55 protein-coding genes and 2 tRNA genes (1 of these 57 only partly in view) are annotated in these 57,504 nt (G+C 46.8%); 26 read left to right on the forward strand and 31 right to left on the reverse strand.

What is annotated here, in order from left to right; all coding sequences use genetic code 11:
• The first annotated feature begins 149 nt into the window (after positions 1–149).
• Positions 150–224, forward strand: a tRNA-Cys gene (locus ICN21_RS09840).
• An 8-nt stretch (positions 225–232) separates the two neighbouring features.
• Here the strand turns inward: ICN21_RS09840 and ICN21_RS09845 are convergent.
• A complete protein-coding gene (locus tag ICN21_RS09845) occupies positions 233–409 on the reverse strand; it encodes a hypothetical protein (protein ID WP_215320584.1) in 177 nt (58 codons plus the stop codon).
• 253 nt (positions 410–662) lie between these two features.
• On the opposite strand from ICN21_RS09845, the gene ICN21_RS09850 reads away from it, so the two are divergent.
• Together ICN21_RS09850 and ICN21_RS09855 are read left to right on the forward strand one after the other, a co-directional pair.
• Positions 663–860 carry a hypothetical protein gene (locus ICN21_RS09850; RefSeq protein WP_216178290.1) on the forward strand — a complete coding sequence of 66 codons (198 nt, stop codon included), beginning with the start codon at positions 663–665 and terminating at the stop codon, positions 858–860.
• A 4-nt stretch (positions 861–864) separates the two neighbouring features.
• A complete protein-coding gene (locus ICN21_RS09855; protein ID WP_216178291.1) occupies positions 865–1,404 on the forward strand; it encodes a GNAT family N-acetyltransferase in 540 nt (179 codons plus the stop codon).
• A gap of 151 nt (positions 1,405–1,555) precedes the next feature.
• Here ICN21_RS09855 and ICN21_RS09860 read toward each other — a convergent pair whose 3' ends face one another.
• On the reverse strand, positions 1,556–1,792 hold the full coding sequence (locus ICN21_RS09860; RefSeq protein WP_096674812.1) for a hypothetical protein: 237 nt from the start codon (positions 1,790–1,792) through the stop codon (positions 1,556–1,558).
• Between the two features lie 304 nt (positions 1,793–2,096).
• Between ICN21_RS09860 and ICN21_RS09865 the strand changes: the two genes are divergently transcribed.
• Positions 2,097–2,276, forward strand: a complete 180-nt coding sequence (locus tag ICN21_RS09865; RefSeq protein WP_215320586.1) for a hypothetical protein — start codon at positions 2,097–2,099, stop codon at positions 2,274–2,276.
• A gap of 60 nt (positions 2,277–2,336) precedes the next feature.
• Positions 2,337–2,531 (forward strand): hypothetical protein, encoded by a 195-nt coding sequence (locus ICN21_RS09870; protein WP_216178292.1) that lies wholly within the window; start codon positions 2,337–2,339, stop codon positions 2,529–2,531.
• 43 nt (positions 2,532–2,574) lie between these two features.
• Here the strand turns inward: ICN21_RS09870 and ICN21_RS09875 are convergent, their stop codons facing one another.
• From ICN21_RS09875 to rpsU, 7 genes are all read right to left on the reverse strand, one after another.
• Positions 2,575–2,961, reverse strand: coding sequence for a hypothetical protein (locus ICN21_RS09875; protein ID WP_216178293.1), 387 nt, complete (start codon positions 2,959–2,961; stop codon positions 2,575–2,577).
• Positions 2,958–4,235, reverse strand: coding sequence for a polyhydroxyalkanoate depolymerase (gene phaZ / locus ICN21_RS09880; protein WP_216178294.1), 1,278 nt, complete (start codon positions 4,233–4,235; stop codon positions 2,958–2,960). Before phaZ ends, ICN21_RS09875 begins: the two co-directional genes overlap by 4 nt.
• Before the next feature lie 220 nt (positions 4,236–4,455).
• Positions 4,456–4,532 (reverse strand) — tRNA-Ile (locus ICN21_RS09885).
• Between the two features lie 13 nt (positions 4,533–4,545).
• Positions 4,546–7,023, reverse strand: coding sequence for an RNA polymerase sigma factor RpoD (rpoD, locus tag ICN21_RS09890; protein WP_216178295.1), 2,478 nt, complete (start codon positions 7,021–7,023; stop codon positions 4,546–4,548).
• Positions 7,024–7,254: 231 nt separating this feature from the next.
• Complete coding sequence (dnaG, locus tag ICN21_RS09895; protein ID WP_216178296.1) at positions 7,255–9,222, reverse strand: DNA primase; 1,968 nt, start codon at positions 9,220–9,222, stop codon at positions 7,255–7,257.
• A gap of 27 nt (positions 9,223–9,249) precedes the next feature.
• Entirely contained in the window at positions 9,250–9,696 is a 447-nt protein-coding gene (locus ICN21_RS09900; protein ID WP_216178297.1) for a GatB/YqeY domain-containing protein, read from the reverse strand.
• A gap of 120 nt (positions 9,697–9,816) precedes the next feature.
• Entirely contained in the window at positions 9,817–10,029 is a 213-nt protein-coding gene (gene rpsU, locus ICN21_RS09905; RefSeq protein WP_011903537.1) for a 30S ribosomal protein S21, read from the reverse strand.
• Between the two features lie 76 nt (positions 10,030–10,105).
• Here rpsU and tsaD point away from each other — a divergent pair, with 76 nt between their 5' ends.
• Positions 10,106–11,179 carry a tRNA (adenosine(37)-N6)-threonylcarbamoyltransferase complex transferase subunit TsaD gene (gene tsaD, locus ICN21_RS09910; RefSeq protein ID WP_216178298.1) on the forward strand — a complete coding sequence of 358 codons (1,074 nt, stop codon included), beginning with the start codon at positions 10,106–10,108 and terminating at the stop codon, positions 11,177–11,179.
• A 6-nt stretch (positions 11,180–11,185) separates the two neighbouring features.
• Here tsaD and folE2 read toward each other — a convergent pair whose 3' ends face one another.
• Genes folE2 through xseB form a run of 4 tightly spaced genes read right to left on the reverse strand, consistent with a single transcriptional unit; the run spans position 11,186 to position 15,101 of the window.
• Positions 11,186–12,022 (reverse strand): GTP cyclohydrolase FolE2, encoded by an 837-nt coding sequence (gene folE2, locus ICN21_RS09915; protein ID WP_216178299.1) that lies wholly within the window; start codon positions 12,020–12,022, stop codon positions 11,186–11,188.
• A 25-nt stretch (positions 12,023–12,047) separates the two neighbouring features.
• A complete protein-coding gene (gene dxs, locus ICN21_RS09920; protein WP_216178300.1) occupies positions 12,048–13,949 on the reverse strand; it encodes a 1-deoxy-D-xylulose-5-phosphate synthase in 1,902 nt (633 codons plus the stop codon).
• A gap of 15 nt (positions 13,950–13,964) precedes the next feature.
• Entirely contained in the window at positions 13,965–14,867 is a 903-nt protein-coding gene (locus ICN21_RS09925; RefSeq protein WP_216178301.1) for a polyprenyl synthetase family protein, read from the reverse strand.
• Positions 14,868–15,101 (reverse strand): exodeoxyribonuclease VII small subunit, encoded by a 234-nt coding sequence (gene xseB / locus ICN21_RS09930; protein ID WP_216178302.1) that lies wholly within the window; start codon positions 15,099–15,101, stop codon positions 14,868–14,870. It lies immediately after the preceding gene.
• 161 nt (positions 15,102–15,262) lie between these two features.
• Between xseB and ICN21_RS09935 the strand changes: the two genes are divergently transcribed.
• On the forward strand, positions 15,263–16,369 hold the full coding sequence (locus ICN21_RS09935) for an SRPBCC family protein (protein WP_215295701.1): 1,107 nt from the start codon (positions 15,263–15,265) through the stop codon (positions 16,367–16,369).
• A 52-nt stretch (positions 16,370–16,421) separates the two neighbouring features.
• Positions 16,422–17,252, forward strand: a complete 831-nt coding sequence (locus ICN21_RS09940) for a sulfurtransferase (protein ID WP_216178303.1) — start codon at positions 16,422–16,424, stop codon at positions 17,250–17,252.
• 15 nt (positions 17,253–17,267) lie between these two features.
• Here the strand turns inward: ICN21_RS09940 and ICN21_RS09945 are convergent, their stop codons facing one another.
• The 3 genes from ICN21_RS09945 to polA all read right to left on the reverse strand — a co-directional run bounded on the left by ICN21_RS09945 (position 17,268) and on the right by polA (position 21,802).
• A complete protein-coding gene (locus ICN21_RS09945) occupies positions 17,268–18,041 on the reverse strand; it encodes a ZIP family metal transporter (protein ID WP_216178304.1) in 774 nt (257 codons plus the stop codon).
• Positions 18,042–18,047: 6 nt separating this feature from the next.
• A complete protein-coding gene (locus tag ICN21_RS09950) occupies positions 18,048–18,908 on the reverse strand; it encodes a dienelactone hydrolase family protein (protein ID WP_255534292.1) in 861 nt (286 codons plus the stop codon).
• 68 nt (positions 18,909–18,976) lie between these two features.
• On the reverse strand, positions 18,977–21,802 hold the full coding sequence (gene polA, locus ICN21_RS09955; RefSeq protein WP_216178306.1) for a DNA polymerase I: 2,826 nt from the start codon (positions 21,800–21,802) through the stop codon (positions 18,977–18,979).
• A gap of 84 nt (positions 21,803–21,886) precedes the next feature.
• On the opposite strand from polA, the gene ICN21_RS09960 reads away from it, so the two are divergent.
• The 3 genes from ICN21_RS09960 to ICN21_RS09970 are packed head-to-tail and all read left to right on the forward strand — an operon-like array spanning position 21,887 to position 24,071.
• Complete coding sequence (locus ICN21_RS09960) at positions 21,887–22,297, forward strand: hypothetical protein (protein ID WP_255534293.1); 411 nt, start codon at positions 21,887–21,889, stop codon at positions 22,295–22,297.
• 26 nt (positions 22,298–22,323) lie between these two features.
• The gene (locus tag ICN21_RS09965) at positions 22,324–23,301 is read left to right on the forward strand and encodes a homoserine kinase (RefSeq protein WP_216178307.1); all 978 of its coding nucleotides are present in this window, start codon (positions 22,324–22,326) and stop codon (positions 23,299–23,301) included.
• A complete protein-coding gene (locus tag ICN21_RS09970; protein WP_216178308.1) occupies positions 23,298–24,071 on the forward strand; it encodes a BPSS1780 family membrane protein in 774 nt (257 codons plus the stop codon). The genes ICN21_RS09965 and ICN21_RS09970 overlap by 4 nt, the downstream gene beginning before the upstream one ends.
• A gap of 34 nt (positions 24,072–24,105) precedes the next feature.
• On the opposite strand, the gene ICN21_RS09975 is transcribed toward ICN21_RS09970, so the two are convergent.
• Positions 24,106–26,469, reverse strand: coding sequence for a UvrD-helicase domain-containing protein (locus tag ICN21_RS09975; RefSeq protein ID WP_216178309.1), 2,364 nt, complete (start codon positions 26,467–26,469; stop codon positions 24,106–24,108).
• A gap of 24 nt (positions 26,470–26,493) precedes the next feature.
• On the opposite strand from ICN21_RS09975, the gene ICN21_RS09980 reads away from it, so the two are divergent.
• Positions 26,494–29,385: a valine--tRNA ligase gene (locus tag ICN21_RS09980; RefSeq protein ID WP_216178310.1), complete on the forward strand. Its 2,892-nt coding sequence runs from the start codon at positions 26,494–26,496 to the stop codon at positions 29,383–29,385.
• A 14-nt stretch (positions 29,386–29,399) separates the two neighbouring features.
• Positions 29,400–30,284 (forward strand): UTP--glucose-1-phosphate uridylyltransferase GalU, encoded by an 885-nt coding sequence (gene galU / locus ICN21_RS09985; protein WP_216178311.1) that lies wholly within the window; start codon positions 29,400–29,402, stop codon positions 30,282–30,284.
• A gap of 15 nt (positions 30,285–30,299) precedes the next feature.
• Here galU and ICN21_RS09990 read toward each other — a convergent pair whose 3' ends face one another.
• A complete protein-coding gene (locus tag ICN21_RS09990; RefSeq protein ID WP_215320936.1) occupies positions 30,300–30,527 on the reverse strand; it encodes a sulfurtransferase TusA family protein in 228 nt (75 codons plus the stop codon).
• A 14-nt stretch (positions 30,528–30,541) separates the two neighbouring features.
• The gene (alaS, locus tag ICN21_RS09995; RefSeq protein ID WP_216178312.1) at positions 30,542–33,166 is read right to left on the reverse strand and encodes an alanine--tRNA ligase; all 2,625 of its coding nucleotides are present in this window, start codon (positions 33,164–33,166) and stop codon (positions 30,542–30,544) included.
• Between the two features lie 131 nt (positions 33,167–33,297).
• Between alaS and ICN21_RS10000 the strand changes: the two genes are divergently transcribed.
• From ICN21_RS10000 to ICN21_RS10010, 3 genes are all read left to right on the forward strand, one after another.
• Complete coding sequence (locus ICN21_RS10000; protein WP_216178313.1) at positions 33,298–33,759, forward strand: tripartite tricarboxylate transporter TctB family protein; 462 nt, start codon at positions 33,298–33,300, stop codon at positions 33,757–33,759.
• Between the two features lie 19 nt (positions 33,760–33,778).
• On the forward strand, positions 33,779–35,281 hold the full coding sequence (locus tag ICN21_RS10005; RefSeq protein ID WP_216178314.1) for a tripartite tricarboxylate transporter permease: 1,503 nt from the start codon (positions 33,779–33,781) through the stop codon (positions 35,279–35,281).
• A gap of 84 nt (positions 35,282–35,365) precedes the next feature.
• The gene (locus tag ICN21_RS10010; RefSeq protein ID WP_216178315.1) at positions 35,366–37,138 is read left to right on the forward strand and encodes a glutamine--tRNA ligase/YqeY domain fusion protein; all 1,773 of its coding nucleotides are present in this window, start codon (positions 35,366–35,368) and stop codon (positions 37,136–37,138) included.
• Here ICN21_RS10010 and ICN21_RS10015 read toward each other — a convergent pair.
• Positions 37,119–38,015, reverse strand: coding sequence for an SDR family oxidoreductase (locus ICN21_RS10015; RefSeq protein ID WP_255534294.1), 897 nt, complete (start codon positions 38,013–38,015; stop codon positions 37,119–37,121). The genes ICN21_RS10010 and ICN21_RS10015 overlap by 20 nt on opposite strands.
• A gap of 27 nt (positions 38,016–38,042) precedes the next feature.
• Between ICN21_RS10015 and ICN21_RS10020 the strand changes: the two genes are divergently transcribed.
• Positions 38,043–39,083 (forward strand): 2Fe-2S iron-sulfur cluster-binding protein, encoded by a 1,041-nt coding sequence (locus tag ICN21_RS10020; protein ID WP_216178316.1) that lies wholly within the window; start codon positions 38,043–38,045, stop codon positions 39,081–39,083.
• 59 nt (positions 39,084–39,142) lie between these two features.
• The gene (locus ICN21_RS10025; protein ID WP_216124627.1) at positions 39,143–40,333 is read left to right on the forward strand and encodes an acetylornithine transaminase; all 1,191 of its coding nucleotides are present in this window, start codon (positions 39,143–39,145) and stop codon (positions 40,331–40,333) included.
• A gap of 56 nt (positions 40,334–40,389) precedes the next feature.
• Here ICN21_RS10025 and ICN21_RS10030 read toward each other — a convergent pair whose 3' ends face one another.
• The 7 genes from ICN21_RS10030 to ICN21_RS10060 all read right to left on the reverse strand — a co-directional run bounded on the left by ICN21_RS10030 (position 40,390) and on the right by ICN21_RS10060 (position 46,572).
• Entirely contained in the window at positions 40,390–41,103 is a 714-nt protein-coding gene (locus ICN21_RS10030; RefSeq protein ID WP_216178317.1) for an ABC transporter ATP-binding protein, read from the reverse strand.
• On the reverse strand, positions 41,100–41,876 hold the full coding sequence (locus ICN21_RS10035) for an ABC transporter ATP-binding protein (protein WP_216178318.1): 777 nt from the start codon (positions 41,874–41,876) through the stop codon (positions 41,100–41,102). The genes ICN21_RS10030 and ICN21_RS10035 overlap by 4 nt, the downstream gene beginning before the upstream one ends.
• Positions 41,876–42,937, reverse strand: coding sequence for an ABC transporter ATP-binding protein (locus ICN21_RS10040; RefSeq protein ID WP_255534295.1), 1,062 nt, complete (start codon positions 42,935–42,937; stop codon positions 41,876–41,878). The genes ICN21_RS10035 and ICN21_RS10040 overlap by 1 nt, the downstream gene beginning before the upstream one ends.
• 19 nt (positions 42,938–42,956) lie before the next feature.
• A complete protein-coding gene (locus ICN21_RS10045) occupies positions 42,957–43,892 on the reverse strand; it encodes a branched-chain amino acid ABC transporter permease (protein WP_215318808.1) in 936 nt (311 codons plus the stop codon).
• Between the two features lie 71 nt (positions 43,893–43,963).
• The gene (locus ICN21_RS10050) at positions 43,964–45,127 is read right to left on the reverse strand and encodes a branched-chain amino acid ABC transporter substrate-binding protein (protein ID WP_216124756.1); all 1,164 of its coding nucleotides are present in this window, start codon (positions 45,125–45,127) and stop codon (positions 43,964–43,966) included.
• 53 nt (positions 45,128–45,180) lie between these two features.
• The gene (gene ispH, locus ICN21_RS10055) at positions 45,181–46,122 is read right to left on the reverse strand and encodes a 4-hydroxy-3-methylbut-2-enyl diphosphate reductase (RefSeq protein ID WP_216178319.1); all 942 of its coding nucleotides are present in this window, start codon (positions 46,120–46,122) and stop codon (positions 45,181–45,183) included.
• A gap of 3 nt (positions 46,123–46,125) precedes the next feature.
• Entirely contained in the window at positions 46,126–46,572 is a 447-nt protein-coding gene (locus ICN21_RS10060) for a peptidylprolyl isomerase (protein ID WP_215295723.1), read from the reverse strand.
• Between the two features lie 30 nt (positions 46,573–46,602).
• Between ICN21_RS10060 and radC the strand changes: the two genes are divergently transcribed.
• From radC to rpmG, 3 genes are all read left to right on the forward strand, one after another.
• Positions 46,603–47,298: a DNA repair protein RadC gene (gene radC / locus ICN21_RS10065; protein ID WP_216124638.1), complete on the forward strand. Its 696-nt coding sequence runs from the start codon at positions 46,603–46,605 to the stop codon at positions 47,296–47,298.
• Positions 47,299–47,453: 155 nt separating this feature from the next.
• Complete coding sequence (gene rpmB / locus ICN21_RS10070; protein WP_088526345.1) at positions 47,454–47,687, forward strand: 50S ribosomal protein L28; 234 nt, start codon at positions 47,454–47,456, stop codon at positions 47,685–47,687.
• Positions 47,688–47,698: 11 nt separating this feature from the next.
• A complete protein-coding gene (gene rpmG, locus ICN21_RS10075) occupies positions 47,699–47,866 on the forward strand; it encodes a 50S ribosomal protein L33 (protein ID WP_015421876.1) in 168 nt (55 codons plus the stop codon).
• Between the two features lie 92 nt (positions 47,867–47,958).
• Here rpmG and ICN21_RS10080 read toward each other — a convergent pair whose 3' ends face one another.
• Genes ICN21_RS10080 through purN form a run of 3 tightly spaced genes read right to left on the reverse strand, consistent with a single transcriptional unit; the run spans position 47,959 to position 51,371 of the window.
• Complete coding sequence (locus ICN21_RS10080; RefSeq protein WP_216178320.1) at positions 47,959–49,158, reverse strand: acyl-CoA desaturase; 1,200 nt, start codon at positions 49,156–49,158, stop codon at positions 47,959–47,961.
• A 42-nt stretch (positions 49,159–49,200) separates the two neighbouring features.
• Positions 49,201–50,745: an RsmB/NOP family class I SAM-dependent RNA methyltransferase gene (locus ICN21_RS10085; protein WP_216178321.1), complete on the reverse strand. Its 1,545-nt coding sequence runs from the start codon at positions 50,743–50,745 to the stop codon at positions 49,201–49,203.
• Positions 50,742–51,371 (reverse strand): phosphoribosylglycinamide formyltransferase, encoded by a 630-nt coding sequence (purN, locus tag ICN21_RS10090; protein WP_216178322.1) that lies wholly within the window; start codon positions 51,369–51,371, stop codon positions 50,742–50,744. Before purN ends, ICN21_RS10085 begins: the two co-directional genes overlap by 4 nt.
• Before the next feature lie 39 nt (positions 51,372–51,410).
• Here purN and ICN21_RS10095 point away from each other — a divergent pair, with 39 nt between their 5' ends.
• From ICN21_RS10095 to dut, 5 genes are read left to right on the forward strand one after another with little or no spacing between them, the layout of a single operon-like run.
• Positions 51,411–52,361, forward strand: coding sequence for a bifunctional riboflavin kinase/FAD synthetase (locus ICN21_RS10095; RefSeq protein ID WP_216178323.1), 951 nt, complete (start codon positions 51,411–51,413; stop codon positions 52,359–52,361).
• On the forward strand, positions 52,336–55,215 hold the full coding sequence (ileS, locus tag ICN21_RS10100; RefSeq protein ID WP_370624089.1) for an isoleucine--tRNA ligase: 2,880 nt from the start codon (positions 52,336–52,338) through the stop codon (positions 55,213–55,215). The genes ICN21_RS10095 and ileS overlap by 26 nt, the downstream gene beginning before the upstream one ends.
• Before the next feature lie 13 nt (positions 55,216–55,228).
• The gene (gene lspA / locus ICN21_RS10105; protein WP_216178325.1) at positions 55,229–55,717 is read left to right on the forward strand and encodes a signal peptidase II; all 489 of its coding nucleotides are present in this window, start codon (positions 55,229–55,231) and stop codon (positions 55,715–55,717) included.
• A 9-nt stretch (positions 55,718–55,726) separates the two neighbouring features.
• Positions 55,727–56,938 carry a bifunctional phosphopantothenoylcysteine decarboxylase/phosphopantothenate--cysteine ligase CoaBC gene (gene coaBC / locus ICN21_RS10110; protein ID WP_216178326.1) on the forward strand — a complete coding sequence of 404 codons (1,212 nt, stop codon included), beginning with the start codon at positions 55,727–55,729 and terminating at the stop codon, positions 56,936–56,938.
• A gap of 41 nt (positions 56,939–56,979) precedes the next feature.
• Positions 56,980–57,429: a dUTP diphosphatase gene (gene dut, locus ICN21_RS10115; protein ID WP_216178327.1), complete on the forward strand. Its 450-nt coding sequence runs from the start codon at positions 56,980–56,982 to the stop codon at positions 57,427–57,429.
• A gap of 70 nt (positions 57,430–57,499) precedes the next feature.
• On the opposite strand, the gene ICN21_RS10120 is transcribed toward dut, so the two are convergent.
• The gene (locus tag ICN21_RS10120) for an IS3 family transposase (protein WP_370624087.1) occupies positions 57,500–57,504 on the reverse strand; it runs 1,353 nt beyond the window's last position. Within the gene, positions 57,500–57,504 belong to an annotated coding region that runs on past the window's edge; the region does not span the whole gene.

Consider the following 57,504-nt stretch of genomic DNA (forward strand, 5'->3'; position numbering starts at 1 on the left):
ACCCGCTTAAGACCACCTGACTTTAGAAACTCTTTAACTACCTTTAGCTTGAACTGCTTGCTGTACTTGCTCATAAAACAAAACCCCCTTGGTTGGACATAGCGTCCAACTTTTGGGGGTCAGTTCAGAGAGATGGCTTTTTTGCTTATGGCGGAATGGCAGAGTGGCAATGCTTGAGATTGCAAATCTCAATACCCTAGTTCGATTCTAGGTTTCCGCCTCCACGTACTCTTTAATGCTCTTTATGTTTCTTGCCTAATTTCTCAGGCTTGCCGTTTCCATATAGACACCAGTATTGGATTTCTTCTGATAGAGCTTCTAGCTCTTTTAATTTAAGAGTCTTTAAGTCAGACAAACTAACCGCTCCAGTTTTCTGCAATTTCTCGATAGTCTCTTTTAGTGCACTCATTTGATGCCTCTTTTTGTTTTAACGGAAAAATTCATCTCAATGTGAAGCGTTTCATTATCTCCGATTGGTGCAGCTTTGATCCTTTTTGGGGCATTTTTAGGTTTTATGATCACTTGACTACAAATGATGAAGATAGGTAGACATTTAAAACCTTTTAATTACTAAAAAGTACTTTGCTGTCATGCAACATACTTGCAAAGGTGTTAATCTGACTAAGTATTAACCCTAATACATTTTAGATAAGGAGCTTTAAATGACACAATTATTGAGCCTCTTTAATCAAGTTTTTGGTAACCAATCCATCAGCAGCGATTTAGAGAAATATATCCCTTCCAAGGGTTTGCAAGCGTTAAAAGTAGTTCAGCAAGCATTTTTGAATCTTTATGATGCTTGGATTGAGGCTAGATTAGAGCAAGCCAAGTATTACAGCAAGCATAGTCACATTGAGTAACAACATGCTGACGACTGAATTTCTTAGCGGGAATCAGTTTGAAGAATACGGATCTTGGTTAAAAGCCCAAGATCCAGAGACTATTAGCGAATATTTTGGCTGCGCCTTAGGTCCAGAAGCAATTGATAACTTGGTGGAAAAATTTTCTCAAAATGATCAACAGAATCATTTTTTGATAGCCAAAATAAAACATCAATGGGTTGGCACGATCCATATAGCAACCCATACCAAAGCTGTTGAATTTGGCGTGATCGTTGCAATGCTTCATCGTAGGCAAGGAATCGCAAATGCGATGATGGATCAAGCCATCACATGGGCTCGCAATCGTTTTTATACCGACCTATATATGCATTGTATTGAACGCAATAGCGCCATAAAACGCCTTTGCCAAAAGCATGATCTCAAAGTTAGAAATATGATGGGCGATTCACAAGCTGATCTTATCTTGCTTCCACCTACCCCATTCACTTACCTTAAAGAGCAAATGACGGCTCAGCATAACTTGTTAGCCAAGCTCTTTCCCTACCAATATAGCTACCAATAATTAGTCGGGTAAATCGACAAACGGGTGTCAATACCGCCCAACTCCAAGCCTCGCCATCTGAAGCCACGAAACCCGCTCCCTATATCGCACCTGAATCTAGGTAGGTTTAGGTTAATGTTTTAAATACTGTTTAACACAATTCTGACGTCGTTTATTCCTCTAGCTCTAACTCAAGATGCAAAGAAGTTTCGGCATCCGCTAACTCTGCATACTCCATCGCAGCCATCTGATCCTCAAATGACAACTGTGCAAAACGCTCTGATGCTTCAAAGTTCTTCTCTCTGTAGTTATCTAAGGCTAGCAATTGATTCCATGCCGCCTTTTGATAATACTCAGCTGACATTCTTCTTAAGTCGATAACTTTGTCGCCTAGGTTTTTATCTAGCATTTTCTATCTCCTTCAATTTGTAATTGAACTTGACTGTGATGCTCTACCTTTCATATGACATCTTTATGAACTTTCTAACTGTCTTTGTCACATTTGAATCCTATAAATCAAGCCCAAATATGACAATTTCACCTCTTAAAATTTATCCGTAAATATTTTTTCTAGCGATAGATTTGTCATATTCACAAATCCAAAATGAGATCTACTTATGGGAGATGAAGAGCAATTCTGCTCCTTTCCGGTCTCCTCAGCTTGCTCTAACAGCCCATAGGTAACCATATCTGATTAATTTAGGGAGAGCTTAATGACTACCTTTACTACCGAAGATCGCAAACTTGTTGAAAAAGAGCCTATTCCCTTTTATGGCTACTGCGATTTAACTGACCCATCTACTAAGGATGCAAATGCACTTTTGCATCCGGTGCTAAAAAAAATTAAAGTGGAATATAGAGTTGATGACAGCAGCGAGGATTTGGAAGATTAGGCTTTAATGTTCTTTGTGTTTCTTGCCTAATTTCTCAGGCTTAATTTAGGACTACATCAAATGAAATTAACTGTCTTTCGCTACAAAGTCTGGGACCATCAAGATGATGATCATGTTCATGTTGCACCCTACTATGCCATTCGAGAATATATCGAGCATTTAGAGGGCGCAACAGTGATTCAAGATGATTGGCTAGAAGTTGATGAGTCTGATCTTGATACTCACGGACGGATCGCTGTTAGAGACGAAGTTTAGGTTATCTTGCACTCTCTAAAAACTACAACCACTCTGACAACTTTTATATCTGGCTGGCATCTTTATAAATCTGCTGATGCCCTTTATCAATCATTTGCAAAAAGCTCTCCACGAACTGATGATGTTGCTCAGCCATTGCGTTATAAATGGTTAGGTTCGTTTGTCCAAACGCTTGACAGGCAATAGTCATGGCGGCCATCAATTCATTGGGCTTACTATGATCAACCGCTTCAACTACTCTGTCAGTAACCCGCTCGTTGGCCTCTTGCATTAACTCAATTAATTCTTCGTGTAATTTTTTTTGATTTTCAAAAGAATTGCTCGTTACAGCCCAAATAGGCATCATCAAACTATAAAAACCCTCCATAGTTTTCATGGGGTTCATTTGCCCTGATGTCTGTCCTGATCCACCAAAATGGTTTAAGGTCATGATTGGTCTCCTGTTGTAGTTACTTGGGAAGGTGAAACTGTTACTTCATGGTGCTGGTCAGCATCTTGAATAAATTGGGTAATCATTGGTGCAATAGAGCGCCGGAAGACTCCGCCATTAAAAGTACCGTAATGCCCTACTCCTTGAATCAACTCGTAGCGTTTATGTCTTTCAGGTAAATTTGGCGTGATATCAAACGCCGCCTTCGTTTGACCAACCCCACAAATATCGTCCTCTTCACCTTCTATGACCATCAAATAGCTTTTACGAATATGTTTGGTATCCACCTGGTGCCAACGGCTCATCATCTTTCCTTGAGGCAAAGAGTGGTCTTGAAAGACTTCTTTAATAGTTTGCAAGTAAAACTCCTCAGTTAAATCCATCACCGAGAGATATTCATCATAAAAAGCCTTACGACGGTGAGCCTCTTCTTCATTACCTCGAACCAATGCCTCATGCATCGCATCAATAGACATGGCATGACGATCAGAATTCATGGCCATAAAACTATTGAGCTGTAAAAAGCCTGGATAAACTCTTCTGCCCATACCTAAAAATGGTGGTGGTACAGGTTGAATCAAGTTTTTCTCAAACCACTCTAGATCGTGAGATTTTGCAAACTCGTTAACCTTGGTTGGATTAACTCGAGTATCAATCGGTCCAGCAATGAGCGTTAATGAGCATGGCTGACAGCGATCACCCCAATCCGACATGATGGCTGTTGTTGCTAGAGCGGCTACGGTAGGCTGACACACAGCTAAAACATGGGTCTTAGGGCCTAAAAAATGTAAGAAGTCAATTAAGTAGTCGATGAAATCATTGAGATTAAAACGATCTTGATTGGTGGGAATGTTCTTGCAATCTAACCAATCAGTAATGTAAACATCATGCTCCGGTAGCATTGCCTCAACGGTACCTCGCAAAAGGGTGGCAAAATGCCCCGAATAGGGAGCAACAATGAGTAGTTTTGGTTGATGTAATTTTGTGGCTACTTTTTTGAAATGCACTAATTGGCAATAAGTTCGCTTGAGAACTATTTCATCTTGAATCTCAACTGCCCCTCCATTAACCTCAGTCTCATGAATACCCCACTCCGGCTTGAGATGAGCGCCTGACAATTGCTCTATGACATCTAGCCAAGCAAGATTAGATTTATGGAGTTCCGTATTAATAAATGGGTTGGCCGCACTATTTAAAGTAGCCCGCACAATCCTGAGAGATTGACGCATTGGTCGAATACTGGAAGCAATTGTGTTTTGCAAAAGGTATAGCATGCCCATCCCTTAGCTAAGAGTTTGAACCCTGATAGTTATCCTTAGATATGACAACTTGATTACAAGCTGTTTAATCTCGTTTTAAACGACATTACAAGCATTAATCCTTGATGAGCCTTGATTAAATTGATGTATTAGCTAACAGGCTTAGATACTTTCTAACCGTTACTTAAAGTAACACTCAAAAAAAATACCAACCCGAAGGTTGGTATTTTATTTCTGGTGGGCCCACCAGGACTTGAACCTGGGACCAAAGGATTATGAGTCCTCTGCTCTAACCAACTGAGCTATAGGCCCGTTAATCCTTCGATCAATCTTCCTCGAGGAAAGTCTTGAGTTTATCGCTGCGGCTTGGATGACGCATTTTTCTCAGAGCCTTGGCTTCAATCTGACGAATACGCTCACGGGTTACGTCAAACTGTTTGCCTACTTCTTCGAGCGTGTGATCTGTGCTCATCTCAACACCAAAGCGCATACGCAATACTTTTGCTTCGCGTGGTGTCAGTGAATCAAGAACATCCTTCACTACATCGCGCATCGAGTCATGCAATGCTGCTTCAGCTGGAGCCAAGGTGTTGCCGTCTTCAATGAAGTCACCCAAATGAGAATCTTCGTCGTCACCGATCGGTGTTTCCATAGAGATTGGCTCTTTTGCAATCTTCATGATCTTACGTATCTTGTCTTCTGGGATTTCCATCTTCAGTGCCAAGGTTGCAGCATCTGGCTCATGACCAGTTTCTTGCAAGATTTGACGGCTGATACGGTTCATCTTATTGATGGTCTCAATCATGTGAACTGGAATACGAATCGTACGCGCTTGATCAGCAATAGAGCGAGTAATCGCCTGACGAATCCACCAAGTTGCATAAGTGGAGAACTTATAACCACGACGGTATTCAAACTTATCTACCGCTTTCATCAAACCAATGTTGCCCTCTTGAATCAAATCAAGAAACTGCAAACCACGGTTGGTGTATTTCTTAGCAATCGAGATCACCAAGCGTAAGTTGGCTACGGTCATCTCACGTTTTGCTTCACGCGCACGCTTCTCGCCCGCAATCATTTGCTTGTTCACTTCTTTCAATTCAGGAAGTGGGATAACCACATTCTTCTGAATATCAATCAACTTCTGTTGAAGTTCCTGAATCGCTGGTACGTTCCGTTGTAAGAGAGCGCTATAGGGCTTGTTCTCTTTGAGTAACTTGTCAGTCCAAGTGAGATTCATCGACATCTTAGGGAAATCTTTTAATACTTCACCACGATTAACGCCAACTTTATCTACCAACAAGTTAACGATGCCACGCTCTAGTTTCCACACTTGATCTACTTGTGAGCGCATCGTGTCACATAACTTCTCAACACTCTTCGCCGTTAAACGGAAACCCAGTAACTCTGCACGAATTGCATCTTGTGCCTTGATATAGGCCGGGCAGTTATAGCCATCTTTATCAAAAGCACGACGCATCTTGTCAGCTTGCGTGCGAACAATTGCAAACTTCTCTAAGGAAATTTGCTTTAACTCTTCAAGCTGTTTAGCGTTCGCAGTTGCAGCGCCACCGCCACCACCTTCGTCTTCACCTTCCTCTTCACCTTCTTCAGCATCAGGATCAATCTCTGGCTCTTCTGGTCCAAGCTTGATGTCTTCCGCATTAGGATCTACCAAACCATCAACGAACTGATCGATTTCCATTTCGCCGGACGCAATCTTGTCCACATTGCTCAGAATCTCTGCAATCGTGACAGGGCAAGCAGCTAAAGCCATCACCATGTCTTTGAGGCCAGCCTCAATCTTCTTGGCAATGACGATCTCGCCTTCGCGAGTCAACAAATCTACCGTACCCATCTCACGCATGTACATACGGACTGGGTCAGTGGTACGACCAAACTCTGAATCTACTGTAGAGAGCGCTGCTTCAGCCTCTTCTTCAGCCTCTTCTTCAGACGCTGCAGCAGCAGTGTTATCAGACAGAATTAAGGTTTCAGCATCAGGCGCTTGTTCGTAAACAGTAATACCAATGTCGTTCAACAAACTGATCAAGGTTTCTAATGCATCAGCATCAGACAACTCGTCAGACATCACGTCATTCATCTCACCATGGGTTAAGTAACCCTTGGACATACCCATCTTGATCAAAGTCTTCAAGCGCGCACGACGTAATTCTTGTTGCTCTTCAGTACCTAACTGTTGTGCTGCGAATTCTTTTAAGAGGGCTTTTTCTTTCGCTTTACGCTCACGGGCTTTTTGACGATCCGTTAATACTGGCTCAGCGCCATCTGCAGGAGTCTCAGCTTTGGCTTTACGGCCGCGCTTTTTTTCTTCCTCAACGACTGGAGAAGCAAGCTCGGCTCCTTTTGCTTTTTTACCTTTTAACTCTTCTACTTTTGGTGCTGGTGCAGCCTTGCCTTTTTTAGCCGGCTCTACCTTTGCAACCTTAGCTGGTGCTTTAGCAGCAACCTTGACCGATTTGGCTGGAACTTTTACCGGTGCTTTCTTGGCGGCTGGCTTTGCAGCAGCTTTCACTGGTGTTTTAGCTTTCACAGGAGTCTTCGCTTTTACAGCTGGCTTAGCAGGTGCTTTCTTAGCCGCTGGCTTTGCAGCAGCCTTTACTGACTTAGCGGGGGCCTTCTTAGCCGCTGGCTTTGCAGCAGCCTTTACTGGTTTAGCAGGAACCTTCTTAGCAACCGGTTTTGTGGTCGCCTTTTTGGCTGCTGGTTTTGCAAGCGCTTTTACTGGCTTAGCCGGAGCTTTTGCTGTTTTAACTGGTTTTTTGGTCTTGGTATTAGGCATTTATTAGCACTTACTCACATTACTGTTATTGATCTCGACTGATAAAACACAGCCCCGTAACTCACTTACTCACTTACCCCAAATTTCTTCAAAATAAAGCGCAAGTGGCTGAATTAATTCGTTTTTTTCTTGGGAACAGAGGATTATAGTCGATTGCGACTTTTTTAGCCCCTGATTACCTAAAAATATGGGGTGTTTTTCAGGTATTTCTAGGGGTGTTTCAGTAAATTCTTAGGAGAATTTCAGCTTTTCACCCAATTCACGATATCGGGCTTTATCTTGGTCGCTGGCGGTCTCACCAGCGATTTTTTGGGCAATGTCGGTCATTTCTTGTTTGAGGTGAATCAGCTCTAGTTTCTTAAAGGCCCCGTCTAAATCGGCAGCTGCCCCCTCAAGCTCTAAGTCAGAATTCATGACACGCTTTCTGAGCACTTCATACATTGAGGCAAGCTCACTGCGAGAGAGCTGATCTTGGAACATTGCAAATGCCCCGGCGCCTACTGTGTCAGGTTTTCCGTTTTCCCCTGGAATCAATTCCACTTGATCACATTGAGATAAAAGATCTTTCATTAATGCGAGTGCATTGGCTGATCGTTGCTCAGCAGCTTTGAGTGCGAGCGCACGCTGATTGCTATCGAGCGCTTTACCTAAATGCGGAAACTGAATTAACACACGTAACATCTGCTCGGCTAAATCGGTTGGCGCTTTTGGTGGCTCAATATTCTGTGTCGCCACTCGCTTTGCAGAGCCTTTAGAGGCTTGCCATGGAGCGCCTTGTCGATTGCCGGTATTAGAGTAATTGCTTTGATTGTTTTGATAATGGGTTTGCTTTGCCTGAGCAGGCTGATAGCTTGTCTGTCGAACAGGCACTACCGTTAATCCGCAAAAAGCTTCTAACTCAGCAGGAGTGGTGTTAGTTCGAATGGCGAGCTCACGCAAAATTTGAGTACGCAACGCAATCGGTGGCATGGATAGTAGCAAAGGCTTGGCCGCATGATGCGTATGGGCTCTACCTTCCGGAGTTGTTAGATCGTGATCTTCGCTCGCAATCTTAAAGAAGAAGCTGGAGATCGACATTGCCTCTTTGATGACTTTTTCAAAAGCAGGTGCGCCATAAGCACGCACATAACTATCAGGGTCGTGCTCAGTTGGTAAGAATAGGAAACGAATTTCTTTATCGTCAGACATCAGAGGTAGACAGGCTTCAAGAGCACGCTGGGCTGCACGTTGACCAGCAGAGTCGCCATCAAATGAAAAAACAACTTTGTCAGTTTGACGCAATAACATGCGTACATGGTTTGCAGTACACGCCGTACCCAGCGTGGCCACTGCATTAGGGAAACCCAATTGCGCCAGTGCTACAACATCCATATAACCTTCACACACCAAGACATATTCTTGCGCACGAATCGCTTGTCTTGCCTCAAATAAACCGTAAAGCGTATTGCCTTTAGAAAAGAGTGGTGTCTCTGGAGAATTTAAATATTTAGGCTCACCTTGATCTAAGATGCGACCGCCAAAGCCAATCGTTTGACCTTTGGGATTCCGAATCGGAAACATCACACGATCCCGAAAGCGATCGTAGCGCTTGACTGCTGGCTTAGTCACAGGGGAGCCTTCAGCCTGGTCCCCCTGAATCAGTAAGCCGCCTTCCACTAAAGTCTTGACTACTTCATCGTTGGCGTAGGAGCCAAAGACAGCTTCAAGACCTTGCCAACCATCAGGGGCATAGCCAAGTGAATATCGTTTAGCAATCTCACCAGTCAGGCCGCGCCCTTTTAAATACTCTACTGCGCGAGTACTACCCTTAAGCTGTTGGCGATACCAATCAGCCGCAGAACTCATCACCTCGCTAAGTGCCATCGCCTGCTGTTGTCTTGCAACATCATTCGCTGTGCGATCTTCACGCGGTACATCTAAACCTGCAGAACGCGCGAGCTCTTCAATAGCATCGACATATCCAAGACCAGAATATTCCATCAGAAAACTGATGGCAGATCCATGGGCACCACAACCAAAGCAGTGATAGAACTGTTTGGTTGGTGATACAGAAAATGAGGGGGACTTCTCTGAATGAAAGGGGCACAAGCCTTGGTAGTTTGCGCCTGCTTTTTTTAACTTTACGTGCTGCCCAACCACATCAACGATGTCGACCCGATTTAAAAGATCGGCAATGAAGGATTGTGGAATGAGCGCCATAAGGCTAAGAGTATGGAGCGAGTTCTCTTATTTTGCGAGTGCGGCTTTTACTAAGCCAGATACCTTACCCATATCCGCTTTACCAGCCAATTGACCTTTGAGTACGCCAATGACTTTACCCATATCCTGTGGACCGGCAGCGCCTGTAGAGGCAACCGCGGCTGCTACTGCAGCAGCAACTTCAGCATCGGACAATTGGGCAGGCAAGTAAGCCTGCAGAATGACCATCTCAGCAGATTCCACCGCAACCAAATCATCACGCTGTGCTTTTTCAAATTGAGAGATCGAGTCTTTGCGCTGCTTGATCATTTTTTCAATTGTTGCAATGATGGCTGCGTCATCGAGCACAATGCGATCATCTACTTCGCGTTGTTTGATAGCGGCTAACAAAAGTCGAATGGTGCCAAGACGTGCAGTCTCTTTAGCGCGCATCGCGTTTTTCATATCTTCGGTAATTTGATCTTTCAAACTCATTTGATTCTTTCTGATGTTGAATGTATCCAGTTTTATTTGGCTATTTAAAAAGCAAAAACCCGCTGCGTTTCACCGTCAGCGGGTTTCAAAGCTTCTCGGTGAAGAGAGCTTTAAATTCTATTAGTAAAGCTTCTTCGGCAACATTTGGCTGCGAATACGCTTGTAATGGCGTTTAGCAGCGGCAGCCTTTTTACGCTTACGCTCAGCCGTTGGCTTCTCGTAAAACTCGCGGGCACGCAAGTCTGTCAAAAGACCATTTTTTTCAATGGTGCGCTTGAAACGGCGCAATGCCACTTCAAATGGTTCGTTTTCGCGGAGGCGGACTGTAGTCATACTTATTTAACTCGTATATGCTCGATAAATATCGAAAAATTAACTGAATTGCGATTCTAGCACGACCAAACCAAAAATGATTGTTTTAGGAATAGAAACTTCTTGTGACGAAACCGGGGTGGCTTTATACAACACCACCCCCTGGGAAGAGGGCAAACCTGCATTCCAAGGCATTCTGGGGCAGGGTTTGCATTCTCAGATCGCCATGCACCGAGATTACGGGGGCGTTGTCCCAGAGTTAGCCTCTCGAGACCATATTCGCCGGGTTTTACCCCTTTTAGACCAATCTTTGACCCAATCTGGCCTGAAATTAGCCGACATTGATGCGGTTGCTTTCACTCAAGGTCCGGGCCTAGCGGGCGCCCTACTGGTTGGCAGTGCTTTCGCCAAATCCCTCGCCCAAGGCCTCCATTTGCCCTCGATCGGGATTCATCACCTCGAAGGACACCTACTTTCGCCACTTTTGGGTCATACTGCACCCCAATTTCCCTTTATCGCCCTCCTGGTTTCTGGTGGACATACCCAACTCATGAAAGTCTCTGGCATTGGCCAATACGAACTTTTGGGTGAAACCTTAGACGATGCCGCGGGTGAAGCTTTTGATAAAACTGCCAAATTATTAGGTCTTGATTACCCCGGTGGTGCAGCTATTTCTAAACTCGCAGAACAGGGTCGCGTCGGAATATTTGATTTACCAAAACCGATGCTGCACTCTGGTGACTTGGATTTCTCATTCTCGGGATTGAAAACTGCAGTGCTGAATCAAGTCAAAAAGTTTGAAGAGAAAAAAGTATCTGATCCTACTGAGGTTGCACAATTTCATGCGGATCTTGCGAGAAGCTTTGTCGATGCCATCGTTGCGGTCTTAGTCAGTAAATCTGAAAAAGCACTGAAACAAACTGGCTGTCAGCATTTAGTACTTGCTGGCGGTGTTGGTGCCAACTTGCAATTGCGTGGCGCTTTAAATGAGAAGGCTACACGTCAAGGTTTTGAGGTGCACTACCCACCACTAGAGTTGTGTACCGATAACGGCGTGATGATTGCTTTTGCTGGTGCACTACGCATGCTTGCCAAAAATAATGGCTCCACAACTTCTGGAGCCTTTGATATCAAACCCCGCTGGGATTTGCAAAGTAATAATTTGGTTTAGCTTGCTTTACTTCTTATGGCTGATACGAGCAAATGCACTGTGATTGTGGATAGACTCAAAGTTCTCAGCCTCAACTACAAAAGACTGGATACGCTGATCTGCCTTAAGATTTCCAGCTACATCACGCACTAAGTCTTCAACGAATTTAGGATTACTGTAGGAATGCTCAGTCACCCACTTCTCGTCAGGGCGCTTAAGTAAACCCCAGAGTTCACTAGATGCCTCGCTCTCGGCAGCGGCAACTAAATCTTCTACAGTCATCTGTGTTTTGGAATCCAATGTCACCGTCATCGTGACATGTGAGCGCTGATTGTGCGCACCAAACTCCGAGATCTCTTTTGAGCAAGGGCATAAACTCATCACAGGTACTTGTGCGCGTAGAACCAATTCAATATCGGTACCACCAGCCGTATGTTGCGTATTTTGTTTAGCAGTGGCCATCCAAGTGACTTCGTAATCCATCAAGCTTTCGACACCAGAAACGGGCGCCGCTTTTTTAACGAAGTGGGTGTAAGTAAATTGCACATGGCATTCTTTAGCATCTAACAAAGGCAACATCTCTTTTACGAGTGCGACAACCGTAGTGCTATCGACTGCCGCATCTTGCTTTTGCAAGAGCGCCATGAAACGAGACATGTGCGTGCCCTTGACATGAGCAGGCAATGCCACATCCATCTCAAAAGTACCAACCGATGGAAAGTTGCCAGTCTTGCTGCGAATCATCAGTGGATGACGTACACCCCGAATACCGACTTGCTCAATTGGCAACGCGCGCACATCCAAAGTGGATTGCACGTCAGGCATTGCACTAGCTTTCAGAAAGGCGGGGTTCATGTCATTCATGACTCTATTTTCAAGCAAAACGGGCTTATTTGCCTGAAATTGCTGAATTTGCCATTAATACCGCAGGAAAACGCTTTTTAATAGAGTTTGTAATACCCTCAACATCCAAGCCACACTTAGTCATGAGCAGCTGATAGTCGCCATGTTCAATAAATTCATCAGGAAGACCTAACTGCAATAGGGGCTTGTTAATCCCGAGTGAGGAGAGCACCTCCAAGCAAGCGCCGCCAGCGCCGCCAGCAATGGCGCCATCTTCAATGGTGACTAGATAATCATGATCGGCCGCTAATGATTTGATGAGATCAATATCGAGTGGCTTTACAAAACGCATATTGGCAACAGTCGCATCGAAACCTTCAGCCGCTTCTAATGCGGCATACAACAAAGTGCCAAATGCCAAGATCGCCACACGCTGTCCAGCGGGTGCGTTCGATTTACGACGAATCTCACCCTTACCCAAAGGCAAAGTACGCAGCTCTGTTGAAGGAATAGTGCCAACACCTGAACCACGCGGGTAACGCACGGCACTAGGGTGAGCTTGATGATATGCAGTCGTCAATAAATCGCGGCACTCTGCTTCGTCTGCTGGCGTCATCACCAACATATTTGGAATACAACGCAAGAATGGAATGTCATACGCACCGGCATGTGTTGCGCCATCAGCACCCACTAAACCTGCGCGATCGAGTGCAAACAAAACTGGCAAATCTTGCAGAGCAACGTCATGAATCAATTGATCGTAGGCGCGTTGCAAGAAAGTGGAATAGATCGCCACCACTGGCTTCATGCCTTCGCAGGCCATACCTGCTGCAAAAGTCACTGCATGTTGTTCAGCAATACCAACGTCGTAATAGCGCTTAGGAAAAGTCTTTTCAAATTCAACCAGACCAGAGCCTTCCCGCATGGCTGGTGTAATTCCAATTAACAAAGGATCGGCATGGGCCATATCGCAAAGCCATTCACCAAACACTTGAGTGAATGTTTTCTTGCTAGCAGCAGCTTTCTTGACGCCCTCTTTAGGATTAAATTTGCTTGGCCCGTGATATAGCACTGGATCAGCCTCAGCCAACTCATAGCCCTGACCTTTTTTAGTCACCACGTGCAAGAACTGTGGGCCATTTCCCTCGAGCGCTAGGCGGCGTACGTTCTGCAACATGGGAATCAAAGCGTCTAAGTCATGACCATCAATCGGGCCAAAGTAGTTAAAGCCAAATTCTTGGAAGATGGTTGATGGTGAGACCATGCCCTTGGCATGATCTTCCAGGCGTTTAGCAAACTCGCGCAGTGGGGGTGCGATCGATAGCACGCTATCAATTCCTTTTTTGGTTGCAGAGTAAATATTTCCACTAAGCAATCTGGCAAGGTGACGATTAAGCGCACCCACTGCTGGTGAGATCGACATATCGTTGTCATTCAAAATCACCACAAGGGGCAAATCGTCATACACACCCGCATTATTCATCGCTTCAAAAGCCATGCCGCCCGTCATCGCACTATCACCCATCACAGCAACTGCAACTTGGCGTTCACCCTTGGTTTGAAAAGCACGTGCCATACCCATTGCTGCAGAAATACTAGTCGATGAGTGGCCAGTACCAAAAGCATCAAACTCGCTTTCAGCACGCTGAGGAAATCCTGATAATCCTTTGAATTGACGCAGAGTGCTCATGCGCTCACGACGACCAGTCAAAATTTTGTGCGGATAGCTTTGATGACCTACATCCCACACGATGCGATCGCGCGGCGTATCAAATACGTAATGCAAGGCAATCGATAACTCTACTGTGCCCAAGTTGGAAGACAAATGTCCACCAGTTTTGGAAACGGATTCCAAAACAAATTGGCGTAACTCATCGGCAAGAGCAGGCAGCTCTTCGCGAGAAAGTGTTTTTAAATCGTCAGGAGAATTAACGGAATGCAAAGTCATCGAATCTAGTTTGTCTCATTTGCCTCTATTGACGACCAATAGGGCTAAATCTTTTAAGGCCTGCGCTTGATCACCAAAACCATCCAAACTACTGATGGCGGTTTCTTGCAATTCTTTCGCCTGTTTCTGTGCATAGTCTAAACCCATCAAGGTCACATAGGTTGGCTTGTCATTGGCTGCATCTTTACCAGCAGTTTTTCCAAGAGTTTGGCTATCAGCCGTAGCATCCAGCACATCATCCACAATTTGGAAAGCCAAACCCAAGGCTTTTGAGTATTTTTGGAGTTGGGCCAATTGATTTGCATTGAGATCGGCAGCAATGCCACCGAGTTCTACCGCACAAGAAAGCAAAGCACCGGTTTTCATGGCATGCATTTGTTGTAAACCTGCCAGATCTAATTTCTTACCAACGCTCTCTAAGTCAATAGCTTGACCACCCGCCATACCGCGCGAACCAGAGGCTGCAGCTAAGACACTGATCATGTGTAAACGATTATTCATATCGCACTGGGCGGTAGCCAGAATTTCAAATGCGCGGGTTTGCAAAGCATCGCCCACTAACAATGCAGTTGCTTCATCAAAGGCTTTGTGTACTGTTGGTCTACCGCGGCGCAAGTCATCATCATCCATGCAAGGCAGGTCATCGTGCACTAATGAATATGCATGAATACATTCGATCGCTACTGCTGCAGCATCTAATGCCGCATTCTTTTCCTGGGAAGATTGATCACCCAATTCACCAGCCGCATAAACCAATAGAGGACGAATCCGTTTGCCACCACCCTGTGCTGCATAACGCATGGCTTCATGTAAACGCTGAGGCGTTACCTGCGCAGAATCAAGCAAACGATCTAAGGCAGATTCAGTGTGTTCAGAGTGAGCGGTAATCCACTCCTGAAATTGAAAAGGAGTACCCAATTAAGCCTCGAACACTCTCACTTGCTGTTCGACTTGCGCAAGAACCCCTTGGCAATGTTTCAGCAAAGCTGCGCCCCGTTGATAGGCCAATAAAGTCTCTTCTAGAGAAAATTTGCCAGACTCCATATCAGAAATGAGCTTTTCAAGCTCTTTTACAGCTTGCTCATAGCGCAGATCTGGGTCGATTTGGATCTCAAGACCTGGTTTTTGATTCTCTGATTTCTTGGCTGGCATAAGCGGGTTCCTTCATATTTCCGATACGGATTGCCCTCCATATTAAAGCGAGATGCCCCTCAGATGGGTATAATCGACCCCTTCCTTTCCAATATCGATCCGTCGATGGTTGGATTGGTTATTCCGCTTAGCTTCGGCTGACGTTTTCGGGGGTGGGGAGAATGACTAATCTGGCTACCGCGCAGAAGCTTGCGCCGTCCAATCTACAACTGCCGGTTTCGGCATATTTCGATGCTGATTTGTATCAGCAAGAAATTGAACTGCTTTTTAAGCAGGGTCCTGGCTATGTTGGCCATGAACTCATGGTGCCTGAAGTGGGCTCCTATCAAACTTTAAGCGCAGAAAATGAAGGTCGCATCCTCGTTCGCAATAACGAGAGTGTTGAACTGCTTTCCAATGTTTGCCGGCATCGCCAAGCACTGATGCTCAATGGCAAAGGTAAAACTGAAAATATTGTTTGCCCCCTGCATCGTTGGACGTACGACTTAGGTGGCAATTTACTGGGTGCACCGCACTTTGAAGATAAGCCTTGTTTAAATCTTGGCAAGTCCCCTTTGCAAAATTGGCAAGGCCTATTGTTTGAAGGTCCCCGCGATGTGCGCGCTGATCTTGCCAAACTCGGTGTGGCAGACGATCTCCAATTTGATGGCTATCTGCTCGACCATGTTGAAGTACACGATTGCAATTACAACTGGAAAACTTTCATCGAGGTATATCTCGAGGATTACCACGTGGTGCCGTTTCATCCAGGCTTAGGCAAGTTTGTTTCATGCGAAGACTTGCATTGGGAATTTGGTGATTGGCATAGCGTACAAACTGTGGGCATTCATAAAGATCTCCAAATCCCGGGATCGCCAACCTACCGTCATTGGCACGAAGCCGTGTTGCGCCAATTTGACGGCAAAGCACCACGCCATGGGGCGATCTGGCTGACCTACTACCCTAATGTGATGGTGGAGTGGTACCCAGGTGTTCTGTGCGTTTCTACATTGCATCCGATGGGTGTCAACAAGACTCGGAACATCGTTGAGTTTTACTACCCAGAAGAAATTGCCTTATTCGAGCGTGAATTTGTGGAAGCCGAACGTGCTGCTTACATGGAGACCTGCATCGAGGATGATGAAATCGCAGAGCGCATGGATCAAGGAAGAGCAGCACTACTTGCTCGTGGCATTAATGAGGTTGGTCCTTATCAAAGCCCGATGGAAGATGGCATGCAGCATTTTCATGAATGGTACCGTCGCGCTATGAATTTTCAAGGTGCATAATCTAAATTAGTAGCTTTACTCCTTTCCTCGCTACCTCAATAAAGGAAACATCATGACTCCTCTAATTACCGCAAACCAGTTAGAAGAAATCATCAATAGTGGTGAAGATGTTTTGCTCTGCGACTGCCGCTTTGATTTAACCGATCCAGAGTCAGGCAAGAAAGCGTATGAAGAGAGCCATATTCCTGGTGCGATTTACGTCGATCTTGATCGCGATATGTCAGGCAATAAAACGGGCAGTAATGGCAGACACCCCTTGCCAAGTCCTGAGGCATGGGCGCAAACTAAAACCCGTTTAGGCATGACTCCCAATACCCTCGTAGTTGCGTATGACAAACAGGGCTCGGTCTATGCCAGCCGCTTGTGGTGGATGCTCAAAGCTACTGGCCATGCGAAGGTTCAAGTCTTGGATGGCGGCCTTGATGCCTGGAATGGCCCTATGGGCACAGTGCCACGCAAACCTAACCCTGCACCCCAAGCCATTGAGCCAAGAACCTATGTTGGGCTTGCCTCAGTAGATGAAGTGGTGGCCAACTTACAAACCAAGAAACTTACGGTCATTGATGCGCGAGCTAACGATCGCTTCCATGGTCAAAACGAAACTTTAGACCCCATTGCTGGACATATCCCTGGCGCAATCAATCATTTCTTCAAAGGCAATTTATCTGCGACTGCATTTAAACCCGCAGAGCAACTCTTTAAAGATTTTGTTGAATTACTAGGCCCTGTAAAACCTGCTGAAGTTATTCACCAATGTGGCTCAGGCGTTACTGCATGTCACAACCTTCTGGCGATGGAAGTCGCTGGTCTCAAAGGCTCCCGCTTATATGCGGGCAGCTGGAGTGAATGGTGCGCTGACCCTAGCAGACCAGTCGAAACTTAAAAACAAACTTTTGAATTAGTGCAGGAGCGAGAGTAGGATCACAAATCCTACGCCACAGGCAATCAACACCGTTTGACGCAGTGACTCAGCCCAGTGTGGGCGACGGTGCATTTGCGGAATTAAATCGCTCACCGCAATGTAAATAAAACTGCTGGAAGCAATCACAAGCAAATACGGCATCGCTGCATGCGCTTTCTCTAAAAAGAAGTAGGCCAATACCCCGCCCACTACAGCTGACAGACCACAGATGAAGTTGTAGAGCAAGGCGCGCGCGCGTGAGAAACCTGCATTGAGAAGCACAATGAAGTCACCAATCTCTTGTGGAATCTCGTGAGCAATGATGGCGATCGCTGTAAAGATACCCACTTGATAGTCGGCCATAAAAGCAGCGGCAATCAAAATGCCGTCCACAAAGTTATGAATACCATCACCTACCAAAATCATCCAACCACTGCGCCCCGCATTCTCCGCATCATGACCGTCATGATGGTGGTGACCATCACCTTCGTGATGATGGTCATGGCGCAACAAGGCAATTTTTTCTAGCAAGAAAAATCCTAATAATCCCGCCAACAAAGTCGCAAATAAGTACTGGGGGTTAGTACCTTGCATATTGAATGCTTCGGGTAACGAGTGCAAGAGCGCTGTGGCTAGCAGAATACCAACCGACAAACTGACCATGTTATTGACCATCTTCGACAGCAGCGCGATTGAAAAACTGGCGGCGACCAAAACGCTAGCAGTACCTGCTAATGCTGTCACCAAAAGAATACTTTGAAGAACCGTCATTGAGAGTTACGCTACGCCCATTTTCTTAAACCAAGCAAGGCACTTCTCCCAACCATCTTTAGCAGGGCCTTCGCGATAGGTTGCGCGATAGTCAGCATGGAAGGCATGAGGAGTATCGGGATATACCTCAATCAGAGAGGCTTTTGCCGCAGGATTTTTCGGTGCTGCTTGCGCAAGTGCTGCACGCATTTGCTCAACACTCTCCAAAGAGATGCCAGTATCAGCGCCACCATACAGACCTATTACTGGGGCTTTTAAATCTGCAGCTAAATCGACTGGATGACGTGGGCTATTTTCAGTTTTTTCACCAATCACTCTTCCATACCAAGCCACACCTGCCTTGACTTGCGGCAGAGTTGCAGATAGCCAAGTGATGCGCCCACCCCAGCAAAAACCAGTTACACCGACTCGCTTCAGATCACCACCATTTTTGCCAGCCCATACCAAGGCAGCCTGCAAATCATTTAAGACTTGAGCATCGGGTGTCTTGGCCACAATATTTGCCTGAATTTCAGCAATGGTGCCGTAAGTATTAGGATCTCCTGCGCGCGTAAAAAACTCAGGGGCAATCGCGAGATATCCAAGCTTTGCAAAACGACGTGTGACGTCAGCGATGTATTCATGAACACCAAAAATTTCACTCACCACGATGATGATCGGCAAATTGCCTTTTGCATTCTCTGGACGAGAAACATAAGCAGGTAGCTGGAAGTTACCGATAGGAATCATTTGCTCGCCTGCTTTGAGGCCCTTAAAGTTGGTCTCAACGGCGGCCGCCATCACAGGATCAGAGGCAGCTACAAAGCCAACACCCAGTGTAGTGACAGCACCACGTAATGCGGTAGCGCCGGCGACCGAGGTTTTCATAAAATTTCTTCTACTATTCAGTGTCTTATTGCTCATCGTGTTTATCTCCTAGCTATTTACTAATGCTACTAATGCGCCTCTTCCCAATTATCACCAATCCCAATACTAACGACCAATGGCACCTTCAATTGAGCCACATTGCACATTAAATCCGGTAACTTTTCCTGCAACAGATCGATTTCATTCAAGGGAACGTCAAATACCAACTCATCATGCACCTGTAATAGCAGCTTCGTCTTAAGTTGTTGCTTTTCAAGCCAGTCTTCCACGGCAATCATGGCAAGCTTAATCAGGTCGGCAGCCGTTCCTTGCATCGGTGCATTAATCGCAGCACGCTCAGCACCCTGACGACGCGGACCATTGGCGCCTTTGATTTCAGGCAACCAGAGACGTCTACCAAAAACAGTTTCTACATAACCATTTTCTCGAGCCTCTAGGCGAGTACGTTCCATATATTGCGCCACCCCAGGATAACGATCAAAGTACTTTGCAATATAGTTTTGCGCTGCTGAACGCTCAATCCCCAGATTGCCTGCTAAACCAAAAGCGCTCATGCCATAGATCAGGCCAAAGTTAATGACCTTGGCATAACGACGTTGCTCTGAATTAACATCATCTAGCGGGATACCAAAAATTTCTGCGGCAGTGGCTTGGTGTACATCTTTGCCATCACGAAAGGCTGCCAAGAGATTTTCGTCTTCCGCAATATGTGCCATGATGCGCAGCTCAATTTGAGAATAGTCGGCTGATAATAATTTACAGCCCTCAGCCGCAATAAAGGCTTCGCGTATGCGACGACCCTCTTCTGTGCGCACCGGAATGTTTTGCAAGTTTGGATCACTCGATGCCAAACGCCCAGTGACTGCCGTTGCTTGCGAAAAGTTGGTATGGACGCGCCCCGTTTTAGGGTCAGCCATGCGCGGTAGCTTTTCAATATAGGTCGACATCAACTTGGCTAAGCTGCGATAGTCCAAGATACGCGCTGGCAATGGATAGTCCTCTGCCAATTTCTGCAAAACTTCCTCGTCGGTTGACGGTGCGCCTGATGGCGTCTTCTTAATCACTGGCAGTTCCAGTTGTACAAAGAGTATTTCAGCAATTTGCTTGGGCGATTGAATATTGAATGGCTGCCCCGCGAGTTGATGAATCTCACTCTCCAGTTCCAAAAGGCGCTTGCCAACTTGCTGGCCTTGCTTGCTCAATAAAGCAGAATCGATTCGTATGCCATTACGCTCCATGATTCCCAGAACCCGCATGGCAGGCATCTCGATCTTTTCATACACATAGAGCAGGCCTGGGCTTTCCTGAATCTGTGGCCAAAGCTCGTGGTGCAGGCGCAAGGTAATGTCCGCATCCTCTGCCGCATAGTCAGTAGCAATCTTCAGATCGACCTGGTCAAAGCCAATTTGATGAACTCCTTTGCCACACACCTCTTCATAGCGGATCGTTTTCATCCCTAAGTGGCGTTCAGCCAAACTATCCATATTGTGCGGAAGGTGTGACTCCAGCACATACGACTCGAGCAGAGTATCAAATGCAATGCCGCCTAAAGTAATTCCATAGTTTGCAAAAATATGCGCGTCATACTTTAAGTTTTGCCCTACCTTGAAATGACTCGCACTCTCTAGCCAAGGTTTTAATTTAGCAAGCACAGCATCTCGATTAAGTTGTACTTCACCATTACGGTGCGCAACTGGAATGTAACAAGCTTCACCTGGCTTTACTGATAAAGAAATCCCAACCAACTCTGCAGCCAATGCATCTAGGCTGGTTGTTTCTGTATCGACCGCAGTCAGTTGCGCGCTTGCAATTTTTTTCAACCACTTTTCTAAAGCAAGGTCATCAGTGACACACTCGTAGTGACGCTCAATTGCATCCTGAAGATCTGTCGTGTCTTGCGAGAGCGCTTTAGTGGGGGCAGTGGCAATAACTCGTGATTTTTTAGAGTCATTTTCTGCGCTAGCATTGGCAATAGGCGTACCCGCCAAATCAAAGGCAGCGGGCTCAGAGCCATCATTTCCTGGGCTGGTGAGCTGCTTTTCAACATCACGCAACCAAGTCTTAAAGGCATAGCGTTCGAATAGCTCTCGAAGCAAAGCAGCATCTTCTGACTTCGCATGCAAATCATCTAAGCCTGGCAAATGAGGAGATAAATCACAATCTGTTTTGACGGTGATGAGTTGTCGCGCTTGTGGCAACCACTCTAAACAAGCGCGAAGATTTTCACCCACTACACCTTTGACTTGATCAGCGTTGGCCATCAAATTATCGAGATTGCCAAACTCTGCTAACCATTTGTTCGCAGTTTTGGGGCCCGCTTTAGGAACGCCTGGCACGTTATCCACTGCATCGCCAATGATGGATAAGTAGTCGACGATGAGTTCAGGAGGTACACCAAACTTTTCCTTTACCCCTTCGATGTCCAGCTTTTCATTGGTCATCGTGTTAATAAGTGTGACAGAGGGATTGACTAACTGGGCTAGATCTTTATCACCAGTAGAGATAATCGTTTCCCAACCTGCTTGGGTTGCTTGGCAAGCTAAAGTACCGATCACATCATCCGCCTCAACGCCTGACACCATCAATACCGGCCAACCTAAAGCTTTGACCATTGCATGAATTGGTTCAATTTGCTTCACCAAATCCTCGGGCATGGGAGAGCGATGGGCTTTGTACTCGGCATACATTTCATCTCGGAACGTCTTGCCCTTGGCGTCAAAGACGCAGGCGATATGGTCAGCCTTGAGCTCAGATCTAGCTCGGCGCATCATATTGACCATGCCATAGATGGCGCCAGTAGGCTCCCCAGCCCCGTTTCTGAGGTCTGGCATGGCATGAAAGGCGCGATACAGGTAGCTAGAACCGTCTACCAACAAGAGTCTATGTTTAGTCATACCGCAATCGTACAATCTAGTTATGAATTGCCTACAGGTCTGGTTAAAGAACCACCCGAGAGTAGGCCAAAAAAGGTGAAAATGATGCATGCTCTAACAAACTTAATTAGCCATAACCTCAGCCAAAGCCCTGCTTTAATCAGCTTTTTGCTAGCTTTTAGCCTATTTGGAGCAGGATCGGCATTAGCTCAGAATACCAGCCAAGCCCTCAGCCAATCTGAGCTCAACCGAATCAACAACCAGCCGCTTGCTCCTGCGGTGAGTCCAGGGGGAGTCTTGGGTAGCCCAGAAAGTCGCAAACCCAGTTTTCAGCACAAAGAGTCTACTGGTACTGAAATCATTGAGTACAAAGACGCTAACAGCCCAACTCAAGTGCAAGTGAAAACCAAATACACCACTTATGAGATGTCACCACCCGACTCTGTTATGCCTGGACCCCCATCTGGTGAAGGCGGCCTCTTAAGCGTACCTAGCATTAGCATTCCCATTAAGTAAATAATTGAAAGCATAGTTACTGCTTTATGGCTGTATTCACACCTATTGAATTGAGTGAGATCTCTCCTTGGATTTCTCAACATTTCAATATTGGTGAAGCCGCCGATATTCGCGGCATTCATGGTGGGATTGAAAATTCCAATTTCTTTTTAGATACGATCCAAAATGGTAGAAAGCAAGAATACGTTCTCACTATTTTTGAAAGATTGTCCGCCGAGCAACTCCCCTACTACTTAGAGTTAATGCGCCACTTGGCAAACAAGGGCATCCCAGTACCCAAGCCAATTGAAAATCATCAAGGAGAAATTCTTTTCTCTCTAAAAGGTAAGCCTGCAGCCATCGTCAGTAAATTACCGGGCATATCTAGACTACAACCCGCAGCAAAACACTGCGCCCTGGTTGGCGAGATGTTAGCCAAGATGCATTTAGCTGGCAAAGATTTTCCTCAGTCCCAAGAAAATCTGCGGAGCCTTGGCTGGTGGCAACAAACCATTCCTTTAGTGTTGCCGCATGTCAATTCATCCCAAAAAGATTTGCTGGCAAATGAACTTGCTACGCAAGAAGCATTTTTTGCTTCCAGCAACTACGATGCACTTCCACAAGGTGCCAGCCATTGCGATCTCTTTAGAGATAACGTGCTCTTCGATCCCAATAGCAGCAACGATCCTCGCGAGGATCAACTCGGTGGTTTCTTTGATTTTTATTTCGCAGGTATCGATAAGTGGTTATTTGATCTTGCTGTGACCGTAAATGATTGGTGTCTAGCTGACAATAAGCAAGATCTCGACCTGGCGCGCTGTGATGCCCTGCTGCAAGCTTATCAAGCTATACGCCCCCTCACCAAAGAAGAGCATGCTAGCTGGCCCCTCATGATGCGCGCTGCGGCACTGCGTTTCTGGGTCTCTCGCCTCTGGGATTTTTATTTACCGCGCAATGCGCAGATGCTCACCCCTCACGACCCAAGTCACTTTGAACTCATTCTTCTCAGCCGTCGCTCCTTATGAAACTAAACACTGTCGCCCCTAAAGAAGGTTATACCTGGATCAGACAAGGGATTTGGCTTTTTAAGCAAAATCCTTTGGGCTTTTTGATGCTGGTCTTTATGTATGTCTTCGCCGCACAACTCGCCGTCATGATCCCGGTGATTGGGGTGTTTGCAGTATTGCTGTTAACGCCTACTTTGTCAGTTGGTTTTATGACAGCCTGTCGCCAAGCAATTCAAAAGGAGCGTATTCGTCCTACTGTGTATTTGGTAGCACTTCAATCAGGCGAACTGATTCGTAAACGGATACTGCAGTTAGGATTAATTTATGCGGCTCTAATCTTATTACTCAGCTTTGTCTTAAGTCTCTTAGTCGATTTTGAAATGCTCATACCTCTCTTGACGAGTGACACCGTCATTACACCTGAAGCACTTCGTCAAATCTATTTAGTACTTTTGTTTGGCGCTATCTTGTATATCCCTGTAGCCATGTTGATGTGGTTTTCCCCTGTCTTAGTAGCTTGGGCAGATATGTCGGTTTCTCAAGCGCTCTTTTCTAGTTGGCTTGCCTGTTGGACAAATAAAGCAGCTTTCTTTTTCTACCTCTCCATTTGGAGTGTCGTGTTGATTGCCATTCCTTTGACGATTGGCATGCTGTTTGATGCCTTAGATTTTGGTCAAGCAGCATCCTTCCTTGTCGCCCCCATTTCTATGGCGGGCCTAACACTCATGCACTGCTCTTTCTATGCCACCTGGAAAGCGTGCTTCACTGAAGATGAAGTCATTCTGTAGGTTTTATAAACTTCGTTTTACAGACTGAGATTCATCAATCAATCGCAGCAAGCTTGGCAATACTGAGTTGTAACCACTTCACACCGTGACGCTTGAAGCTCACTTGCGCACGAGCATCTGTATCAACGCCCTCTAAACCAGTCACACGACCTTCGCCAAATTTAGTGTGAAATACATTCTGTCCAATCTTAAATGGATAATCTCCACGCGGCGGTGATGCTAAGCGCTTCACTTCCATTGAAGCTGAGCCTACCCGCTTCACAGGTCGCTGTTGATCGCTGCCGGAATCAAAGAAATCATTAGACTCATATTCACGTTGACGGGTATAGCCGTCTTGCCAAGTCGAGCCTGATCTGGAGCTACCGCCCCAGCGCGCATCTTTTGCTTTAGGCGTTAACCATTTCAGTGAGTCAGAGGGTAGCTCCTCTAAAAAACGGGAGGGCATGTTGTAACGTACCTGACCATGCAACATTCGCGATTGGGTGTGCGACAAATATAAGCGCTCTTTAGCACGAGTAATTGCCACATACATCAAACGACGCTCCTCTTCGAGACCATTGTGCTCGTTAATGCTGTTCTCATGAGGGAACAAGCCTTCCTCAAGACCGGTAATAAAGACCGAGGTGAACTCTAAGCCTTTGGCAGAGTGCACTGTCATCAATTGCACGGCATCTTGACCTGCTTGGGCTTGGTTATCACCCGCCTCTAATGAAGCATGAGATAAAAACGCAGCCAAAGGAGAAATATCTACAACACCAGGCGCATTTTCACCGGGCAGCATCGCAGCGGCAGCATCTTGACCATAGCCTTCTTCCGCAATGAAGGCAGTAGCAGCGTTGATTAATTCTTGTAAGTTTTCTACGCGATCTTGTCCTTCGCGTTCAGATAAATAATGTTGAATCAAGCCACTGTGCTGGATCACAAACTCCACCGTTTCAGGCAGGGTGTTATGACGGGTTGCTTCGCGCATATGATCGACTAGGCGAATGAAACCACCCAAGGAAGCGCCGGCCTTACCTTCAAGAGAAGAAGCGGCCAAATACAAAGAACATTGCTGCGCTCTTGCCGCATCTTGTAAGGCTTCAATCGATCTTGCACCAATTCCCCTGGTTGGGAAATTCACCACCCGAGAAAATGAGGTGTCATCGTTCAGATTCTCAAGCAAGCGGAGATAAGCGAGTGCATGTTTAATTTCAGCGCGCTCGAAGAAGCGCAGACCACCATAAACTCGATAAGGAATCGCTGCCGAGAACAAAGCGTGCTCAATAATGCGTGACTGTGCATTGCTTCGATACAACAATGCTACCTCTGTACGCTTGATCCCGCTATTGATCAGCGCTTTGATTTCATCTACCAACCATGCGGCTTCGGCATGATCACTGGGGGCTTCATAAATACGGACTGGCTCGCCATGCCCTGCATCAGTCCGCAGATTTTTACCAAGACGCTCAGAGTTATTTGCAATCAGGTGATTCGCAGTATCGAGAATGTGGCCGTGTGAGCGATAGTTTTGCTCGAGCTTGACCAATAAAGGATGAAATTGCTTTTCATAGAGACGCATGTTCTCGACATCGGCACCACGGAAGGCATAAATACTTTGATCATCGTCACCCACCGCAAAGACAGAACTACTACCCATGCCACTCACATTGACTCGACTAGCATCATGTCCGGAAAGCAATTTAAGCCAAGCGTATTGCAAGGCGTTGGTATCTTGAAACTCATCAATCAAGATGTGACGAAAACGTTCTTGATAATGCGTACGAATAGGTTCGCTATGCTTTAGTAATTCATAGCTACGTAAGAGTAGTTCCGCAAAATCAACCACACCCTCACGCTGACACTGCTCATCATAAGCGGCATAGAGTTGCGCCATCTTCGCCTGGAAGTCATCTCCTACCGATAAATCCTTGGCGCGTTGACCGCGCTCTTTGGCATGCGCAATAAAATACTGCAATTGCTTGGGTGGATACTTTTCATCATCTACCTTTAAGCCCTTCAAAAGACGCTTAATCGCTGAAAGTTGATCTTGGGTATCCAATATCTGGAAGGTGGACGGCAAGCCCGCTTCTTTATGGTGAGCTCGTAATAAACGGTTACAAAGACCATGAAAGGTGCCAATCCACATTCCCCGAGTATTGATGGGCAACATGGCGCTCAAACGCACCATCATCTCTTTAGCTGCTTTATTCGTAAAGGTAACTGCCAGCACACCAATAGGAGAAACCTGACCGGTCTGGATCAACCAAGCTATACGGGTGGTCAGCACACGCGTCTTACCGCTACCAGCGCCAGCCAAAATTAAGGCTGATTGGGCTTGGCCATCTGGGCTAACAGGCGGGAGGGTCACTGCCTCGCGCTGTTCTGGATTGAGGTTCGCGAGCAAGTCTGAGTACATCAGCCCAATTATAATTTGCCTCTTATGCCAAACGCCTCAAATACCCCTAATTCACCAGTAGCCGGTTCAGTTGACGAACTGGCCAAATCCTATGAACCCGCTCCAATCGAAGCTTACTGGGGACCAGAGTGGGAACGCCGAGGCATTGCTGATGCCAGCATGGATGAGGGCAAAGACAATTTTTCGATTCAGCTGCCACCACCCAATGTGACCGGCACCCTGCATATGGGTCATGCCTTTAACCAAACCATCATGGATGGCTTGGTGCGTCATGCCCGCATGTCTGGCAACAATACCTTGTGGGTTCCAGGAACCGACCATGCTGGTATTGCCACTCAAATTGTTGTTGAACGGCAACTCGATGCGCAAAAAGTGTCACGCCACGACTTAGGTCGCGAGAAGTTTTTAGAAAAGGTGTGGGAGTGGAAAGAAACTTCTGGTAACACCATCACTCGTCAAATTCGTCGCCTCGGCGCTTCGATTGATTGGGGAAAAGAATATTTCACGATGGACAGCAAAATGTCCAAAGCAGTCGTTGAAGTGTTTGTACGCCTCCATGAACAAGGTTTAATTTATCGCGGCAAGCGTTTGGTGAACTGGGATCCCGTATTGGGAACGGCAGTCTCTGATTTAGAGGTGGTGAGTGAAGAAGAAGATGGCTCCATGTGGCACATCCACTATCCCTTAGCTGATGGCTCAGGCCGCTTGACCGTTGCTACTACCCGCCCAGAAACCTTACTAGGTGACGTAGCAGTCATGATCAACCCAGAAGATGAACGCTACAAACACCTCATTGGCAAATCAGTGAATTTGCCTTTATGTGATCGTCAAATTCCGATCATTGCCGATGACTATGTAGATTTGAACTTTGGCACTGGTGTGGTGAAGGTTACTCCAGCGCATGACTTTAATGACTACGCAGTTGGACAACGTCACCAATTACCGCTCATCAACATCCTCACCTTGGATGCCAAGATTAATGAAAATGCTCCTGCCGCCTATCAAGGTATGGAGCGCTTTGCTGCTCGTAAACAAATCGTGGCCGATTTAGATGCTGCTGGTTTATTAGAAAAAGTTCAGCCACATAAACTGATGGTGCCCCGTGGTGATCGCACCCAAACCATTATTGAGCCCATGCTCACTGACCAGTGGTTTGTGGCGATGTCTAAACCCAGTCCAGATAACCAATATCAACCTGGCTCATCGATTGCCGGTGCTGCATTGGATGCGGTAACCAAAGGTGATATCAAACTGGTTCCAGAAAACTGGATTAATACTTACACCCAGTGGTTAGCCAATATTCAAGACTGGTGTATTTCCCGCCAACTCTGGTGGGGCCATCAAATCCCGGCTTGGTATGGTGATGATGGACAGATTTTTGTGGCACGCTCAGAAGATGAGGCCAAAGCGAAGGCTGCTGCTGCAGGCTACACAGGCAAGCTCAATCGCGATCCAGATGTGTTAGATACTTGGTTTAGCTCTGCGCTTGTGCCCTTTAGTTCATTAGGCTGGCCAGAAGAAACAGCTGCTCTCAATCACTTCTTGCCATCATCCGTATTAGTAACTGGCTTTGACATCATTTTCTTTTGGGTGGCGCGCATGGTCATGATGACTTGCCACTTCACCGGTAAGGTGCCTTTCCATACCGTCTATGTTCATGGCTTAGTACGTGATGCAGAAGGTCAAAAGATGAGTAAGTCCAAAGGCAACACTTTGGATCCAATTGATTTGATCGATGGCATCCAGATTGAAGACCTAATAGGTAAGCGCACTACAGGCCTCATGAATCCCAAGCAAGCAGAGAGCATTAGCAAGAAAACCAAGAAAGAGTTTCCGGAAGGAATCCCGGCATTTGGTACTGATGCTTTACGTTTTACTTTTGCATCCCTTGCCTCGCTCGGTCGCAACATTAACTTTGACCAGAAGCGCTGCGAAGGCTATCGCAACTTCTGTAACAAGCTTTGGAATGCGACGCGTTTTGTACTGATGAACTGCCCTGGTGGTGATGAAGACAATGGCTTAGCGCCTTGTGATAACCAATGTGGCCCAGAAGGCTATTTAGATTTTTCACCAGCAGACCGCTGGATTGTGTCCCAACTACAGAGAACGGAAGCCGAGGTAGCAAAAGGCTTCCAGAACTATCGCTTTGACAATATTGCTAGCAGCATCTATCAATTTGTCTGGGATGAGTATTGCGATTGGTACCTAGAGCTTGCCAAGGTACAACTCCAAACCGGCACACTAGCGCAGCAACGCGCAACTCGTCGGACCTTGCTACGCGTGCTAGAAACCATCTTGCGTATGGCGCATCCACTCATTCCGTTTATCACTGAAACACTCTGGCAAACCGTTGGGCCAAAGTCTGGCAAGGAATTAGCAAAACAAACTCAGCAAACCATCGCCTTGCAACCCTACCCTGTTGCTCAGCCTGAAAAGATTGATGAGCAAAGTGAAGCCTGGGTTGCCCAAGTGAAAGCGATTGTGGATGCCTGCAGAAATCTGCGTGGCGAAATGCAGGTACCCCCAGGGCAAAAAGTGCCGCTGTGGATTTATGGTCCAGAAGTCTTCTTACAAAAAGTGACTCCTTACTTACTCGCATTAGCCAAGCTCGCTGAAGTCAAAATCTATAGCGATGAATCCGCCCTCGAAAAAGATGCGCCTGGCGCACCAATTGCATTGGTAGGCGATATCAAGCTCTTACTCAAAATCGAAGTGGACGTGGCGGCTGAGCGTATTCGACTTGGTAAGGAAATTGAACGCCTTGCTAATGAAATCACTAAAGCCCGCAGCAAATTGGGAAATGAAAGCTTTGTGGCTCGCGCTCCTGCCGAGGTTGTAGCCCAAGAAAAACAGCGCCTTGCTGGATTTGAACAAAATCATGAGAAGCTTGTTGCACAATTAGAGCGTCTTCAATAAAGATCGGATATCCCATGCCATTGACTACTAAAGCCGTTACAAAAGCCGTCTTCCCTGTTGCCGGTCTTGGTACCCGTTTCTTGCCAGCCACGAAGGCAAGCCCAAAAGAGATGCTCAATGTGGTCGACAAGCCACTGATTCAATACGCAGTAGAAGAAGCGATTGCCGCTGGCATTACTGAAATGATTTTTGTCACTGGTCGCAGCAAGCGTGCTATTGAAGATCACTTTGATAAAGCGTATGAGCTCGAAGCAGAGCTCGAGGCTAAAAATAAACAAGCGCTACTAGACATCGTGCGTAACGTGAAACCCAGTCATGTTGACTGCGTATACGTCCGTCAGCCTGAAGCACTAGGTTTAGGTCATGCCGTATTGTGTGCAGAAAAACTCGTTCGGGATGAACCCTTCGCCATCATTTTGGCCGATGACTTATTAGATGGTCAGCCTCCAGTCCTCAAGCAAATGCTCAAAGTCTTTAATGAGCAAAACGGCTCTGTCATTGCAGTTGAAAAAATTGATCCAGCAAAAAGTAGTTCTTACGGCATCGTCGCGGGCTCAGAAGTGGCCAAGGGCATCTACCGCCTCAACGGTATTGTTGAAAAACCTCAACCTCAAGATGCGCCTTCCAACCTCGCTGTGGTTGGTCGTTATGTGCTCTCCTCAGAAATCTTTAAACACATCCGCAATCTCAAGCCTGGCGCTGGTGGCGAGATCCAACTCACCGATGCGATTGCAACCTTGCTTAAGGAAGAGCCAGTATTTGCTTATGAATACGATGGCGTGCGTTATGACTGCGGTAGCAAGTTGGGTTATCTCAAAGCGTCGGTGGAATTTGCATTGCGCCATCCCGAGGTTTCTGCTGATTTTGCAGCCTACTTAAAGAGTCGCTCTTTAACTTAAGGCTGCTTGGCTTGTTTATCTTCTCTTTAAGAAGAACACCAAGACATCACCTTCAGTACTGCTAGCAATCAGCTCATTGCCCGTTTGCTTCGCAAAGGCTGGAAAATCTCTCGCCGCTCCTGAATCAGTTGCCTTGATCTTTAAGACTTCACCAGACTGCATTGTTGCCAATGCTTTCTTGGTACGTAAAATCGGCAGTGGGCAGTTCATGCCAATCGCATCCACTTCTGCATTAAATGCAATGCTTGCTACATCATTCATTTGCTAGCCACCCAATCTTTAACACCTTCTAAAGCAGCACCAAGCTTAGTAGGATCGTTACCGCCAGCCATAGCCATCTCTGGCTTACCGCCACCTTTGCCGCCTACCTGCTGCGCAACAAAGTTCACGAGATCACCAGCTTTCACTTTGCCAATCGAATCTGCAGTCACACCAGCAATCAAGCTGACCTTATCGCCTTGCACAGAAGCCAAGACAATCGCAGCCGTTTTGAGTTTGGCTTTTAGTGCGTCCATAGTTTCGCGAAGAACCCCTGCATCGGCACCGTCTAATCTGGTAGCCAATACTTTTAATCCGTTGACGTCAATAGCCTGACCAGCTAGCTCATCGCCTTGGCTAGCGGCTAATTTGGAATTGACTTTTTCTAATTCGCGCTCAGCCTGACGCAAGCTATCTTGCAGTTGCGCAACCCGATTCACTAAATCGCCAGGATGGGTTTTGAGGATGGCTGCAGCCTCGTTAATTTTGTCTTCAAGGCCTTGCAAGAAGTGGAGTGCATTACTACCGGTCACCGCCTCAACTCGACGAATACCAGCAGCAACCCCGCCTTCAGAAACAATCTTCAAACTACCGATATCGCCAGTACGTGACACGTGAGTACCGCCACACAATTCTTTAGAGCTGCCGATTTCTAAAACACGGACTTCATCGCCATACTTCTCACCAAAGAGCATCATGGCACCAGTCTTTTGGGCATCGTCTAAAGACATGACTTTTCCAGAGGTGGCTGTATTCGCCAAGACCTCTGCATTCACAATATCTTCAATACGACGAATCTGTTCAGCCGTTATAGGAGCATTGTGCGTAAAGTCAAAACGGGTTTTAGTTGCATCGACTAAGGAACCTTTTTGTTGCACATGATCGCCCAAGACTTCACGCAGAGCTTTGTGCAAAATATGGGTTGCACTGTGATTACGCATCGTATCGGTTCTTTGCTGTACATCGACCAAGGCATTGAGTGCATCACCTACTTTAAGCTCGCCCTCGAGCACCTCACCTTGATGACCGAATACGTCAGCTTGAATCTTGAAGGTGTCATCTACTGAAAAACGGACAGACTCATTGCGAAGCTCGCCCTGATCACCGACCTGACCACCAGATTCAGCGTAGAAAGGGGTATTGTCTAAAACGATTACCGCAGCATCGCCTGCTTTTACTGAGGCAACTTCAGAGCCATCGATGTATAGCGCAGTCACTTTGGCGCCCTCATGCTTCAAGGAATCGTAGCCGTGAAACTGCGTAGGCTTGCCTTTGTAGTCCAAACCTTGGGCTACTTTGAACTTGCCGGCTGCTCTGGCTTGATCACGCTGCTTTTGCATAGCGACTTCAAAACCTTCGGCGTCTACTGTCACACCACGTTCGCGACAAACGTCTGCTGTTAAATCTAATGGGAAACCAAATGTGTCGTGCAAGCGGAAAGCGGTTTCACCATCAACCACTTTGGCACCACCCACTAATGCACCATCCAAAATTTCCATGCCATTGGCAATCGTTTGGAAGAAGCGTTCTTCTTCTTGCTTGAGTATCTCACTCACCTTATCTTGCGCAGCACGCAACTCTGGATAGGCCTCGCCCATCTCTTTTACGAGTGCAGGGACTAGTTGATAGAAGAATGGTTTACGTGCCCCTAACTTATAGCCATGTCGAATCGCACGACGTGCAATGCGACGCAAGACATAACCACGTCCTGCATTGCCGGGAATCACACCATCCACGACAATAAAACTACAAGCCCGAATATGGTCAGCAATGACTTTTAATGAAGGACTTTCCGTATCACAGTTCTCGCCGCCAGCAGCGTCTACCGCTTCCTTAGAAGCCCTGAGTAGGTTGACGAAGAGGTCAATTTCATAATTGGAATGTACGTGTTGCAAGACGGCAGCAATGCGCTCAAGGCCCATACCCGTATCGACGCTAGGCTTAGGCAATGGATGCATGACGCCTGCCTCATCGCGATTGAACTGCATGAACACGTTGTTCCAAATTTCGATAAAACGATCGCCATCTTCCTCTGGACTGCCAGGAGGACCGCCTGGAATGTGAGCACCGTGATCATAAAAAATTTCAGTACAAGGTCCGCAAGGGCCGGTGTCACCCATCATCCAGAAATTATCGGAAGCGTAACGCGCCCCTTTGTTATCCCCAATCCGAATAATGCGATCTGCAGGAACACCAATTTGGTCTTTCCAAATGGCATAGGCTTCGTCATCTTCTGCATAGACAGTAACTAACAGTCTATCTTTTGGCAGCTTAAATACTTGGGTCAATAAATCCCAAGCAAATTGAATCGCATCTTTTTTGAAATAGTCTCCAAATGAGAAATTACCCAACATTTCAAAAAAGGTATGGTGGCGAGCGGTATAGCCCACGTTATCCAAATCATTGTGTTTTCCACCCGCCCGAATGCACTTTTGCGCTGTCGTGGCACGATGATAGGAGCGCTTATCAAAGCCCAAAAACACGTCCTTAAACTGGTTCATGCCTGCATTCGTAAATAGCAGGGTAGGATCATCTCCAGGCACTACCGGGCTAGAGGTGACGATTTGGTGGCCTTTTTCGGCAAAGAAATCCAGGTAAGCCTGGCGAATTTGGGAGACTTTCATGTCAATAATTATCGCATTGGCACTAGCCTAGGGCAAAAGCTAGGCAATATGCCCTCGTCCTGCCTTACAATCCCACAACATTAATATAAATCGGCACCTTAGCAATTAAGTCGATATACAAGGAGAGCAACTTGAAAATTCGCAATCAACGGGATTTTGGGGCGGGGGTCATGTATATGGTCATCGGCCTCTTCTTTACCATTGTGGCTAGAAATTACCCCATGGGAACTGCCGCCAAAATGGGTCCTGGCTACTTCCCCTTCTACTTGGGCATATTCATGATTTTGCTAGGTTTACTGGTCGCCGTTAAAGCATTCAACGCAAAAGCTGCCATCGAATCCATTCCGAAATTCAACTGGAAGATCATTGCTCAAATTACGGGTGCGGTTGTCTTGTACGGACTTTTGCTTCCAAGAATGGGCTTCTTAGTTGCCGTAGTGGTTTTGGTATTCGTATCTGCCAGTGCCAGCAAAGAATTCACCTGGAAAGGTACTGCTATTAATGCAGCATTCTTAGTGACTTTCACTTATTCCGTGTTTGTAGTGGGCTTGAAACTTCAATTCCCACTCCTGCCTGTCTTCCTACAACAATAACGAAACGGGACTCTGAAAAATGGATTTATTTGCTAACTTAGGTCTCGGTTTTGAAACCGCATTTACCTTACAGAATCTTTTGTACTGCCTGATTGGCTGCATCTTAGGAACCCTCATTGGTGTTTTGCCTGGACTTGGTCCGATCGCTACGATTGCGATGCTCTTGCCAGCTACGTATGCCTTGCCTCCCATTGCCGCATTGATCATGTTGGCCGGTATTTACTACGGCTCACAATATGGCGGCTCAACCACTGCAATTTTGCTCAACATCCCGGGGGAGACGTCCTCGGTGGTGACGGCGATTGACGGCTACCAAATGGCTCGCAATGGTCGTGCGGGTGTTGCTTTATTTACCGCAGGAACAGCCTCCTTCTTTGCAGGTTGTGTCGCAACTTTGGTGTTGGCTGCTTTTGCTGCCCCTCTTTCCCAACTTGCCTTTAAGTTTGGCCCCGCTGAATACTTCTCGCTGATGGTCTTAGGCTTGATTGGTGCAGTCGTTTTAGCGTCTGGCTCCTTAATCAAAGCAATTGGCATGATCATCTTAGGTCTGCTAATGGGCTTGATTGGTACTGACGTGAACTCTGGTGTATCGCGCTATGCGTTTGATATTCCTGAATTGAGCGACGGTATTGGCTTTGTGGCAGTTGCCATGGGCGTATTCGGCTTCGCTGAAATCATGGGTAACCTTGAAAAAACAGGTGATGACGAAGGCTTCCTTAATAAGCTCACGAGTATGGTCCCCACCAAGACTGATGTGAAGCGCATGATTCCATCGATCTTACGCGGTACAACGATTGGTTCGATCTTAGGTATTCTGCCCGGTGGTGGCGCAGCTCTTGCAGCTTTTGGCGCTTACTCTGTCGAGAAGAAATCTTCCAAGTACAGCCATGAGTTTGGTAAAGGTGCGATTGAGGGTGTTGCCGGTCCAGAAGCAGCGAATAACGCAGCTGCTCAAACCTCCTTCATTCCATTACTCACATTAGGTATTCCACCAAATGCGGTGATGGCCTTGATGGTTGGTGCGATGACAATTCATAACATTCAACCAGGTCCACAAGTAATGACCAGCAACCCAGCTTTGTTCTGGGGTCTAATTGCATCCATGTGGATTGGTAACGTGATGCTGATTCTCTTGAACTTGCCTTTGATTGGTATCTGGGTAAAGCTCTTGAAAATTCCTTATCGCTTCCTCTACCCAGCGATCTTGGTGTTCTGCTGTATCGGTGTATATACCGTGAACAATACGGTGTTTGACGTGTATGTCACGGCAGGCTTTGGCTTGATTGGCTACCTCTTCTTCAAACTTGGTTGCGAACCTCCTCCATTACTCTTGGGCTTTGTGCTTGGCCCGATGATGGAAGAGAATTTCCGTCGTGCGCTACTCTTGTCGCGCGGTGATTTCACAACCTTTGTCACTCGCCCACTCTCCTTAGGATTGCTCATTGCAGCAGCCCTCTTAGTCGTGATCGTGGCTTTGCCAGCAGTGAAGAAGACCCGCGAAGAGGCATTCGTCGAAGACTGATTGTCTTAGACCTTACAGAAACGAGCCCGCAGCAGTTTGCGGGCTTTTTCTTTATGGTGCGGGGGTTTTCTCTACAATGTGGCTATGTCCCAAGATAGCAAACCCTCTAAAGTCGTTGCCGGCGCAGTCGCCGAGCCTTCCAACTTTTTACGTCAGATCATCGATCATGACTTAGCCAGCGGTGCTTTTTCACAGCGTACGAATTTAGCGGGCGAGCATATCCCATCGATCATCACTCGTTTTCCACCGGAACCAAACGGGTATTTGCATATTGGCCACGCTAAAAGTATTTGCCTCAACTTTGGCTTAGCTGCCGATTACAACCATCAAGCTGGTGGTGCGCGTTGCAATATGCGCCTAGATGACACCAACCCCGTTAAAGAAGATGTTGAATACGCTGACAGCATTCTAGATGCTGTGAAGTGGCTTGGATTTGATTGGGGTACACATCTTTATCATGCCAGCGATTACTTTGATCGACTGTATGAGTTTGCAGAAATTCTGATTCAGAATGGCAAAGCGTATGTCGATAGCCAAAGTGCGGATGATATTCATACTAATCGTGGCAACTTTGGACAAGCTGGAAAAAATAGTCCCTATCGTGAGCGTAGCCCTGAAGAAAATCTGACCCTCTTTCGCGAAATGCGCGATGGCAAGTTCAAGGATGGTGAACATGTTCTGCGTCTCAAAATTGATATGGCGCATCCCAATATCGTGATGCGTGATCCTGTGGTCTACCGTATTCGCCATACTGATCACCATCGCACCGGAAGCAAATGGTGCATCTATCCACTATATGACTTCACGCATTGCATCTCCGATGCGCTGGAGAGTGTCTCTCACTCGATTTGCACACTCGAATTTGAGAATAATCGTCCACTGTATGACTGGATCGTGAATTCACTTAAAGAATTGGGTGTCTTTAAAGATCCCGTCCCTCACCAATATGAATTTGCCCGGCTCAATTTAACTTACACCATTACTAGCAAGCGTAAGTTATTGCAGCTCGTTGAAGAAAAACAGGTTGACGGCTGGGATGATCCACGAATGCCAACCATTGTTGGTATTCGTCGTCGTGGTTACACCCCAGAGAGCATTCGTCTGTTTTGTGAACGGATTGGTGTCTCAAAAGCCGATAGCTGGATTGATATGAGCACACTCGATCAAGCCTTGCGTGATGACCTCGAAGCAAGAGCACCACGCGCAACAGCTGTCTTAAAACCACTTAAGCTGGTAGTTGAAAACTTTGATGCTGCTGCAAAAGAATCTTGTTCAGCACCGCGCCATCCTCAACACCCTGAATGGGGTAATCGTGAATTCAACTTCACCCGCGAACTCTGGATTGAAGCGGATGACTTTATGCAAGAACCGATTAAAGGCTTCTTCAGACTCTACCCACCAATTGGCGATCACGCTGGTAGCCGTGTGCGCCTACGTCATGGCTTTGTTGTTGAGTGCACTGGTTTTGAGACGGATGCGCAGGGCAATGTCACGCAAGTCAATGTGAGCTACTTCCCAGACAGTAAGAGCGGCACCGCTGGTTCCAATAACTATAAGGTGAAGGGCAATATTCACTGGATTAGCGCTGCAGAAGCAATCCCAACCGAAGTGCGCTTGTATGATCGTCTCTTCACTGATCCACATCCGGATAGTGGAGATAAAAATTTCTTAGATGCCATCAATCCAAACTCTAAAGAAACAATGACAGCTTACCTAGAGCCTTGTATGAAAGATGTGAAAGCTGAAGATCGTTTTCAATTTGAACGTCACGGCTACTTTGTTGCAGATAAAACAGACTCCAAACCTGGCAAGCCTGTATTTAATCGCACAGTTGGTCTTAAGGATTCTTGGAAGTAGTCTGCAAAAAATCGGCTACGCTGGGATAACGCAGCGGAGTTTTCAACTCATGTAGTCGAGCATTTGTCACTCGTCTCGATTCCCGCATAAATGACCACAGCATCGGACTCACCATCTGTTGCAGTTCACTAGCGGGCATGCGTGGTGGTCTATCCAAACCAAAGGCATCAGCCACTTCATCAAAGTAATCGCCCATTTTGGTTTCACTCCCATCGCAGGTATTGATAATGCGCTGTGGCTTACCGTGATATACCGCCGCGCACACTAAGCGCGCTAGATCATCACTATGAATATGATTTGAGTAAGCATCTTCCTCTGGGAGTAGCGCCGGGGTTTTAGACTGTAAGCGCTCTAGGGGCAAACGATCAGCCGCATAGATTCCGGGCACACGCAAAATGGTGACAGCCACACCATGTGCTGGCCCCCATAAACGGAGTGCCTGCTCTGCGTCTACTCTTCTCTGGGCTCGCTCACTCTGAGGATTAACGGGGGTTGCCTCACTCACCTTAGCGCCACGATGATCGCCATATACGCCTGTGGTGCTGACATAGATCAAACGCCTGACGACATTGGAGCCTTGGGCTAAAATTCTCAATAGGTTGCGGGTTCGGCAATCACGATTTCCTTGGTTTTGGGGTGGCGCTAAATGAATGACGGTTTGAGCTAAACCGGATAGACGCCATAAAGTTTCTGGATGATCCAGATTCCCCAACATCGGAGTCGCGCCAACCTCCCTCAACTCCTGAAAACGATTTTGCGAAGATGTGAGTGCAAAAACTCGATGACTACGGGAAAGCTGTTTTGCTACCCGAAGACCAATGTCACCGCAGCCAATAATCAGGATTGAAGGTTTACCAAAAGATTGCATAAGTGACATCGTAACGATTTATTGAAAGGAATGAGAGTGTCTCATCAGGTCACGCTCAAAACGAGCGGCAAACAATTTACTGTAACCCAGGATGAAACCGTCTTGGAGGCTGCTCTTCGCCAAGGTATCAAACTACCCTATGGCTGCAAAAATGGTGCCTGCGGCTCTTGTAAAGGCAAGCTCTTGGAGGGCCAAGTCAGCCATGATCAACACAGCGAGAGCGCTTTAAGCAAAGCCGATGAAACAGCAGGCGGCATCTTGTTTTGCTGCTCTCATCCACAATCCGATCTACTCATTGAAGCTCGTGAAGTCCAAGGCGCAGGCGATATCGCGATTCGGAAGATTCCTTGCCGCGTTAACACCATCATTAAGCCTAGTGACGATGTGGCGATTCTGAAGTTGCAACTTCCAGCTGCTGAACGCTTCCAGTTCTTAGCGGGGCAATACCTCGAGTTTCTTTTAAAAGACGGGCAACGTCGTGCTTACTCGATCGCCACTGCGCCCGAGCAAGAAGGTCCATTAGAACTGCATATCCGCCACTTACCTGGCGGCGTATTTACAGACTTTGTATTTGGGACTGCAACGCCAGCACTAAAAGAAAAAGATATCCTGCGTTTCGAGGGGCCCTTGGGTAGCTTCTTCCTCAGAGAGGACTCTAAAAAGCCCATCATTTTTGTCGCTGCTGGTACGGGCTTTGCGCCAATTAAATCCATCATTGAACAAATGCAAACCAAGAAAATGGATCGCCCGATTAAGCTGTATTGGGGCGGTAGGCGCCCAAGCGATCTGTATCTCCATGATCTATGCAAAACCTGGGAACAAGACATCCCCGATTTCCAATACATCCCAGTGATCTCAGACGGTTTACCAGAAGATGCGTGGCAGGGCCGGACAGGCTTTGTGCACCTTGCGGTCATAGATGACCACCCTAGCCTCAAGGACTTTCAGGTCTACGCCTGTGGGGCGCCTGTCATGGTCAACGCAGCCCGTGAGGACTTTTCATCCAAATGTCATCTGTCTGAGGAAGAATTCTTTGCTGATTCTTTCACTAGCGCGGCAGATTTAGCCACAAACTAATCCCCATAAAGTTAGATAATAGAAACTTCACTAGCCTTATTTAATTACCCCAGCCCAGCATGAACACTCCAGCCCCTATTGACACCCATTCAGTCATGTTTATTACTCAACGCCCAGATGTGGTGATGGTTGAGGGTGCTGGCTCATGGCTAACGGATAACAACGGCAAGCGCTATTTAGATTTCTTACAGGGGTGGGCGGTAAATTGCTTGGGTCACAGCAATCCAGGAATGATTGCAGCACTAAATGCTCAAGCCAAGAAACTGATTAACCCCAGTCCAGCGTTTTATAACGAGCCGATGATTGGCTTATCCAACCTCTTGACTGCTAATAGCTGCTTTAACAAAGTCTTTTTTGCCAACAGTGGCGCCGAAGCCAATGAAGGTGCCATTAAGCTAGCCCGCAAATGGGGTCAGCTGAATAAAAATGGTGCCTTTGAAATCATCACTTTTGATCACAGTTTTCATGGTCGCACCATAGCCACCATGAGCGCCTCTGGTAAGCCAAACTGGGACACCATGTTTGCACCACAAGTTGCCGGTTTTCCGAAAGCAGATTTGAATGATTTGGAATCTGTTAAGAAGTTGGTGACGGATAAAACAGTGGCCGTGATGCTAGAGCCCGTTCAAGGTGAAGGCGGCGTCATTCCCACCACGAAAGAATTTATGCGTGAACTACGCCAGTTCACTAAAGAAAATAATATTCTGCTCATCGCCGATGAAGTACAAGCGGGCTGCGGCCGCACAGGCACCCTGTTTGCTTATCAGCAATACGGTATCGAGCCAGACATCATGACTTTAGGTAAAGGCATTGGTGGTGGCGTTCCCTTAGCAGCCCTAATGGCGACTGATGCGGTAGCTTGCTTTGTGCCTGGCGATCAAGGTGGCACCTATAACGGTAACCCTTTGATGACTGCGGTAGGCATCAGCGTGATCGAGCAATTACTGGCTCCCGGATTTTTAGAGAGCGTGAAAGCCAAGGGTGAACTACTCAAATCAGAATTACTCAAGCTTTGCGCTGAATTTAATCTGGAAGGTGAGCGTGGTGAAGGTTTATTGCGCGCCCTCATGCTCGGTAAAGATATTGGCGGTAAGCTAGTTGATTTAGCTCGTGAGCGTAGCCCTGAAGGCTTATTGATTAACTCACCCAGACCTAACTTGTTACGCTTTATGCCAGCACTCAATGTGAGCGATGATGAGATTCATCAGATGTGCAGCATGCTACGTGAGTTGCTGAAGGAAACTGCTTAAGCCATTTTCATGACTGCTTAGTCGCCTCACTTAGTCACCTACCTTAGTCGCCTACCTTACTCCCCTAAATAAGCAGTACGCACTCTCGGGTCTTGAAGCAATTCTTTACCGGCTCCTGTAAGCGTGATCAAACCACTCTCCATCACATAAGCACGATCGGCCATCTGCAATGCTAGACGGGCATTTTGCTCAACTAGCAGAATGGTCATTCCGTTTGCTGAGAGATTGCGAATCACATCAAAAATTGTTTCCACCATGATGGGGGATAAACCCATGGATGGCTCATCTAGCAATAAGAGCTTAGGTTCAGCCATCATCGCTCTACCCATCGCCACCATTTGTTGCTCGCCACCAGACAACGTGCCAGCGAGTTGCGAGAGCCGCTCTTTCAGTCTCGGGAAATAAGAAAATACTTCCTCTAGTTTTTGATGGATGACTTTGGTGTCTGTTTTCAGAAATGCGCCCATCTGCAGATTTTCTAAAATGCTCATGCGCTTAAATACGCCACGCCCCTCAGGAACAAGACCTAAGCCAAGACGAACCAATTCATAAGCGGGTAGCTGATTAGTTTTGTGCGCAAGAAATTCAATCTCACCTGATGTAGGAGTCAGTAAGCCTGCAATCGCTTTCAGAGAGGAGCTCTTACCTGCTCCGTTAGCACCAATCAAGGCTACTAACTCACCTTGATTGACATGTAGGTCAATACCTTTAACGGCGTTAATGCCGCCATAGGCTACCTTGAGATCTTGTACTTGCAGCAAGGCGCTCATGACACTGCTCCCTGACCGAGATAGGCTTTGATTACTTCAGGGTGTATGCGAACATCGGCTGGCTTGCCTGCAGCAATCACCTTGCCGTAATCGAGCACCGTCAAGCTATCGCAAATCCCCATCACCAAACTCACATCGTGCTCTATCAAAAGAATAGTTTTGCCATCCGCCCGAATACGAAGCAACAACTCACGCAGTTCTAATTTCTCGGTCGCATTCATGCCAGCAGCAGGCTCATCTAAAGCGAGGAGCTGAGGCTCAGTTGCTAAGGCTCTAGCAATCTCTAAGCGACGTTGATGCCCATAAGATAAATGACGCGCCTGCATCTTTGCATAATCACTCAAGCCCACGTAAGCCAGCAATGTAAGAGATTTCTCCCGAATCGCTTGCTCCTCGCGCTGCGTGGATGGAAAGCGGAAGATAGCGCCCAAGAAACCCGCCTTAGATCGGCAGTGACATCCCACCATCACATTTTCTAAAACAGACATTTCTCCAAAGAGACGGATGTTCTGAAAGGTTCTCGCTAATCCCGATTTAGTGACTTCTGAGACTGACTCTGGGAAATAGGATTGACCATCAAATAAAAAGATGCCGGAATCTGCAGGGTAGAGGCCAGTGATGACATTAAAGAAAGTAGTCTTGCCTGCGCCATTGGGGCCAATCAAACCGACAATCGATCCCTTTGGCACCTGCAAACCGACAGAATCTAAGGCTTGCACTCCACCAAAGCGTTTAGAAACATCAGTTACATCAAGTAGCAAATGAGCAGACATTATTTGCCTCCTCCTTTTTGCCAAATACCGCCTGGGCGATACAGCATGATTAGAATCAGCGCTAAGCCATAGATCAATTGACGAATCACTTCAACATCAACAATTACATGACCAAAGAGCGCCTTTTGCACTGGCTCGGCTACGCCCCGTAATACTTCTGGAAAGACTGCCAATACGATCGCGCCTAAGATCACCCCAGGAATATGTCCAATACCGCCCAACACCACCATCGCTAAAACAACGATTGATTCCCAAAGGGTGAACGACTCAGGGGAAACAAATCCCTGAAATGCAGAAAAGAGCACCCCCGCAACGCCAGCAAATGAAGCGCCAATCGCAAAAGCGAGCAACTTCATATTGCGTGTGTTGATACCCATCGCTTTAGCAGCGATCTCGTCTTCTCGAATCGCAACCCAAGCCCGACCGATACGAGAGTTCTGTAAATGCAAACACACAATGGTTACAGCAATAGCTAAAGCTAGAAAAAGGTAAAACACCAAATACAAACCCGGGATCTGTATAAAGCCCAGGTCAACCGGTTTGGTAAATGAAACCCCAAACATCTGAATTGGATCAATCGCTGTAATGCCTTTAGGGCCATTGGTGAGATTCAATGGGCGGTCTAGATTATTCATAAAGATCCGAATAATTTCACCAAAACCTAAAGTGACGATCGCCAAATAATCCCCGCGCAATTGCAAGGTGGGCAGCCCCAAAATAATCCCGAAGAGAGCGGCCAAGATGATGGAAAACACTGCCACCATCCAGGGAGAAAAATGCATGCCTTGCGGAAATGCAGAGGCAATCGTTTCAAAATGCTGAGGCAAATGTGGCGAAGCTAATAAGGCATAGCTATAAGCACCTAATGCATAAAATGCGATGTAACCTAAGTCGAGCAGACCAGCAAAACCGACAACTACATTGAGGCCAAGGGCGAGAACGATATAGAGCAAAGCAAAATCAAGCACGCGCACCCAATAGTTACCGCCACTCGCACCCACAATCCATGGCAACAGTATTAATGCAAACGCGCCTAAGTAAAGATAGGTAGATTGACTCAAATGATTTGAGACAAGCTTCCTAAGCACGGTCAGAAACCTTCTCACCCAGCAAGCCAGTAGGTCGCAATACCAGCACTAAGATCAATACCAAGAAAGCAAAAATATCTTGATAGTTCGAACCAAAGACGCCACCAGTGAGTTCGCCAATGTAGCCAGCGCCCAAAGACTCAATTAAACCGAGCAGCAAACCCCCGAGCATCGCACCCTGCAAGTTACCAATGCCGCCCAACACCGCCGCTGTAAAGGCTTTTAGGCCAGGAATAAAGCCCATATAAAAATGCACATTACCGTAGTTGCTAGCGATCATGACGCCAGCCAAACCTGCTAAAGCACCACCCAACATGAACGTAATTGAGATCACCCGGTTTGGGTTCACACCCATCAAGGATGCAATTTGGGTTTGCTCTGCAGTAGCGCGCATAGCCCTACCGAGTTTGGTTTTCTCAACCAAGAATAATAAGCCACACATCACTGCCAAGGCAACCAAAATAATTACAATCTCTTTACCGGTAATCGTTGCACCAGTAGCGCCTATTTCGATAGGACTGGATGGCAATAATTGTGGATAGGTCATCGGATTTCGAGACCAAATCAACATGGCGATTGTTTGTAACAGTATGGACATACCGATTGCAGAAATCAGTGGCGCCAAGCGTGGCGCATGACGCAGAGGGCGATAAGCAATACGCTCAATCCAATAACTCAGACCCGCACAGACAGCCATCGTGATGGGCAAGACAATCAGGAGTGTGAGCCAGCCCGGTAAATCACTAGTCAAACTCAAAATCAAGCGCAGCAATGAGAGCGAGACCATTGCGCCGATCATCAACACCTCGCCATGGGCGAAATTGATAATCCCCAGTACGCCATAGACCATGGTGTAACCCAAGGCGATCAAGGCATAGATACTACCCAGCACCAAACCATTGATGATCTGCTGTAGAAAAATATCCATTAAAAAATATTTATCAGAAATGTAGAGCACAAAAAAAGAGCACCGCATTTGCGGCGCCCTTTTCATGTTTCTTACATATTGATGACGTCAAGAACGGTTTTCTTTTTGTCTTTAAAGTCATAGAGGGTAATGACGCCCTCTTTCATATCGCCCTTACTATCAAAAGCAATATCGCCTACCAAGCCATTCATTTTAGTTTCAGGCATGACTACCAAGATCTTCGCTGGATCAGTTGAGTTGGCACGCTTCATCGCATCCACTAATACATAGACAGCGTCGTAAGTAAATGGTGCATAGATTTGTACATCAGCATTAAAGCGCTCTTTATAACGCTTTTGGAAATCAGCGCCTTGCGCCATCTTCGTGAGCGCCTTACCTGCCTCAGAGCAAGTGACATTGACAACTGCGTCGCCAGCCAATTCAGCTAGCTTCTCAGTGCACATACCATCGCCACCAACAATCTTAGACTTGATGCCCAACTCAGTTGCTTGCTTCGTTAATGGGCCACCAGTTGCATCCATGCCGCCGTACATGATGACATCAGGTTTGCTGCCTTTGATCTTAGTCAAAATAGCCTTGAAGTCAGTTGCTTTGTTATTGCTTGCTTCGCGCGTGACAACTTTCACACCAGCCGCTTTCACCGTCTTCTCAAACTCATCAGCTAGACCTTTGCCGTACTGAGTCGAGTCATCAATGATGGCGACTGTTTTGGCATTCAAAGTCTTGGCAACATAATTAGCTAAAGCAGGGCCTTGCTGCGCATCGGTTGCTACTAGGCGATAGGTAGTTTTAAAGCCTTGCTTGGTGTAATCTGGGTTAGTAGCGGACGGAGAAATCTGCGTAATGCCAGCATCACTGTAGATTTTTGAAGCAGGAATACTAGTGCCAGAGTTCAGATGACCTACAACACCAACGACTTTTGCATCTACTAATTTTTGCGCTACTTGCGTTGCAGTTTTTGGATCTTCAGCATCATCTTCAGGCACTAAAGTGAGAACTACTTTTTTGCCATCAATCGTCAAGCCTGCTTTATTAATTTCTTCTAGCGCCAAGCGTGCGCCATTTTCATTATCTTTACCCAAGTGGGCGATAGGGCCAGTCAATGGAGCCACATGGCCAATTTTGACTTCAATACCATCTGCCGGTACAGCCGCAGATTTATCTCCGCCCTTACCGCAACCTGCCAGAATCAAGGCTGCTGCCGATACAGCAATAGCACTCTTCATAAAAATCATTTTTGATGCACTTGAATGAATCATCTACAGCTCCTTGGTTATAAATCAATACTTCAATCGACTAAATTTTTTGGCAGGGAGAATGTGACATCCTCAACTACCCCAGAGAGAGCCCTTACGCTGCGCGGCCCAAATTCTTGAATGCGCGCAACAATCGCTTGCGCCAAACTCTCTGGAGCAGATGCTCCAGCAGTCAATCCCACGCGCTTCTTGCCAGCAAACCATTCTGGTTTCAATTGATCAGGTGCATCGACCATGTAAGACGGTACACCCAATTTTTCTGACAATTCACGCAAGCGATTGGAGTTCGAGCTAGACGCACTCCCCACCACAATGACTACCTCCACTTGAGGTGCCATAAATTTCACTGCATCTTGACGATTCTGAGTGGCATAACAAATATCTTGCTTACGCGGTTGAACAATATCAGGGAATTTTTGAGTGAGTGCCGCAACAATTTCTTTAGTCTCATCTACTGACAAAGTCGTTTGCGTGACAAAAGCCAGTTTTATATCGCCTGTAAAAGACAAATTGGCAACATCGGTTGAATTTTCAATCAAGAACACGCCTTCTTTCACTTGTCCCATCGTGCCCTCCACTTCAGGGTGGCCAGCGTGACCGATCATCAAGACCGTGTAGCCTTCTTTACACAACTTAATCACTTCGAGATGCACTTTGGTTACCAGTGGGCAAGTAGCGTCATACACCTGCAAGCCACGTTCCTCAGCATCTTTTCGCACCTCCTGAGAAACACCATGGGCACTAAACACCACAATGCCACCCTTGGGCACCTCGTGCAACTCTTCAACAAATACGGCGCCCTTACTGCGCAATTCATTCACGACATGGGCGTTATGCACAATTTCGTGACGCACGTAAATAGGTGTACCAAAGCGTGTAAGTGCTTCATTCACAATATTGATTGCACGATCAACGCCCGCACAAAAACCGCGGGGTTGCGCCATCAAGATCTCTGTGTTATCAGTTGTATTCATATATTAGAGAATAGCCACAATTTGTGCTTCAAAGGTAACCTCTCTTCCAGCCAGAGGATGATTGAAATCAAACCAGGCGCCCTGCTCATCAATAGACTGCAAAACACCCGCATATTGAGCTCCACCCGGCGCATTAAATTCAATTACATCACCGGGATTAAATTCAGCATCGTCATCACGACCTTCTTTGAGCGCCTGCAAAGTAACCCATTGCACCAAATCTTTTTTACGCTCACCAAAACTTTCATCGGGCGATAACAAAGCGCTTTTTTTATCGCCAACACTTAACCCTAGCAACACTTTTTCAAAGCAAGGTGCAAATTGTCCAGAGCCCATCAGAACCGTCGCAGGACGATCAACAAAAGTATTGATGTAATCCTCCCCGTTGGGCAGAGTAAGCCGGTAGTTGAGAGTCAAATAGGAGTTGGGCAAAACGTTAAGCTTGGTCATAAGGTAATTGTATCTAGCCCTGCGTCGGCTATGGATTCTCCCATCCCAAATTGGCCCAAAAATGAGCAACCTCGAGAAAAGCTTCGTCTGTATGGCGCCCGCTGTCTCACAGATGCTGAATTACTCGCCATCTTTTTGCGGGTCGGCGTTAAGGGGAAAAGCGCTGTCACCTTAGCCAATGATGTATTGCGCTACTTTGGCAGCCTTCCTCGCCTCTTGGCCAGCACCCCTGAAGAATTGACCCGAATCCACGGTATGGGAATCTCAAAATGGTCTCAAATACAGGCTGCCTATGAACTCGTAAAGCGCAGTCTTGAGGATGGTCTGGCTCAAGGCTCGATTTTTTCATCACCAGGTCACGTTAAGGAGTTTTTACAGGCCAAAATTGGCGGTCTACCCCATGAGGTCTTTTTATGCCTTTATCTAGACTCAAACCTACATCTCATAGAGTGCCAAGAGCTTTTTAGAGGCTCCATTACCCAGACCGCCGTCTATCCCCGAGAAATCCTCAAAGAAGCGCTAGCCAGAAATGCAAGTGCCATGATCGTGGCCCATAACCATCCCAGCGGCAACCCGCTCCCCAGTTCAGCAGACCAAGAACTCACCAAGACCCTGACTAAGGCCCTCCAGTTGGTAGATATTCCGCTTTTAGACCACTGCATTGTCAGTAATAGCGGTTTTTTCTCTTTTTCAGAATCAGGCCTTATGAATATTGAGAAAAATTGATAGTAATTGCTAACTTACAATAATGAGCCAGAGATTTTTGCAGGCCTTATGCACCCTATGAGACTCAAACCCCAAAGCAAAAGCCAATAAGGACTAGCCCAAAATAGGCTTAGGCTGATACAATCTTCTTTTTTCGCAATTAATGGAGTTATGTCATGGCAAAAGTTTGCCAAGTCACTGGGAAGAAGCCGATGGTTGGCAACAATGTATCCCATGCAAACAATAAAACGAAGCGTCGCTTTTTGCCGAATTTGCAAAACCGTCGTTTCTGGGTTGAATCTGAAAACCGTTGGATTAGCTTGCGCTTAACCAATGCTGGCTTGCGCGTTATCGACAAAAACGGCATCGATGCTGTTTTGACTGATCTTCGTGCACGTGGCGAAATTTAAGGAGCACGCAAATGGCTAAAGGCGGCAGAGAAAAAATCAAGCTAGAGTCATCAGCAGGTACTGGTCACTTCTATACAACCTCAAAAAACAAGCGTACTAAGCCTGAAAAAATGGAGATCATGAAGTTTGATCCAACCATTCGCAAGCATGTTGCTTACAAAGAAACTAAGCTGAAGTAACCCATCCTTACTTCATGCAAATAAAAAACCCGCTTAGTTGCGGGTTTTTTATTGCCTCAATCTTTGCGCTCTTTTACATCGCTACTACCTGCCTAAGCATAACGACGCAATCGCAAAGAGAACTCACGCAAGCTTGTTAGACCGCTATCTTCAGCGCATTGACACCAAGCATGCAACTGTGAAAGTAATTGCTCTCTGGTGGCGCTAGAACGACCCCAGATTGCCTGAAGATCACGACGCATCTCAATCATCTTACGCAGCTGTGCATTGCTCGCCATCAGCTCCTCTAGCTTAGCCTTCTCATCCTCGCTCAAGCGAGACTCATCCTTAGATAGCCAAGTACGGGCGTCGCTTAAATGTGAGGCAAGAACTTGCATGTGTTGCACTTCATTACTAAAGAAGTTGCGTAATGTTTTGCTATAGCGCGCCATGATTTCATAGCGATTAGCAATGATGGCCTCTAGGGTGTTTTGATCGGCGGGACGCAAATCACTCAAGACGGGTTTAGGTGGCGTTTTCTTTACTGTCGCCAAACCAACTGCACTCATCATCTGAATATAGAGCCAACCAATATCAAACTCGTACCATTTATTGGAAAGCTTAGCGCTCGTTGCAAAGGTATGGTGATTGTTATGCAATTCTTCACCACCAATCAAAATGCCCCACGGGAAAATATTGGTTGAAGCATCTTCGCAATCGAAGTTGCGATAGCCCCAGTAGTGGCCAATACCATTAATCACGCCAGCCGCTGTAATTGGGATCCACAGCATTTGCACCGCCCAGACGGTTAATCCAATACCGCCAAACAAGAACACATCAATGATCAACATGATGGCAACGCCCTGCCAAGAAAACTTGGAATAGATATTGCGCTCGAGCCAATCATCGGGAGTGCCGTGGCCAAACTTCTCCATCGTCTCTGGATTCTTAGCTTCATTTTTATAAAGCTCAGCACCACGTGAGAGGACAGTGTTAATGCCTAAAATTTGCGGGCTGTGGGGATCATCCACGGTTTCACATTTCGCATGGTGCTTACGGTGAATCGAGGCCCACTCCTTAGTCACCATGCCGGTGGTCAACCAAAGCCAAAAGCGGAAGAAATGGGAAACTATCGGATGCAGATCCAAAGCCCGGTGCGCTTGGCAGCGATGCAAGAAAATGGTGACTGCAGCAATCGTGACATGGGTAACAGCCAAGGTAAACAAGGCAATCTGCCACCAAGACCAATCTAAATATCCATTGGCAAGCCAATTGAGGAATAAATCAAAACCTGAACTTGAAACTGTATTCAAAAGAGAGTCCTATTTAAGTATTAGCTCTTATTTTAGATCTTTTTAGGTCTTTTTGGGCTTATCTTTCGCTATCTCTGGGGTTTTTGGCTTTTCTGCTTTTTCCAGCTTACTACCTTTTTTCTGGAAAACAGCACCAAAAAAGCCATCTGTACCATGAATATGCGGCCACAACTGCCACCACGGATTATCTGACGAGCACCCTAAAGGTAATTTATCCCTTGGAAACAATGGCTTAATTGCTTCAGCCGCTGGAACCACTTCAAATTCTGGGTGTTTCACCAAGAAATCTTCTGCAATTGCTTGATTTTCTTGGGGCAAAAGACTGCAAGTGGCATAAACCAGGCGACCACCCGGCTTTAATAAGCGAGCTGCTGAACCCAAAATATTCATTTGCTTCTGATTGAGCTCTAGAACACCTTCTGGAGTTTGACGCCACTTCAAGTCAGGATTCCGGCGCAATGTACCCATTCCACTACAAGGGGCATCTACCAAGACTCGATCAATCTTTCCAGCCAAGCGTTTGATCTTGGCATCGTTCTCACTATCGATCCATACAGGATGCACGTTTGAAAGGCCACTTCGGGCTTGTCTTGGTTTTAAATTTGCCAAACGACGCTCAGATGTATCAAAAGCATAAAGGCGTCCTGTAGAACGCATCAAGGCACCAATCGCTAAAGTCTTACCGCCAGCACCAGCGCAAAAATCAACCACCATCTCACCACGCTTGGGTGCAAGTAAATATGCCAAAAGCTGACTACCTTCATCTTGTACCTCAAACATACCCGCCTTAAAGCCAGCAGTATTTTGTAATGCCGGCTTGCCCATGATGCGCACTCCATCGGGTGCATATGGCGTTGGAATCGCTTGGTAGCGACCGCCCAAGGCATTCATCTGCACGAGCAATTCTTCCCGATTAATCTTCATGGTGTTCGCACGCAAATCTAGGAGTGCAGGATGCATCAATGATTTTGCAAGTTCTTCACGGGTTGCTTCACCAGGATATTTTCCAAAAGCATCCCATAACCACTCAGGTAAATTGTTGCGTACCAAAGGATTTAATGCAGCAGGATCAACCATTGGAAATCGTTGCAACCATTCATATTCACCAGGCTTGAGAACATGCGCCAAATCGGCGATAGCACTCTCGGCACGGTTCGCGGAACCCAAACCACCCTCAGACAAAGCGGACAGCAAACCCAATAGGGCTAAGCGTCTAGCCTGTGAGCCTTCACCACTGACAGCAAATTGAGAGAACTCATTTTTACGACGCAAAATAGCAAAGGCACTCTCTGCAATTAAGGCGCGATCACGATTACCGAGCTGTGGTTCTGCGCGAAAATAGCGACTCACTACACGATCTGCTGGCTGCTCAAAACTGAGCAATTCAGGAAGTAGACGCTCCAAGTGAATAGCATGCTGAGGTAATGCTTTTGCATTCGAAAAATTCTTCTGACCTTCGGGCGCAATGAGATTGCCACTCGCGTTACGTCGTTCAGGACGGCGCAAGGGATCTTTAGATTTAGCAGCGTAACTTTTTTGTGAGCTTAAGCGGGTGCCGGATTTACGGGGTGGACGTTCTGCGCTCATAATTTAAAAAATTGCGATTCTGGGGGTTGTAACTTCACTTGATTACCTTCCATTCGCAATCGTCCATCAAGGAACCATTTTACGGCCCGCGGGTAAATTTGATGCTCAGCAGTTAAAACACGAGCCGCCAAAGTCTCTGCATCATCCCCATCCAAGACTGGAACAGAGGCCTGGCAAATAATAGGCCCCTCATCCACACCCTCATTTACAAAATGAACTGTGGCGCCATGCTCTTTAACGCCGGCCTCTAAAGCCCGCTCATGGGTGTGCAATCCTGGGAATGCTGGCAGGAGCGCTGGGTGAATATTGATTAATCGACCATCGAAATGACGAATAAAACCTGGCGTCAGAATCCTCATAAAACCGGCTAGAACCACCAAATCAGCCCCTAAGTCATCAATTTTCTGGGTGAGGGCAGCATCAAAGGATTCGCGACTTGCATGCTCTTTGTGCTCCAGGACATGGGCTGGAATACCCTGCGCGCGAGCAAAATCAAGGCCCTTGGCCCCAGAGCGATTGGCGATGACCCCTGCAAACTTGACTGGCCACTGCTCTTTTTGAGCTGTTTTGACGATCGCCTCGAAATTGGATCCGCGGCCTGAGATTAAGGTAACGATAGAAAGCATGCCCACAATATAATTGATGGCTACCCTGAAAGCGATTTTGTGAACGTATTCCGCGGCCCGACCCAGTTTTCTGCAGGACCTGCTTGTGCCTTAAGCATCGGTAATTTCGATGGCGTGCACAGGGGTCATCGCGCCCTGCTCAAGCAGTTAGTTGATGGCGCCCATGAAAAAGGTTTGGTGAGTTGCGTCATGACCTTTGAGCCGCACCCCAAAGAATTCTTCTCTCCAGAGCAAGCACCGCCCCGCATTCTGAATCTGCGGGATAAACTGGCCGCCTTAGCCGAACTTGGTATTGACCGTGTCGTGGTCGAACATTTCAATGCTGCTTTTGCTCGCCTCACACCCGATGAGTTTGTTTCAGAAATTATTGTGAAACGTCTCAACGCCAAATGGATTTTGATTGGCGATGATTTTTGCTATGGCGCAAAACGTGCCGGGAATTTTGCAAGCCTCCAAACAGCAGGTGAAAAATATGGCTTCAAGGTATCGAGTATTCAAACTATCTTAGAAGATGGCAAGCGCATATCCAGCTCAGCCTTGCGTACTGCACTTGCTCAAGGCGATATGACTCTAGCTGAAAAATTATTAGGTCGTCCTTATGGAATTTCCGGACATGTGATACATGGACAGCAACTCGGACGCAAACTCGGATTCCCTACCTTGAACTTAGCAGTTGCCAATCACTTACACCATCGCAAGCCAGCAACTACCGGGATCTTCACTGCACAGGTATTGGGACTTAGTGATAAACCCCTGCCAGCAGTGGCTAGTTTAGGAGTAAGGCCTACCGTTGAAGATGAAGGTCGTGTTCTGCTTGAAACACACATCTTTGACTACCAAGAAGATGTCTACGGAAAAATTATTACCGTTGAGCTCTTAGAAAAAATTCGTGATGAGGCCAAGTATGATGACCTTGACGCCCTAACAAATGCGATTGCAGCGGATGCACAGCACGCCAGAAATTATTTCCAGAAAAAAGCTTATGTCTGAAAAAGAAAATTCCTATCCAGTCAATTTACTAGATACCTCCTTCCCAATGCGAGGGGATCTGGCTAAGCGTGAACCGCAATGGGTTGCTCAATGGCAGAAAAATAAGCTCTACGAAAAGATTCGTGCAGCTCATGCTAATCAACCTCAGTTCATCTTGCATGATGGTCCTCCGTATGCAAACGGCGATATTCACATTGGTCACGCAGTAAACAAGATTCTGAAAGACATGATTGTGAAGTCGCGCTGGCTTATGGGTTATGACTCTGCCTATGTGCCTGGATGGGATTGTCATGGCATGCCAATTGAAATTCAGATTGAAAAACAATTTGGCAAGAACCTGCCAACTGCAGAGGTACAAGCTAAAGCACGTGCCTACGCCCAAGTTCAAGTAGATAAGCAGAAGATAGACTTTGAGCGCCTTGGCGTTTTGGGTGACTGGAACAATCCCTATCTCACGATGAACTACCGTAATGAGGCTGATGAAATTCGTGCACTAGGTAAGATCTGGGAAAAAGGATACGTCTTTCGTGGTCTCAAACCAGTGAACTGGTGTTTTGATTGTGGCTCTGCACTCGCTGAGGCCGAAGTGGAATACCAAGATAAAACTGATCCAACGGTTGATGTTGGCTTTGCGTTTGATGATGCACAGCGACCACAGCTCGCAAAAGCATTTGGTCTTCCTGAGTTACCTAATAAGCCTGGCCAGATTGTCATCTGGACAACAACGCCTTGGACCATTCCTGCAAACCAAGCAATGAATGTTCATCCAGAGGTGACTTATGCATTAGTAGATGTTGGCGATAAGTTATTGATCCTGGCAAAAGATCGTGTTGACACATGCTTGCAGGACTATAGTCTTGAAGGTAAAGTGATTGCTACCTGCCTAGGCGCGCAACTAGCGAATATTTCTTTCTGGCATCCGCTAGCCCCATTACATGAGGGATATAGGCGCCTCTCTCCAATCTATCCCGCTGAATACGTCACGCTCGATACTGGCACAGGCATTGTTCACTCTGCGCCTGCTTACGGCGAAGAAGACTTTAAGTCTTGCAAAGCAAATAAGCTAGCCGATAAAGATATTCTCAATCCTGTGATGGGCAATGGTGTCTATGCCTCTTGGTTGCCACTCTTTGCAAACGAATATATTTGGAAAGCCAACCCCAAAATTATGGAAGCAATGCGTGAAGCGGGCAGTTTGTTGCGCGACAAAACGTATACCCACTCTTACATGCATTGCTGGCGCCATAAGTCGCCGATTATTTATCGCGCTACTTCACAATGGTTTGCAAGTATGGACAAGAAGCCATCTGATGGCAAAGCTAGCCTGCGTGAGACTGCCTTAGCTGGCATTGATAGTACCGAGTTTTTTCCGGCTTGGGGTAAACAGCGCCTCCATAGCATGATTGCCAATCGCCCTGATTGGACCTTGTCACGCCAACGCCAGTGGGGTGTACCCATGGCCTTCTTTGTTCATAAGGAAACGGGTGATCCACATCCTCGCACTGTTGAGCTACTGGAAGAAGTTGCTAAGCGTGTTGGAAAAGGTGGCATCGAAGCTTGGCAGCAACTCGAAGTTTCTGAGTTGCTTGGTGAAGAGGCATCACAATACGAAAAGAATCGTGACACCTTAGATGTTTGGTTTGATTCAGGGACAACACACTGGCATGTGATTCGCGGATCACATCGCAATGAATTACTAACTACCGATGCTGAGACACCGAATGGTCGATTGGCTGACTTATACCTCGAGGGCTCAGACCAACACCGCGGCTGGTTCCATTCCTCTTTACTCACCGGTGCCATGCTTGATGGCAAGCCACCCTATAAAGCACTACTCACTCACGGCTTTACTGTTGATGGTCAAGGCCGCAAGATGAGTAAGTCCGTAGGCAATGTCATCGCACCACAACAAGTGGCTGACAAACTCGGCGCTGAAATCATTCGCCTCTGGGTTGCCTCAACCGACTACTCCGGTGAAATGACTATCTCTGATGAGATTCTGAAGCGCGTGACTGAAAGTTATCGCCGCATTCGCAATACCTTGCGTTTCTTGCTCGCCAATCTTTCTGATTTTGATCCTAGCAAGCACGCAATGCCTGCTGAACAATGGCTTGAGATCGACCGTTATGCTGTGGCACTTGCTAATCAATTACAAGGCGATATCGAAGCCCATTACAAGGCTTATGAGTTTCATCCAGCTGTGACTCGCATGCTCACTTTTTGCTCAGAAGATTTAGGCGGCTTCTACTTAGACATCCTCAAAGATCGTCTCTATACCAGTGCGCCAAACTCACCTGATCGCAGAGCCGCCCAGAATGCGCTCTTTCACATCACTCGCAATCTCTTGAAGTGGTTATCGCCATTCCTCTCCTTCACCGCTGAAGAAGCATGGCAATCATTCCCGCATGGCTCAGGTAGTAAACCGTCTGAATCCATCTTTATGGAAGAGTTCGGCGCATTACCAGAAGTCGCTCATGCCGATGAATTGCTGAACAAATGGAATCGCATTCGTGAAATCCGCTCTGAAGTGACCAAAGCCATTGAGTTAGAACGTGAGGCCGGTAATGTTGGCTCATCCCTGCAAGCTGAACTGACTATTAAATTAGGTGATGTTGACTTTGCTATCTTGCATTCACTTGAGGATGACTTGCGTTTCGTAACCATCACCTCAAGCGCTAAGATTGTACTCAGCAATGATGGTCTCGAGGTCCTAGTACGCGGTAGCCAATATAAAAAATGTGGTCGTTGCTGGCATCACACTAAAGACGTAGGTGCCAATGCTGATCATCTAGAGCTCTGTGGTCGCTGTATCAGCAATCTCTTTGGCGCTGGTGACCACCGCTTGTTTGCCTAAGTAGCAGCAATTGATGAGCCTGCCAATGCTTCGCTATCTTGCTATTGCAACGATGATTCTGCTCTTAGACCAGTTGAGTAAGTGGGCTGCGTTAAGCAATTTGCAAATGGGTGTGCCTGAACCCGTCCTTCCTTTTCTGAATTGGCTACTGCTTTTTAATCCAGGCGCGGCGTTTTCATTCTTGGCGCAGGGATCAGGTTGGCAGCGTTGGTTCTTTACTATTCTTGGTCTCATAGCCAGCATCTACATCATTTACTTATTACGTAAAAGCCTTGGCGAGAAACTACTGTGCCTGGCACTCAGTCTGATTCTGGGTGGTGCGCTAGGCAATGTTTTAGACCGAATCATGTATGGCGCCGTAGTTGACTTCATCGATCTGCACTACGCCAACTGGCATTGGCCAGCCTTTAATATTGCCGATAGCGCAATCTGTATTGGTGCAGGCCTCATCATCTGGAGCGAATTGTGCAAGTCATTTGGCAAATCCCCTCAATCCCATTAAGCTGGCGCCATGCAATCACTTTTAAATAAGAAAATCGTTCTCGGCATCTCCGGCGGTATTGCCGCCTACAAGACGCCAGAGCTTGCTCGCCTGTTAATACAAGAGGGCGCTTCTGTACAGGTGGTGATGACCGAGGCTGCACAACAATTTGTGACATCTGTCACCATGCAAGCGCTCACAGGTAATCCAGTCTTCACCAGCCAATGGGATAACAGCATTAGTAACAATATGGCTCATATCGAGTTATCACGCTCAGCTGACATCATCCTGATTGCACCAACGAGTGCAGACCTTATGGCCAAACTTTCCCTTGGCTTGGCAGATGATTTGCTCAGCACGCTTTGCTTAGCAAGAGATTGCCCGTTGCTAATTGCCCCTGCGATGAACAAACAGATGTGGGAGCACGCAGCCACCCAGAGGAGTGCTGACCGTCTCCACCATGATGGGGTAACTCTTCTTGGCCCCGCGAGTGGCTTTCAGGCTTGCGGAGAGGTTGGTATGGGCAGAATGCTTGAGCCTGCAGAAATTTCTGAGCAAGTCATTGCTTTCTTTCAAAAGAAATCACTTGTAGGTAAAAAAGTATTGATTACTGCTGGCCCCACCTTTGAAGCGATTGATCCAGTCCGCGGCATTACCAATCACAGCTCCGGAAAGATGGGCTTTGCCATTGCTAGAGCCGCTTTGGAGGCTGGTGCCCAAGTACGTCTGATTGCAGGCCCCTGCGATCTTCCTACGCCATTAGAGGCGACTGGAAAGATTATCCGGACTAATGTCGTGAGCGCTAAAGAAATGCACGCTGCAACATTGGCAGCCACTGATTGCGATGTGTTCTTTGCGGTAGCGGCAGTAGCAGACTGGGGCATTGCAAAGCCTGCCAAAGAAAAAATAAAGCGCCAAGGTGATGGTGCTCCAAACATGGAATTTGTAGCCAATCCAGATATTCTTTTAGATGTTGCCAAAACAGTCAAAACCAAAAGCGGCAAACCCTCCCCTTATTGTGTGGGCTTTGCTGCCGAATCCACTGATCTCGAAAAGCACGCGGACGAGAAACTGAAGCGCAAAGGCATTCCAATGATTGTTGGCAACATTGGTCCAGATACCTTTGGAAGCGACTTCAATCAGTTACTCGTTATGGATGCTAGTGGTAGTAAAAAAATAGCGAAGGCTGAAAAACTTCACCTTGCTCGCCAACTCATTCAACTAGTAGCCAAGAAAATTTAACGGCATTCTCTTTACTTACATTCCCTGTTTTAGGAAATTTCATGCAATCTTTACAAGTCAAAATTCTCGATGAACGGATACAGTCTCAACTACCTACTTATGGCACCCCTGGTAGCGCTGGACTAGATCTACGTGCCTGTATCGATGAAACGATGGAGATTGCTCCGGGCCAAACTATTTTAGTGCCTACCGGTTTAGCCATTTATGTAGAAGATCCACGCTATGCGGCTTTTATTCTTCCTCGCTCAGGCCTTGGTCATAAGCATGGCATCGTCTTGGGCAACTTAGTTGGCCTCATTGATTCTGACTACCAAGGTCAATTGATGGTGAGCACCTGGAATCGTGGATCAACTCCATTTAAGCTTGAGCCAATGGAGCGCCTTGCACAACTCGTAGTGATGCCAGTGCAACAAGTTGAACTCAAAGTCGTTGAGGAGTTCACTGAAAGTAGCCGTGGTGCAGGTGGCTTTGGTAGCACCGGTCGCAGCTAATTCATCTACCAATACGAATGAACAAAAAAGCCACCCGAGTGAACTGACCCCCAGTAGTTGGACAGTTTAGTTAGG

Origin of the sequence: Polynucleobacter sp. AP-Feld-500C-C5 (assembly GCF_018882265.1) — a bacterium.
Taxonomy (GTDB): Bacteria; Pseudomonadota; Gammaproteobacteria; order Burkholderiales; family Burkholderiaceae; genus Polynucleobacter.

Bases quoted from the DNA above. Each gene is read 5' to 3' on its own strand.
- ICN21_RS09845 (WP_215320584.1), bottom strand. From the start codon at position 409: ATGAGTGCACTAAAAGAGACTATCGAGAAATTGCAGAAAACTGGAGCG.
- ICN21_RS09850 (WP_216178290.1), top strand. From the start codon at position 663: ATGACACAATTATTGAGCCTCTTTAATCAAGTTTTTGGTAACCAATCC.
- ICN21_RS09855 (WP_216178291.1), top strand. From the start codon at position 865: ATGCTGACGACTGAATTTCTTAGCGGGAATCAGTTTGAAGAATACGGA.
- ICN21_RS09860 (WP_096674812.1), bottom strand. From the start codon at position 1,792: ATGCTAGATAAAAACCTAGGCGACAAAGTTATCGACTTAAGAAGAATG.
- ICN21_RS09865 (WP_215320586.1), top strand. From the start codon at position 2,097: ATGACTACCTTTACTACCGAAGATCGCAAACTTGTTGAAAAAGAGCCT.
- ICN21_RS09870 (WP_216178292.1), top strand. From the start codon at position 2,337: ATGAAATTAACTGTCTTTCGCTACAAAGTCTGGGACCATCAAGATGAT.
- ICN21_RS09875 (WP_216178293.1), bottom strand. From the start codon at position 2,961: ATGACCTTAAACCATTTTGGTGGATCAGGACAGACATCAGGGCAAATG.
- phaZ (WP_216178294.1), bottom strand. From the start codon at position 4,235: ATGCTATACCTTTTGCAAAACACAATTGCTTCCAGTATTCGACCAATG.
- rpoD (WP_216178295.1), bottom strand. From the start codon at position 7,023: ATGCCTAATACCAAGACCAAAAAACCAGTTAAAACAGCAAAAGCTCCG.
- dnaG (WP_216178296.1), bottom strand. From the start codon at position 9,222: ATGGCGCTCATTCCACAATCCTTCATTGCCGATCTTTTAAATCGGGTC.
- ICN21_RS09900 (WP_216178297.1), bottom strand. From the start codon at position 9,696: ATGAGTTTGAAAGATCAAATTACCGAAGATATGAAAAACGCGATGCGC.
- rpsU (WP_011903537.1), bottom strand. From the start codon at position 10,029: ATGACTACAGTCCGCCTCCGCGAAAACGAACCATTTGAAGTGGCATTG.
- tsaD (WP_216178298.1), top strand. From the start codon at position 10,106: ATGATTGTTTTAGGAATAGAAACTTCTTGTGACGAAACCGGGGTGGCT.
- folE2 (WP_216178299.1), bottom strand. From the start codon at position 12,022: ATGAATGACATGAACCCCGCCTTTCTGAAAGCTAGTGCAATGCCTGAC.
- dxs (WP_216178300.1), bottom strand. From the start codon at position 13,949: ATGACTTTGCATTCCGTTAATTCTCCTGACGATTTAAAAACACTTTCT.
- xseB (WP_216178302.1), bottom strand. From the start codon at position 15,101: ATGCCAGCCAAGAAATCAGAGAATCAAAAACCAGGTCTTGAGATCCAA.
- ICN21_RS09935 (WP_215295701.1), top strand. From the start codon at position 15,263: ATGACTAATCTGGCTACCGCGCAGAAGCTTGCGCCGTCCAATCTACAA.
- ICN21_RS09940 (WP_216178303.1), top strand. From the start codon at position 16,422: ATGACTCCTCTAATTACCGCAAACCAGTTAGAAGAAATCATCAATAGT.
- ICN21_RS09945 (WP_216178304.1), bottom strand. From the start codon at position 18,041: ATGACGGTTCTTCAAAGTATTCTTTTGGTGACAGCATTAGCAGGTACT.
- ICN21_RS09950 (WP_255534292.1), bottom strand. From the start codon at position 18,908: ATGAAAACCTCGGTCGCCGGCGCTACCGCATTACGTGGTGCTGTCACT.
- polA (WP_216178306.1), bottom strand. From the start codon at position 21,802: ATGACTAAACATAGACTCTTGTTGGTAGACGGTTCTAGCTACCTGTAT.
- ICN21_RS09960 (WP_255534293.1), top strand. From the start codon at position 21,887: ATGCATGCTCTAACAAACTTAATTAGCCATAACCTCAGCCAAAGCCCT.
- ICN21_RS09965 (WP_216178307.1), top strand. From the start codon at position 22,324: ATGGCTGTATTCACACCTATTGAATTGAGTGAGATCTCTCCTTGGATT.
- ICN21_RS09970 (WP_216178308.1), top strand. From the start codon at position 23,298: ATGAAACTAAACACTGTCGCCCCTAAAGAAGGTTATACCTGGATCAGA.
- ICN21_RS09975 (WP_216178309.1), bottom strand. From the start codon at position 26,469: ATGTACTCAGACTTGCTCGCGAACCTCAATCCAGAACAGCGCGAGGCA.
- ICN21_RS09980 (WP_216178310.1), top strand. From the start codon at position 26,494: ATGCCAAACGCCTCAAATACCCCTAATTCACCAGTAGCCGGTTCAGTT.
- galU (WP_216178311.1), top strand. From the start codon at position 29,400: ATGCCATTGACTACTAAAGCCGTTACAAAAGCCGTCTTCCCTGTTGCC.
- alaS (WP_216178312.1), bottom strand. From the start codon at position 33,166: ATGAAAGTCTCCCAAATTCGCCAGGCTTACCTGGATTTCTTTGCCGAA.
- ICN21_RS10005 (WP_216178314.1), top strand. From the start codon at position 33,779: ATGGATTTATTTGCTAACTTAGGTCTCGGTTTTGAAACCGCATTTACC.
- ICN21_RS10010 (WP_216178315.1), top strand. From the start codon at position 35,366: ATGTCCCAAGATAGCAAACCCTCTAAAGTCGTTGCCGGCGCAGTCGCC.
- ICN21_RS10015 (WP_255534294.1), bottom strand. From the start codon at position 38,015: ATGTCACTTATGCAATCTTTTGGTAAACCTTCAATCCTGATTATTGGC.
- ICN21_RS10025 (WP_216124627.1), top strand. From the start codon at position 39,143: ATGAACACTCCAGCCCCTATTGACACCCATTCAGTCATGTTTATTACT.
- ICN21_RS10030 (WP_216178317.1), bottom strand. From the start codon at position 41,103: ATGAGCGCCTTGCTGCAAGTACAAGATCTCAAGGTAGCCTATGGCGGC.
- ICN21_RS10035 (WP_216178318.1), bottom strand. From the start codon at position 41,876: ATGTCTGCTCATTTGCTACTTGATGTAACTGATGTTTCTAAACGCTTT.
- ICN21_RS10045 (WP_215318808.1), bottom strand. From the start codon at position 43,892: ATGGATATTTTTCTACAGCAGATCATCAATGGTTTGGTGCTGGGTAGT.
- ICN21_RS10050 (WP_216124756.1), bottom strand. From the start codon at position 45,127: ATGATTTTTATGAAGAGTGCTATTGCTGTATCGGCAGCAGCCTTGATT.
- ispH (WP_216178319.1), bottom strand. From the start codon at position 46,122: ATGAATACAACTGATAACACAGAGATCTTGATGGCGCAACCCCGCGGT.
- ICN21_RS10060 (WP_215295723.1), bottom strand. From the start codon at position 46,572: ATGACCAAGCTTAACGTTTTGCCCAACTCCTATTTGACTCTCAACTAC.
- radC (WP_216124638.1), top strand. From the start codon at position 46,603: ATGGATTCTCCCATCCCAAATTGGCCCAAAAATGAGCAACCTCGAGAA.
- rpmB (WP_088526345.1), top strand. From the start codon at position 47,454: ATGGCAAAAGTTTGCCAAGTCACTGGGAAGAAGCCGATGGTTGGCAAC.
- rpmG (WP_015421876.1), top strand. From the start codon at position 47,699: ATGGCTAAAGGCGGCAGAGAAAAAATCAAGCTAGAGTCATCAGCAGGT.
- ICN21_RS10085 (WP_216178321.1), bottom strand. From the start codon at position 50,745: ATGAGCGCAGAACGTCCACCCCGTAAATCCGGCACCCGCTTAAGCTCA.
- purN (WP_216178322.1), bottom strand. From the start codon at position 51,371: ATGCTTTCTATCGTTACCTTAATCTCAGGCCGCGGATCCAATTTCGAG.
- lspA (WP_216178325.1), top strand. From the start codon at position 55,229: ATGAGCCTGCCAATGCTTCGCTATCTTGCTATTGCAACGATGATTCTG.
- coaBC (WP_216178326.1), top strand. From the start codon at position 55,727: ATGCAATCACTTTTAAATAAGAAAATCGTTCTCGGCATCTCCGGCGGT.
- dut (WP_216178327.1), top strand. From the start codon at position 56,980: ATGCAATCTTTACAAGTCAAAATTCTCGATGAACGGATACAGTCTCAA.